56 protein-coding genes, 1 tRNA gene and 1 riboswitch (2 of these 58 running past the window's edge) are annotated in these 57671 nt (G+C 54.5%); of the genes, 24 read left to right on the top strand and 33 right to left on the bottom strand.

What is annotated here, in order from left to right:
- From mreC to OEZ10_06125, 12 genes are all read left to right on the top strand, one after another.
- Positions 1-137 carry the 3' portion of a rod shape-determining protein MreC gene (gene mreC / locus OEZ10_06180; GenBank protein MDH5632569.1) on the top strand. Its footprint begins 742 nt before the window's first position, so 137 of the gene's 879 nt are visible here — the last part of the coding sequence; the start codon falls outside the window, past its left edge; its stop codon occupies positions 135-137.
- Complete coding sequence (gene mreD, locus OEZ10_06175; GenBank protein ID MDH5632568.1) at positions 134-613, top strand: rod shape-determining protein MreD; 480 nt, start codon at positions 134-136, stop codon at positions 611-613. The genes mreC and mreD overlap by 4 nt, the downstream gene beginning before the upstream one ends.
- Positions 614-619: 6 nt before the next feature.
- Positions 620-2500, top strand: a complete 1881-nt coding sequence (mrdA, locus tag OEZ10_06170; protein MDH5632567.1) for a penicillin-binding protein 2 — start codon at positions 620-622, stop codon at positions 2498-2500.
- A 2-nt stretch (positions 2501-2502) separates the two neighbouring features.
- Positions 2503-3600 (top strand): rod shape-determining protein RodA, encoded by a 1098-nt coding sequence (gene rodA, locus OEZ10_06165; GenBank protein ID MDH5632566.1) that lies wholly within the window; start codon positions 2503-2505, stop codon positions 3598-3600.
- The gene (gene mltB, locus OEZ10_06160) at positions 3600-4592 is read left to right on the top strand and encodes a lytic murein transglycosylase B (protein ID MDH5632565.1); all 993 of its coding nucleotides are present in this window, start codon (positions 3600-3602) and stop codon (positions 4590-4592) included. The genes rodA and mltB overlap by 1 nt, the downstream gene beginning before the upstream one ends.
- A complete protein-coding gene (locus OEZ10_06155) occupies positions 4589-5416 on the top strand; it encodes a septal ring lytic transglycosylase RlpA family protein (protein MDH5632564.1) in 828 nt (275 codons plus the stop codon). The genes mltB and OEZ10_06155 overlap by 4 nt, the downstream gene beginning before the upstream one ends.
- Before the next feature lie 18 nt (positions 5417-5434).
- The gene (locus OEZ10_06150) at positions 5435-6559 is read left to right on the top strand and encodes a D-alanyl-D-alanine carboxypeptidase (protein ID MDH5632563.1); all 1125 of its coding nucleotides are present in this window, start codon (positions 5435-5437) and stop codon (positions 6557-6559) included.
- A 128-nt stretch (positions 6560-6687) separates the two neighbouring features.
- Positions 6688-7554, top strand: a complete 867-nt coding sequence (gene dat / locus OEZ10_06145) for a D-amino-acid transaminase (GenBank protein ID MDH5632562.1) — start codon at positions 6688-6690, stop codon at positions 7552-7554.
- A gap of 5 nt (positions 7555-7559) precedes the next feature.
- The gene (gene lipB, locus OEZ10_06140) at positions 7560-8210 is read left to right on the top strand and encodes a lipoyl(octanoyl) transferase LipB (GenBank protein MDH5632561.1); all 651 of its coding nucleotides are present in this window, start codon (positions 7560-7562) and stop codon (positions 8208-8210) included.
- Between the two features lie 14 nt (positions 8211-8224).
- Complete coding sequence (gene lipA / locus OEZ10_06135) at positions 8225-9193, top strand: lipoyl synthase (protein ID MDH5632560.1); 969 nt, start codon at positions 8225-8227, stop codon at positions 9191-9193.
- Positions 9194-9288: 95 nt separating this feature from the next.
- Positions 9289-11124: a GspE/PulE family protein gene (locus OEZ10_06130; GenBank protein MDH5632559.1), complete on the top strand. Its 1836-nt coding sequence runs from the start codon at positions 9289-9291 to the stop codon at positions 11122-11124.
- Between the two features lie 28 nt (positions 11125-11152).
- Entirely contained in the window at positions 11153-12202 is a 1050-nt protein-coding gene (locus OEZ10_06125) for an NADP(H)-dependent aldo-keto reductase (protein ID MDH5632558.1), read from the top strand.
- 21 nt (positions 12203-12223) lie between these two features.
- On the opposite strand, the gene trxA is transcribed toward OEZ10_06125, so the two are convergent.
- The 10 genes from trxA to rpsU all read right to left on the bottom strand — a co-directional run bounded on the left by trxA (position 12224) and on the right by rpsU (position 20675).
- A complete protein-coding gene (gene trxA / locus OEZ10_06120; GenBank protein MDH5632557.1) occupies positions 12224-12595 on the bottom strand; it encodes a thioredoxin in 372 nt (123 codons plus the stop codon).
- Between the two features lie 76 nt (positions 12596-12671).
- Entirely contained in the window at positions 12672-14318 is a 1647-nt protein-coding gene (locus OEZ10_06115; protein ID MDH5632556.1) for a hybrid sensor histidine kinase/response regulator, read from the bottom strand.
- 2 nt (positions 14319-14320) lie between these two features.
- Positions 14321-14752, bottom strand: a complete 432-nt coding sequence (locus OEZ10_06110) for a response regulator (GenBank protein ID MDH5632555.1) — start codon at positions 14750-14752, stop codon at positions 14321-14323.
- 65 nt (positions 14753-14817) lie between these two features.
- On the bottom strand, positions 14818-15195 hold the full coding sequence (locus tag OEZ10_06105; protein ID MDH5632554.1) for a response regulator: 378 nt from the start codon (positions 15193-15195) through the stop codon (positions 14818-14820).
- Positions 15195-15578, bottom strand: coding sequence for a response regulator (locus OEZ10_06100; GenBank protein ID MDH5632553.1), 384 nt, complete (start codon positions 15576-15578; stop codon positions 15195-15197). The genes OEZ10_06105 and OEZ10_06100 overlap by 1 nt, the downstream gene beginning before the upstream one ends.
- 309 nt (positions 15579-15887) lie before the next feature.
- A tRNA-Ile gene (locus OEZ10_06095) sits at positions 15888-15964 on the bottom strand.
- 101 nt (positions 15965-16065) lie between these two features.
- Positions 16066-17913 (bottom strand): RNA polymerase sigma factor RpoD, encoded by a 1848-nt coding sequence (rpoD, locus tag OEZ10_06090; GenBank protein MDH5632552.1) that lies wholly within the window; start codon positions 17911-17913, stop codon positions 16066-16068.
- Positions 17914-18008: 95 nt separating this feature from the next.
- Positions 18009-19847: a DNA primase gene (gene dnaG, locus OEZ10_06085; protein MDH5632551.1), complete on the bottom strand. Its 1839-nt coding sequence runs from the start codon at positions 19845-19847 to the stop codon at positions 18009-18011.
- Between the two features lie 77 nt (positions 19848-19924).
- Positions 19925-20377, bottom strand: coding sequence for a GatB/YqeY domain-containing protein (locus tag OEZ10_06080; GenBank protein MDH5632550.1), 453 nt, complete (start codon positions 20375-20377; stop codon positions 19925-19927).
- Positions 20378-20456: 79 nt separating this feature from the next.
- Positions 20457-20675: a 30S ribosomal protein S21 gene (rpsU, locus tag OEZ10_06075; protein MDH5632549.1), complete on the bottom strand. Its 219-nt coding sequence runs from the start codon at positions 20673-20675 to the stop codon at positions 20457-20459.
- 171 nt (positions 20676-20846) lie between these two features.
- On the opposite strand from rpsU, the gene OEZ10_06070 reads away from it, so the two are divergent.
- Complete coding sequence (locus tag OEZ10_06070; protein ID MDH5632548.1) at positions 20847-21140, top strand: AF1514 family protein; 294 nt, start codon at positions 20847-20849, stop codon at positions 21138-21140.
- A 112-nt stretch (positions 21141-21252) separates the two neighbouring features.
- The gene (locus OEZ10_06065; protein MDH5632547.1) at positions 21253-22179 is read left to right on the top strand and encodes an amidohydrolase; all 927 of its coding nucleotides are present in this window, start codon (positions 21253-21255) and stop codon (positions 22177-22179) included.
- A 22-nt stretch (positions 22180-22201) separates the two neighbouring features.
- On the opposite strand, the gene OEZ10_06060 is transcribed toward OEZ10_06065, so the two are convergent.
- Positions 22202-22741 (bottom strand): GNAT family N-acetyltransferase, encoded by a 540-nt coding sequence (locus OEZ10_06060; protein MDH5632546.1) that lies wholly within the window; start codon positions 22739-22741, stop codon positions 22202-22204.
- A gap of 127 nt (positions 22742-22868) precedes the next feature.
- Between OEZ10_06060 and tsaD the strand changes: the two genes are divergently transcribed.
- Positions 22869-23888, top strand: a complete 1020-nt coding sequence (gene tsaD / locus OEZ10_06055) for a tRNA (adenosine(37)-N6)-threonylcarbamoyltransferase complex transferase subunit TsaD (GenBank protein ID MDH5632545.1) — start codon at positions 22869-22871, stop codon at positions 23886-23888.
- A 49-nt stretch (positions 23889-23937) separates the two neighbouring features.
- On the opposite strand, the gene plsY is transcribed toward tsaD, so the two are convergent.
- A complete protein-coding gene (gene plsY / locus OEZ10_06050; protein MDH5632544.1) occupies positions 23938-24534 on the bottom strand; it encodes a glycerol-3-phosphate 1-O-acyltransferase PlsY in 597 nt (198 codons plus the stop codon).
- Between the two features lie 133 nt (positions 24535-24667).
- Here plsY and folB point away from each other — a divergent pair, with 133 nt between their 5' ends.
- Both folB and folK read left to right on the top strand, forming a co-directional pair.
- A complete protein-coding gene (gene folB, locus OEZ10_06045) occupies positions 24668-25018 on the top strand; it encodes a dihydroneopterin aldolase (GenBank protein MDH5632543.1) in 351 nt (116 codons plus the stop codon).
- A 4-nt stretch (positions 25019-25022) separates the two neighbouring features.
- Positions 25023-25499: a 2-amino-4-hydroxy-6-hydroxymethyldihydropteridine diphosphokinase gene (gene folK, locus OEZ10_06040; protein ID MDH5632542.1), complete on the top strand. Its 477-nt coding sequence runs from the start codon at positions 25023-25025 to the stop codon at positions 25497-25499.
- Between the two features lie 6 nt (positions 25500-25505).
- On the opposite strand, the gene OEZ10_06035 is transcribed toward folK, so the two are convergent.
- On the bottom strand, positions 25506-26255 hold the full coding sequence (locus OEZ10_06035) for a pteridine reductase (GenBank protein MDH5632541.1): 750 nt from the start codon (positions 26253-26255) through the stop codon (positions 25506-25508).
- 87 nt (positions 26256-26342) lie between these two features.
- Between OEZ10_06035 and OEZ10_06030 the strand changes: the two genes are divergently transcribed.
- Both OEZ10_06030 and OEZ10_06025 read left to right on the top strand, forming a co-directional pair.
- Positions 26343-27509 (top strand): SAM-dependent methyltransferase, encoded by a 1167-nt coding sequence (locus OEZ10_06030; protein ID MDH5632540.1) that lies wholly within the window; start codon positions 26343-26345, stop codon positions 27507-27509.
- Between the two features lie 191 nt (positions 27510-27700).
- Positions 27701-28189: a peptidylprolyl isomerase gene (locus OEZ10_06025; GenBank protein ID MDH5632539.1), complete on the top strand. Its 489-nt coding sequence runs from the start codon at positions 27701-27703 to the stop codon at positions 28187-28189.
- 43 nt (positions 28190-28232) lie between these two features.
- On the opposite strand, the gene OEZ10_06020 is transcribed toward OEZ10_06025, so the two are convergent.
- Together OEZ10_06020 and OEZ10_06015 are read right to left on the bottom strand one after the other, a co-directional pair.
- Positions 28233-29153, bottom strand: coding sequence for a HAMP domain-containing histidine kinase (locus tag OEZ10_06020; protein MDH5632538.1), 921 nt, complete (start codon positions 29151-29153; stop codon positions 28233-28235).
- Between the two features lie 396 nt (positions 29154-29549).
- On the bottom strand, positions 29550-30575 hold the full coding sequence (locus OEZ10_06015; protein ID MDH5632537.1) for a S49 family peptidase: 1026 nt from the start codon (positions 30573-30575) through the stop codon (positions 29550-29552).
- A gap of 261 nt (positions 30576-30836) precedes the next feature.
- Here OEZ10_06015 and OEZ10_06010 point away from each other — a divergent pair, with 261 nt between their 5' ends.
- Complete coding sequence (locus tag OEZ10_06010; protein ID MDH5632536.1) at positions 30837-31289, top strand: CZB domain-containing protein; 453 nt, start codon at positions 30837-30839, stop codon at positions 31287-31289.
- A 62-nt stretch (positions 31290-31351) separates the two neighbouring features.
- Here OEZ10_06010 and rimO read toward each other — a convergent pair whose 3' ends face one another.
- Both rimO and OEZ10_06000 read right to left on the bottom strand, forming a co-directional pair.
- Positions 31352-32662, bottom strand: coding sequence for a 30S ribosomal protein S12 methylthiotransferase RimO (gene rimO / locus OEZ10_06005; protein ID MDH5632535.1), 1311 nt, complete (start codon positions 32660-32662; stop codon positions 31352-31354).
- A 20-nt stretch (positions 32663-32682) separates the two neighbouring features.
- Complete coding sequence (locus OEZ10_06000; protein ID MDH5632534.1) at positions 32683-33915, bottom strand: multifunctional CCA addition/repair protein; 1233 nt, start codon at positions 33913-33915, stop codon at positions 32683-32685.
- Positions 33916-33968: 53 nt separating this feature from the next.
- Between OEZ10_06000 and OEZ10_05995 the strand changes: the two genes are divergently transcribed.
- On the top strand, positions 33969-35012 hold the full coding sequence (locus tag OEZ10_05995) for an aminopeptidase (protein ID MDH5632533.1): 1044 nt from the start codon (positions 33969-33971) through the stop codon (positions 35010-35012).
- Here the strand turns inward: OEZ10_05995 and OEZ10_05990 are convergent.
- Positions 35009-35980, bottom strand: coding sequence for a complex I NDUFA9 subunit family protein (locus OEZ10_05990; GenBank protein ID MDH5632532.1), 972 nt, complete (start codon positions 35978-35980; stop codon positions 35009-35011). The two genes, OEZ10_05995 and OEZ10_05990, sit on opposite strands and share 4 nt — an antisense overlap.
- Positions 35981-36179: 199 nt before the next feature.
- Positions 36180-38087, bottom strand: a complete 1908-nt coding sequence (locus OEZ10_05985; protein MDH5632531.1) for a transglycosylase SLT domain-containing protein — start codon at positions 38085-38087, stop codon at positions 36180-36182.
- A 124-nt stretch (positions 38088-38211) separates the two neighbouring features.
- On the opposite strand from OEZ10_05985, the gene OEZ10_05980 reads away from it, so the two are divergent.
- Positions 38212-39576, top strand: a complete 1365-nt coding sequence (locus OEZ10_05980; protein MDH5632530.1) for an NAD-dependent succinate-semialdehyde dehydrogenase — start codon at positions 38212-38214, stop codon at positions 39574-39576.
- Between the two features lie 5 nt (positions 39577-39581).
- On the opposite strand, the gene OEZ10_05975 is transcribed toward OEZ10_05980, so the two are convergent.
- From OEZ10_05975 to OEZ10_05965, 3 genes are all read right to left on the bottom strand, one after another.
- Complete coding sequence (locus OEZ10_05975) at positions 39582-41012, bottom strand: YiiX/YebB-like N1pC/P60 family cysteine hydrolase (protein MDH5632529.1); 1431 nt, start codon at positions 41010-41012, stop codon at positions 39582-39584.
- A gap of 153 nt (positions 41013-41165) precedes the next feature.
- Positions 41166-41948, bottom strand: coding sequence for a prolipoprotein diacylglyceryl transferase (gene lgt, locus OEZ10_05970; GenBank protein MDH5632528.1), 783 nt, complete (start codon positions 41946-41948; stop codon positions 41166-41168).
- 38 nt (positions 41949-41986) lie between these two features.
- Entirely contained in the window at positions 41987-43831 is a 1845-nt protein-coding gene (locus OEZ10_05965; GenBank protein MDH5632527.1) for a hypothetical protein, read from the bottom strand.
- 388 nt (positions 43832-44219) lie between these two features.
- Between OEZ10_05965 and OEZ10_05960 the strand changes: the two genes are divergently transcribed.
- Positions 44220-44552, top strand: coding sequence for a hypothetical protein (locus tag OEZ10_05960; GenBank protein ID MDH5632526.1), 333 nt, complete (start codon positions 44220-44222; stop codon positions 44550-44552).
- Here OEZ10_05960 and OEZ10_05955 read toward each other — a convergent pair.
- Both OEZ10_05955 and OEZ10_05950 read right to left on the bottom strand, forming a co-directional pair.
- Complete coding sequence (locus OEZ10_05955) at positions 44549-45124, bottom strand: isoprenylcysteine carboxylmethyltransferase family protein (protein ID MDH5632525.1); 576 nt, start codon at positions 45122-45124, stop codon at positions 44549-44551. The two genes, OEZ10_05960 and OEZ10_05955, sit on opposite strands and share 4 nt — an antisense overlap.
- Before the next feature lie 80 nt (positions 45125-45204).
- Positions 45205-45594 (bottom strand): diacylglycerol kinase, encoded by a 390-nt coding sequence (locus OEZ10_05950; protein ID MDH5632524.1) that lies wholly within the window; start codon positions 45592-45594, stop codon positions 45205-45207.
- 192 nt (positions 45595-45786) lie between these two features.
- Here OEZ10_05950 and OEZ10_05945 point away from each other — a divergent pair, with 192 nt between their 5' ends.
- The gene (locus tag OEZ10_05945) at positions 45787-46935 is read left to right on the top strand and encodes a WD40 repeat domain-containing protein (GenBank protein ID MDH5632523.1); all 1149 of its coding nucleotides are present in this window, start codon (positions 45787-45789) and stop codon (positions 46933-46935) included.
- Positions 46936-47058: 123 nt separating this feature from the next.
- On the opposite strand, the gene gcvPB is transcribed toward OEZ10_05945, so the two are convergent.
- The 9 genes from gcvPB to OEZ10_05900 form a co-directional block, all read right to left on the bottom strand.
- Positions 47059-48513 carry an aminomethyl-transferring glycine dehydrogenase subunit GcvPB gene (gcvPB, locus tag OEZ10_05940; protein MDH5632522.1) on the bottom strand — a complete coding sequence of 485 codons (1455 nt, stop codon included), beginning with the start codon at positions 48511-48513 and terminating at the stop codon, positions 47059-47061.
- Between the two features lie 44 nt (positions 48514-48557).
- Positions 48558-48683 (bottom strand): hypothetical protein, encoded by a 126-nt coding sequence (locus tag OEZ10_05935; protein ID MDH5632521.1) that lies wholly within the window; start codon positions 48681-48683, stop codon positions 48558-48560.
- Between the two features lie 3 nt (positions 48684-48686).
- On the bottom strand, positions 48687-50087 hold the full coding sequence (gcvPA, locus tag OEZ10_05930; protein ID MDH5632520.1) for an aminomethyl-transferring glycine dehydrogenase subunit GcvPA: 1401 nt from the start codon (positions 50085-50087) through the stop codon (positions 48687-48689).
- A 47-nt stretch (positions 50088-50134) separates the two neighbouring features.
- Positions 50135-50527, bottom strand: coding sequence for a glycine cleavage system protein GcvH (gene gcvH, locus OEZ10_05925; protein MDH5632519.1), 393 nt, complete (start codon positions 50525-50527; stop codon positions 50135-50137).
- An 11-nt stretch (positions 50528-50538) separates the two neighbouring features.
- Positions 50539-51636 carry a glycine cleavage system aminomethyltransferase GcvT gene (gene gcvT, locus OEZ10_05920; protein MDH5632518.1) on the bottom strand — a complete coding sequence of 366 codons (1098 nt, stop codon included), beginning with the start codon at positions 51634-51636 and terminating at the stop codon, positions 50539-50541.
- Between the two features lie 25 nt (positions 51637-51661).
- On the bottom strand, positions 51662-52597 hold the full coding sequence (gene lipA / locus OEZ10_05915; GenBank protein MDH5632517.1) for a lipoyl synthase: 936 nt from the start codon (positions 52595-52597) through the stop codon (positions 51662-51664).
- 114 nt (positions 52598-52711) lie between these two features.
- Positions 52712-52811, bottom strand: a riboswitch (glycine riboswitch).
- Positions 52812-52942: 131 nt separating this feature from the next.
- Positions 52943-54511: an iron ABC transporter permease gene (locus OEZ10_05910; GenBank protein MDH5632516.1), complete on the bottom strand. Its 1569-nt coding sequence runs from the start codon at positions 54509-54511 to the stop codon at positions 52943-52945.
- A gap of 133 nt (positions 54512-54644) precedes the next feature.
- The gene (locus tag OEZ10_05905; protein ID MDH5632515.1) at positions 54645-55604 is read right to left on the bottom strand and encodes an extracellular solute-binding protein; all 960 of its coding nucleotides are present in this window, start codon (positions 55602-55604) and stop codon (positions 54645-54647) included.
- A gap of 332 nt (positions 55605-55936) precedes the next feature.
- Positions 55937-57671, bottom strand: partial view of a DUF885 domain-containing protein gene (locus OEZ10_05900; protein MDH5632514.1) — the 3' portion only. 95 nt of this gene lie beyond the right edge of the window; only the last 1735 of its 1830 coding nucleotides appear in the window; its start codon lies beyond the right edge, outside the window; the stop codon is at positions 55937-55939.

Genomic DNA, 57671 nt, shown 5'->3' with positions numbered 1-57671 from the left:
CAATCAAGCATGACCCCAACGAACCCCACCTGCTGGTGGCAGCAACTCCGGCGGCACAACTGAACAACTACAAGGAAGTTTTGCTGATCTGGCCACAACTGGATGCCGCCACAAAACCGGGGGCCGACAAGCCATGACGCTGGATAACAAGCGAAGACTGGGGATTGCCGGAAGTTTTGTTATTGCCTTTATCCTGGCCAGCATTTCCGGTCCCGACTGGCTCGATCCATTGCGCCCGGACTGGGTGGCGCTGGTACTGATCTACTGGTGCCTTGTTCTGCCCGAGCGAATTGGCATAGGCACCGGCTGGTTTGCGGGGCTGTTACTGGACGTGGTTTATGGTTCGATGCTTGGCCAGCACGCCCTGGCCAAGACACTGCTGGCTTTCCTGGTGCTGAAACTGCATCTGCGTGTCCGCATCTATCCGCCCTGGCAACAGGCGCTGGTAGTCGGACTGCTGCTGACGATTAACCATATTATCATCATCTGGGTCCGGACCATTGGCGGGCAGGCAGATGCGCCAGGAAAATTATGGTTTACCATTATAGTCGGTGCAGCACTGTGGCCGGTCTTGTCCACAGTCTTGCGCAACCTGCGCCGCAGGTTTGCCTGATCGACAATGCTCGATATACCCATAAAAGATCACTTCCGTGAAACACGTATTTTCACGCAACGCATCACCATTGCCGGCGCGTTTGTGCTGCTGTTAACACTCATCCTGCTGAGCAGGCTGGTCTACCTGCAGATCATCAGTCACAGTCATTACGAAACCCTGTCCCAGAAAAACCGGATCAACCCGGTCGCGCTGCCCCCGGTTCGCGGCAGCATATTCGATCGAAACGGTGTTGTTCTGGCCAAAAACTTCTCTATCTACACCATCGAAGTGACCCCGGAACAGGTGGATGACATGGAACAGCTGCTCGACTCGCTGGGCAAGCTGATCACCCTGACACCCGCGGATATCAAGCGTTTCCGACGCCAGCTTCGTGAACGACCAAGATTTGAGAGCCTGCAACTCAGAACCCATCTCAGCGATGAAGAAGCCGGGCACATTGCCGTCAACCGGCCCTACCTTAACGGCGTGGAACTGCACGCACGCTTGCAGCGCTATTACCCGCAAGGTGAATCTGCCGTGCATTTGCTGGGCTATGTAGGCCGGATCAACGACCGTGATATCCAGAATATTGACGCCACCGCCTATCGCGGCACCAACCATATCGGCAAGCTCGGTGTCGAGTCATCACATGAATCCGTTCTTTTGGGTACCGTCGGCAACATCAAGGCCGAAATCAATGCCCACGGTCGTATTGTCAATATTGTCGATCGCAACCCGGCCCGCGCAGGGCTCAATCTTCAGCTGAACCTGGATATGAAACTGCAACGGGCTGCTGAAACCGCTCTCGCCGGCAAACGTGGTGCAGCAGTTGCCATCGAACCCAGAACCGGCGCCGTCCTGGCTTTTGCCAGCACACCCATGTACGACCCTAACTCTTTTGTAGACGGAATTGACACTGAAAGTTTCCAGGCCCTGTTGAAGGATCCCTCCAAGCCGCTCATCAATCGCGCACTGGGGGGTCGCTACGCTCCAGGCTCGACAATCAAACCGTTCCTGGCCCTGGCGGCACTCGGCTCGGGACTGTTGTCACGAAACACATCGGAAAACTGCTTCGGCTCGTTTACCTTGCCGGGCGACAGCCACCGGTTCCGAGACTGGAAACGTGACGGTCACGGCGCCACCAGTATGCGCAAGGCCATTGCCCAATCCTGCGACGTGTATTTCTATCGACTGGCCCAAAAGCTGGGCAACCAGAGAATGAAAGAAGGACTGGCTGCATTCGGCCTGGGTTCTCATACAACAATTGATCTCGATGATGAGCCCACCGGCCTGATTCCGACAAAGGAATGGAAAGAATCCATCGGTGGCACCTGGTACCCGGGCGAAACCATTATGAACGGCATCGGCCAGGGCATGATGCTGGCCACACCGCTGCAGCTGGCCAATGCCGCTGCCACCATGGCCAATCGCGGGCTACGGATGAAACCTGCTCTGGTCAAAAGCTATACGGACGCCAGCAGCGGTGAGCACTACCCGGTAGCCGCAAAAATCACTGGCCGCATTCCGGCAACCATGGAACCGCATATTGAAAGCGTCATCGAAGACATGGTGGCCGTGGTTCATAGCGACATCGGCACGGCCCAACGGGCGGGCTGGGGCGCGCCTTACCGGATTGCCGGCAAAACCGGTACATCACAGGTTCGCTCCATTGCCCAGGGCGCCTATTACGACAAGGAAAATACCCCGGAGAAGTTTCGGGATCACGCCCTGTTCATCGCCTTTGCGCCTGCCGAGGACCCGCGCATCGCGGTAGCGGTAATTGTGGAAAACGGCGGCTCCGGTGGTGCCGCAGCCGGACCCATCGCCAGGTCGATCATGGATGCCCACCTTGTCGATGACACTGCGGCACCGGTACAGGACAAACCAGCCGGTGAGGCCCATTAATCATGCGTGACACACTGAACGCCTATCAACGTTTGCATCTTGATAAACCGCTTTTCAGTGGTCTTGTACTGTTGGCGCTTTGCTCGCTCATCGTGCTTTACAGTGCCGGCGGTGAAAACATGCGGCTGCTCGCAGGCCAGGGCATGCGCCTGGCATTCGGCTTCGGCATTATGCTGGCCATTGCCCAGCTGCAGCCGGAAACCCTGTCCAGATGGTCTCCCTATATTTTTGGAATAGGGCTCGGCCTGCTGTTGATTGTGCTGGCCATCGGCGTCACCAGTAAAGGTGCGCAACGCTGGATCAACCTCGGCCTGTTCCGGATTCAGCCCTCGGAAATCATGAAACTTGGCGTGCCGATGATGGCTGCATGGTTCTTGTCACGAAACGCGATGCCACCCAGGCCAAAACACGTACTGATCAGCCTGGCCATCATCGTGACGCCTGCAATCATGGTTGCCAAGCAACCGGATCTTGGAACCGCCATCATGATCGCTACTGCCGGCTTGTTTGTACTGTTCCTTGCGGGCATGAACTGGAAATGGATTACATCGGCGATACTGGCTGCCGCCGGAGCTGTTCCACTGCTGTGGAACTTCTATATGCATGACTACCAGAAGAAGCGTGTGTTAACGCTGTTTGATCCGAACGCTGATCCACTTGGCACCGGTTATCACACCATTCAATCCATGATCGCTGTTGGCTCCGGCGGTCTGTACGGCAAGGGCTGGGGTGGCGGGTCACAGGCGCAGCTTGACTTTATCCCGGAGCGCTCAACAGATTTTATTTTCGCCGTATTCGCCGAGGAGTTCGGTTTCCTCGGCATCCTGATCCTGTTCAGCGTTTACCTGTTTGTGGTAATTCGCGGCCTGCAGATCAGTTTCAGCGCCCAGGACACATTCACCCGGCTGCTGGCGGGCAGCCTGGCACTGACCTTTTTCTTTTATTTCTTTGTCAACATCGGCATGGTAACCGGCATACTCCCGGTAGTAGGCGTACCATTGCCGATTGTCAGTTTTGGCGGCAGTTCCATTGTTACACTCATGGCCGGCTTTGGTATCCTGATGAGTATCCAGACTCACAGAAAAATCGTACAGGTTTAATGCGCTTACTTTTTGTTTTCTCGTTCCTGGCAGTTATCGGGCTGGCTGCACCTGCGGCCCGGGCACTGGAATTTTATCGCTACCCGGAAGCGGTACGCTTTATCCAGGAAATGGAAGACAGGCACGGATTTTATGCTTATGACCTTGAGCAGCTGTTCGAGGAAGTGGAAATACGCGAAGACATCGTGCGCATCATGGATACACCGGGTGAAGCCAAACCCTGGCATGCCTACCGCGACCAGTTTGTTACTGCCCTGAACGCCAGGCGCGGGGTTAACTTCTGGAAAAAATGGCAGCGCGAACTGGAAAGCGCGCAACATCAGTATGGCGTTGATATTGAAATCATTCTCGGCATTATCGGTGTCGAGACCCAGTTTGGCGTGAATCTTGGCCAATACCGCGTAATTGACGCACTGTCGACCCTGGCATTTGCCTATCCCCGGCGCAGTGCCCTGTTTCGTCGTGAACTGGAACAATTCCTGATCCTGACCCGGGAGCTGAAACACAATCCGCTCTCCGTTACCGGCTCCTATGCCGGCGCCATAGGCCTGCCGCAATTTTTGCCCAGCAGCTATCGTCAATACGCCGTGGACTTTGACCGCGATAGCAAAATCAATCTCATGGGCAGCGAGACTGATGCCATTGGCAGTATTGCTAACTATCTCAGGATGCATGGCTGGAAACGCAACCAACCCATTACAGACCGGGCGTTGCTGGAAAATGGTGAGCCCGAATGGTACGACAGCAACGCGATCAAGCCCGAAATCAGCCTTTCCGCGCTTCGCAGAGACGGGGTACTGCCCGAAACCCATCAGGAAGACGACAGCCTGCACGCTGCATTACTGAGGTTACGGGGCCGCAATTCCTACATCTACCACCTGGGATTCCATAACTTTTTTGTCATAACACGTTATAATCGCAGCACGAAGTACGCCATGGCAGTCGTGGAACTGGGTCAAATGATCAAACACAGGTACAACGAAAATCAATGAAGCACGCAGCAGTGACTACAATCCTGGCATTCCTGCTTGGCGGCTGTTTCGGCGGCGCATCACGCGATGGCGGTTATTACATGGATGACGGCCCGCATGCCAGGCCTGAAACCAATCCTCACTCGGTAGAGAAAATTGTTCCCCGTCATGAACCGTTGAGCCGTGGCGGCAACAAACCCTACACCGTGTTCGGCAAACACTATGTACCAATGAAGTCGGCCAAGGGTTATCACGAACGTGGTGTGGCTTCATGGTATGGCAAGAAATTCCATGGCAAGCGCACTTCAAACGGCGAAACCTACAACATGTACGCCTTGAGCGCAGCGCACAAGACGCTGCCGCTGCCATCCTATGTTCATGTCACCAATCTTGATAACGGGCGCTCACTGATTGTTCGGGTCAATGATCGTGGCCCGTTTCTGCATAACCGGCTCATCGACCTGTCCTACTCTGCAGCCAGCCAGTTGGGCATTGTCGGCACCGGCACCGGCGTGGTTGAAGTTCGGGCAGTGGACATCGACAATTATCGTAATGAAGCACCACCGACCTTGGCACAGCAGGCCAGGCCAGCCAAAACAGTTTCATCAGGCAACAGAATCTACCTGCAAACCGGTGCCTTTTCTGATTCCGGTAATGCCTATCGACTGGAGTCACGACTCAAGTCGGCAAATCTCGGCAAGGTATTTGTTGTCGGTTCAACTTCCTCCGGACGCACACTTTATCGAGTCCGCATCGGGCCACTGGCGGATATCAATGCCCTGGACCGGCTGACGGAAAAAGTCAAAGAACTGGGAATACATGACAGTCATATTGTTGTTGACTGACCGAACGCAGGCCAGGCAATGATGCACCGCGTCACATCAACACTGTCAATCATGCTGTTATCCATAGTCAGCATGATGCAAGTCGCTGTCGCCGAACCATCAGTCAAGGCCAGGGCCTGGCTGTTGATGGACATCGACAGCGGCCAGGTATTGGCAGAGCACAATGCCGACGAGCAACGGGCCATAGGCAGCCTGACCAAGCTCATGCTGGCGCTCGAAACGCTTGAAAAGTTCGGGCGTAATGAACCGGTAACCAGCACCGAAGTTGAAGCAAGACCAGTAAAGACCACCGGCTCCCGCATACATCTCGCCGCCAGCGGACACATCAGCATCAGCGAGCTGCTTGATGCCATCATTATCGCCTCGGCCAATGATGCCGCGATCCTGCTGGCCGAACATCTAGCCGGCTCAGAGGCAGCGATGACAGGGCTAATGAATGCGCGGGCGCAACAGCTCGGATTGTCAAACACCCGTTTCACCAACGTCACCGGACTCGATCAACCGGGACACCACTCCAGTGCCCGTGACCTGGCCCGCCTGGCCTCGCGACTGATTGCCGACCATCCCGGTGAACTCACCCGGTTCTCGCAAAAAATATTCAGCTACCGCGGACTGGAATTTCACAACCGCAACGCCCTGCTCTGGCAAATGGCCGATATAACCGGTATGAAAACCGGGCAAACGCGACACGCGGCGCATTGCCTCGCCGCCTCCGCCGAACGAGACGGGATGCGACTGGTCGCGGTCGTACTGGGCGCTGACAACGCGCAACACCAGGCCGATGCGGCCAGGGAACTGCTGGAATACGGATTTACCGGCTTTGAAACCCGGCGCCTGTACCAGGCCAATCACGGAATTACCAACGTCCCGGTGTGGATGGGCGAAAGGGACAAGGTTGCAGCCGGTGTCAGTTCAGACATTGTCCTGACCCTCGCCCGTGGCCGTCATCACGAAACCCGGGCCAACCTGGAATTCGACCATGCTGTCTATGCGCCTGTACGGCGGGGCCAGCCACTGGGCACACTTAAAATCTCGCTCGGAGACCGTCAACTGGTCGAGGCGCCGCTGGTGGCATTGGCACCAATCGATGAAGGTGGCCTGTTCAGTCGACTGATGGATTCGATTAGAATCCGGTTTCAATGACCGGGTCAGCTGACCCGGTCACGAACAGGATCCAGGACACCTTTAACAGGCAAGCGGCGGTACCAGCCCAATTTTATCGGTAACGCATCTGCCCCATGCAATTACTATCAACCCACTGGCTGAATACAATGAATAACATCAAGCAGGTTTATCTCAACGGTGAATTTGTTCCGGCTGACACGGCACAGGTTTCCGCTTTTGATCGTGGCTTCATCTTTGGAGACGGCGTCTACGAAGTCATACCGGTTTTCGGCGGACGGTCATTCCGTCTCGAGCATCACTTGCAACGCCTGGACAACAGCCTCAAGGCACTGGGTATCACGCTGGACATGACGCGTCAGCAATGGTCCGACATGCTGGACAAACTTGCAGGCGACGATAGCGGCGACCAGTACATTTACATGCAGGTTACCCGTGGCCCGGCACCGCGCGACCACGTGTTCCCGGCTTCAAGCAAGCCGACGGTATTTGCCTATGCAACTCCGCTCAAGTATCCCGATGACACCACCCTGGCCAACGGTGTCAATGCTGTCACCGCCGAGGATATCCGCTGGCTACGTTGCGACATCAAGGCCATTGCCCTGCTTGCCGCAGTGATGTTGCGGGAACAGGCCAAGCAACAAGGCGCCGTTGAAGCCATCCTGTTACGCGATCACATGCTTACCGAAGGCGCGGCCAGCAACATATTTATCGTCAAGAACAACGTCATCGCCACACCGGGCAAGGGTCGCTATATTCTTCCCGGCATTACCCGCGACCTGGTGGTCGAGCTGGCGCAGGCCAATAATGTTGCCATGGAAGAACGGGATATTACCGAGGCTGAAGTCTTTGATGCCGACGAAGTCTGGCTGACCAGCTCAACCAAGGAGATCCTGCCGATTACAACCATTGACGGCAAGCCCGTGGGCAGCGGCAAGCCCGGTGCCATGCATGAAAAAATGTTTGCTATCTACAGGCAATACAAGCAGGACTTTCGTGACGGCAAGGTAGACTGACTGTCATGACAGGGCTGTCTACTGTCAGGATTCGTGACATGGGTTTGCGTGATTACGAACCAGTCTGGCAGACAATGAGATATTTTTCCATGCATCGCAAGGCCGATGCCATGGATGAAATATGGCTGCTGCAACATCGGCCGGTTTATACGCTGGGACTCAATGCCCACGAACAACCACCGGCCGCTGGCGAGATTCCCTGCATCAAGACTGACCGTGGCGGTGACATTACCTATCATGGCCCCGGTCAATATATTGCCTACGTACTCATGGACATGGAACGACGCAACTGGGGCGTCCGGCAACTGGTTGATGCCATGGAACAGACCGTCGTCGACCTGCTCGCTGATTACGGTGTCCAGGGTCACCGGCGTGAAGGCGCGCCCGGGGTATACGTAAATGACAGCAAGCTGGCATCGCTGGGACTGCGCATTCGCCGCCATCACAGTTACCATGGCCTTTCCATAAATGCCAACATGGACCTGGAACCTTTTGATCGCATTACCCCTTGCGGTTTGCAGGGTATTCGCATGACCCAGCTCAAGGAGCTGTTTGATTACGATGCCAATACCGTGCAACAGCAATTGCAATCACACCTGCTGCGGAACCTGGGGTACAATGACCGGCCCGAGATTCTTGTTCAGCATCAGTCCTGAGATCACACCTGACCATGTCCAGCAGTAACGATTACAACCCGGATAAGGACAAACCCTTGCCGCCCAACCCGCTCAAGGGCGAAAGCAAGACCAGTCGTATTCCGGTCAAGGTAGTACCCAGGGATGTGCCGCTGCGCAAACCATCGTGGATACGCGCCAAGGCGCCCAACAATCCGGAAGCCTTGCGCCTGCGTGACATACTGCGTCAACACAAACTGCACACGGTTTGCGAAGAAGCGGCATGCCCGAACCTTGGCGAATGTTTTGGTCACGGTACTGCCACGTTCCTGATCATGGGCAAGATATGCACCCGGCGCTGTCCATTCTGTGACGTCGCCCATGGCAAACCCGAACCGCTGGATGCCGGTGAACCACAACAGCTGGCCGATACCATCAAGGCCATGGGTCTGAAATACGTTGTTATCACCTCGGTGGATCGTGACGACCTGCGAGATGGCGGCGCGCAACATTTTGTTGATTGCATCAATGCCGTTCGCAACACCTCGCCAACAACCCGTATCGAGATACTGACGCCGGATTTTCGCGGGCGCATGGACAAGGCCATCGACATTTTTGCCAGTGGCTTGCCCGATGTGCTGAACCATAATCTCGAAACCGTTCCGCGCCTGTACAGGAAAGCGCGACCCGGCGCCGATTACCAGCATTCACTGGACCTGATCAAGGCATTCAAGCAACACTACCCGGACGTCATCACCAAGTCCGGCTTGATGGTGGGCATCGGCGAACAGGACGATGAAATACTCAATGTCATGCGCGACCTGCGCAATCATGACTGCGACATGCTCACCATCGGCCAGTACCTGCAACCCGGCCAGCATCACCTGCCGGTGGAACGCTACGTACCCCCCGAAACCTTTGACACGTATACCCGCGAGGCCGAGGCCATGGGCTTCAAACAGGCCGCCTGCGGACCAATGGTCAGGTCCTCCTACCATGCCGATCAGCAGGCTGCCGGTATTTAGCTTCGACAAAATGCGATTCGACCGTTTCCCGCGTGGAAGTTTGCCGCCATTCGCGGCATAGTAGATGCCATGCAGCGAATGGATGGACTTAAACCATGGCAACGGTGAAAACTCCCACGGATAAAAAGACAGGCACGTCACAGGTAAACTGGTCGGGCTTTCGCATTGGCACGGAACAAAAGAAACTCGACTTCCGAACCGTCGTTGAAGGCTTGCTGGAAGACGGCCTGATTGATGACAAGCAGAGAGAACAGTTGTACCGGGCCACGCCAACCCTCGATGGCGAGACCCATCCGCTTACACAGGTTATAAATGAAAAACCGGTCAATGCAAAACCGCCACACAAACTGCTCGATGCCGAAACCCTGACAGAGTGGCTGGCATCCAAGATCGGCCTGCCCTACTACCACATCGATCCGCTGAAAACCGATGTTGGTCCCATCACCACAGTCATGAAATACAGCTACGCGCAGCGAAACCGGATTCTGCCGGTTGCCATTAATGACCAGGAAGTGGTGATTGCCGTCACGCAACCGGCGTTCCGTGACTGGGAACAGGAGATTTCCCGGGCAGTACGAAAACCGATAAAACGGGTATTTGCCAACCCGGCCGATGTCAGTCGTTACACGGTGGAATTTTACAGCCTGGCAAAATCCGTGAGTCAGGCCAGTCGCGATCATGGCGCCAGCGACAGCGGCCTGAACAATCTCGAACAACTGGTGGAGCTGGGTCGCACAGGCAAGCTTGACGCCGATGACCAGCACGTCGTTACCATTGTCGACTGGCTGTTGCAGTATGCCTTTGATCAGCGCGCCAGTGATATTCATGTCGAACCGCGTCGAGACCAGGGAAACATCCGGTTCCGTATCGATGGCGTATTACATCTTGTCTACCAGCTACCACCACCGGTCACCGCGGCAGTAACATCACGACTGAAGATTCTCGGGCGCATGGATGTCGCCGAAAAACGTCGCCCCCAGGACGGGCGCATCAAGACCAGGACACCGGACGACAAGGAAATTGAACTGCGCTTGTCGACCATGCCCACCGCATTTGGTGAAAAGCTGGTCATGCGTATCTTTGATCCGGAAGTACTCGTGCGCAGTTTCAAGGAGCTGGGTCTGAATGATGATGACCTGTCAAAATGGAACGATATGGTCAGCCGCCCTCACGGCATTATCCTGGTTACCGGCCCTACCGGGTCCGGCAAAACCACAACACTCTATTCGACGCTGAAACACCTGGCCAGGCCGGAAGTCAATGTTTGCACCATTGAAGATCCGATCGAAATGATTGATGACAGTCTCAACCAGATGCAGGTGCAATCCAACATTGACCTGGATTTTGCTGCAGGAGTGCGCAACCTGTTGCGCCAGGACCCGGACATCATTATGGTGGGCGAAATCCGCGACCGCGAAACTGCGGACATGGCGGTACAGGCCGCCCTTACCGGTCACCTGGTATTGTCGACATTGCATACCAATGACGCACCGACAGCAATCACGCGATTGATGGAAATCGGCGTACCTGCCTACCTGCTCAATGCAACACTGGTAGGCATCGTCGCCCAGCGCCTGGTGCGCACCCTGTGTCCTCACTGCAAGGAAAAAACGACCGTAGATGAAAGCCAATGGCAGGCGCTGATTGCACCATGGACCGTGCACGCGCCCAAACAGGTATGCAAACCTGCGGGCTGTCTTGAGTGTCGCAACACAGGCTACCAGGGGCGTATTGGCATTTATGAAGTGATGTCACTGAGCGCACCATTGCACAGGCTTATTGATGAAGAAGGCGACATTGCCTCACTGCGCCGACAGGCCTACAAGGAGGGTATGCATAGCCTGCGCCTGAGTGGCGCAGAAAAAGTTGCACGGGGCCTGACCACGATTGAAGAAGTCATGAAGGTCGCGCCACCACACATCGAAAAATAGACAAAGACGTTCAGACAACTGGAGCACCATGATTTATAACAAGCTTGGCAACACCAATATTGATGTAAGCGTTATCTGCCTCGGGTCCATGACCTGGGGCGAACAGAATACCGAGGCAGAAGGTCATGCCCAGCTTGACATGGCCATGGACCATGAAATCAATTTCATTGATACCGCCGAAATGTATTCCATACCACCACGCGCCGAAACCTACGGGTCAACCGAAACCATTATTGGAAACTGGCTGCACAAGCGCGGTGGACGGGACAAGCTTGTCATCGCCAGCAAGGTGATAGGCCGCGCCGACTGGATGTCACATGTTCGCAACGGCAACGCACGGCTGGATCGCGCCAACATAGAAGCCGCGGTTGAAGCCAGCCTGAAGCGCCTGCAAACAGATTATATAGATCTGTACCAACTGCACTGGCCGGACCGGCCAACCAACTTCTTCGGTAAACTCGGCTACAGTTACCCGGAAGAATCATCTGACAATGATGTTGCCGGTATCGAGGAAACGCTGTCGGTGCTGAACGATCTGGTCAACAGCGGCAAGATTCGCCATATCGGCCTGTCCAATGAAACGCCCTGGGGTTTGCACCAGTTCCTGCGCGTCGCCGAACAAAAAGGTTTCCCGCGCATTGTATCGATACAAAACCCGTATAATCTGCTGAACCGGACCTTTGAAATCGGGCTGGCGGAATTTGCCCGTCATGAACAAACCGGGCTGCTGGCTTATTCGCCGCTGGGATTCGGCGTGCTTTCAGGAAAGTATATAGGCGGGGCCAAACCGGAAGGCGCCAGGCTGACGCTGTTTGAAAACTACGCCCGCTATTCCCGGCCCAACGCGGTCAAGGCGGTTGAAGATTATACTGCCCTTGCCCGGGATCACGGCCTGGACCCATCGCAAATGGCACTGGCCTACGTAAACAGCCGCCCTTTCCTGACCAGCACAATTATTGGTGCCACCAGTCTCGAGCAGCTGAAAATCAATATCGACAGTGTTGACATGGTTCTTGGCGAGGAAGTGCTTGACGGGATTGAGGCCATACATCAGCGCTACCCCAATCCCAGTCCGTGACCGGGTTGTTCGCGGTCACAATCAGTCCTGTTCGACCTGCTGCTTTTCAATCTCGGCGCGAACCTCATCCATGTTCAGCTCCCGGGTCTTGTCGATAATCTGCTTTAAGGCGGATTCCGGCAACGCACCAGGCTGGGCGAAGACGATGATATTTTCACGAAACACCATCAATGTCGGGATTGAGCGGATCTGGAACATGCCGGCGATTTCCTGCTGCTCCTCGGTGTTGACCTTGGCAAACACCACGTCCGTGATCTCATCGGAAACCTTCTCGAAGACCGGGCCGAACGACTGGCACGGGCCACACCACGGCGCCCAGAAATCGATAACGACGATATCGTTATTATCAATGGTTTCACGAAGATTTTCGGAATCGAGGGAAATAGTACTCATGGGAATCACTACCTGGAAGAAAAAAGAGGCCGAAGTCTAGCCGATTTGCCGCGACGTTACAAAAACCGGGGGATACTCAGCCGGAGGCGCTGGCCTCACGCGGCAGCTGATTCTCCGCAAGCGGAATCATCAGGCTCATACGCGTGCCCTGGTTATTGTCACCGCGTTCCGCCCAGATACGGCCCTGGTAATGTTCGACAATCTCCTTGCAGATGCCCAGGCCCAGCCCGGTACCGCCATACCTCCGGGTTTGCGACTGGTCTACCTGGTGGAAACGCTCGAATACTTTTTCCAGTTCTTCATCTGGAATACCAAGACCGGTATCGGTAATACATATCAATAAATGCTCACCGGACGAACCATCTACATCAATTCTTATTTCAACCCCGCCGTCATCGGTAAACTTGAGTGCGTTGGAAAACAGGTTGGAGAACACCTGCCGAATCTTGTCCCGGTCGACAACACTGTATAACTGGTCCATGTCGGATTTCAGGTTGAGGGACAGGTTCTTGTCCCGGTACGCGCCCTCGAACACCTGCATGGAAGCTCTGGCGAGCTCGATGATGTCCGTCATCTCGTCATGCCAGGTCATCTTGCCGGCATCGATCTTCTGCAGGTCGAGCAGGTTACTGATCAGCCTGGCCAGACGATCTGCCTCGCTGTCTATAATGCCGAGATAGTTTCGTGCAGTATCAACGTCAACATCATCGATATCGTCAAGCAGAATTTCTGCGAAGGACTTGATCGATGTAAGTGGTGTGCGCAACTCGTGCGACACAATGGAAAGAAACTCCGTCTTGATCTTGTTGAGTCTGAACAGTTCAGCATTGGCTTCTTCGAGATCACGGGTACGCTCGGTCACCTTGTGCTCAAGATTGTTCATCAGGTCTTCAAGCTTGTGGTTTTTCTCCTTAATCTCATCCTCAAAGGCCACGCGCTCGGATATATCAGTAACAAATCCTTCAATGGCGATCAGGTCGCCCTGGTGGGTATAAACACCGCAGCCCTGCTCCCATACCCACTTTACCCGGCCTTCGCGCGAGAAAATACGGTAGGCTGCCTGGAACCGGCGCCCCTGTTCCAGGCAGCCAGAGATAGTGGTATTCACCCGTTTACGATCTTCAGGGTGTATGATATTTGTATAGATAATATTGTTGGTAAGAAAACTGTCAGAATCGAAACCGGTCAGGCTATGACAGCCTTCACTGGCGAACTCAATGGTTCTGCCCTTGTCCGGTCGGCTTCTGTACGCCATTCCGGGCAGGTTACTCATCAAGGTAGACAGTGCGCGCTGGTTTTCTCGCAGGGCATCTTCGGCAAGACTACGCGCAGCTTCCGCTTCATGAAGTCGAACCAGATTCTGCAGTACATGAGATATGGCCTGATCATCGATCTGGGACTTGGCAATATAGTCCGAAGCCCCGGCTTTCATGAATTCCACTGCCAGGCGCTCGTCACCCATGCCGGTCATCATGACCACGGAAGACTTTATATCCTTCGAACGTATCCACTTGAGCAGGCTCATTCCATCCTGCTGTGGTAATCGGTAATCAAGGAAAATACAATCGAACACAAGCCCGGAAAGCATTTCCATTGCCGTGGCTGCGGAGTCTGCCTCAATTACCTCGCCTGAATATTTGCCATTGTTCAGAATGCGCCTGATCAATGCCCTGTCAACAGCATCATCATCGATAATCAGGTATTTTGTTTTTTGTGGGCTCATGACTAATCCGGCATCTCGATCAGGTTCCAGTATTCGCCCATCTTTTTGACCGAATCGACAAACTCTGCCTGCTCCACCGGCTTGACAATGTAACCAGCCACATTATGGTTGTAGGCTTCTTCCCTGTCCCGATGATCTCTTGACGTCGTCAATACGAACACAACGATGGATTTCAGGTCAGGGTCCTTGCGCAACTCTTCGAGAAATTCGAGGCCGCTCATTCTGGGCATATTCAGATCAAGCAGCACAATTTTCGGCCGCTCATTGATCTTTGCCGTTGATGTTCCACGCAACATTTCCAGGGCAACAAGGCCGTCATTGGCGACATACATGGGGTTGTTGATTCCAACCTTCTTGAATGCACGCTTGACGGTCATGACATCAACAACATCATCCTCAACCAACATGATGCCAGGCTTTGCTTTCTCGTTCATGAAATATATGTCCAGCACTTTCTGGCCATGTTTCCGGGTCCCGGAAACATGGCAGGATTGAAAACCTAGCTCAACAGTCTCTTGATTCGCTGCAGGATATCACCCTGCTTGAACGGTTTGGCAATATAATCCGTGGTTCCGGCCTGAACTGCTGTAATAACACTGTCCTTGTCCGACCGTGCGGTAAGCATGATTACAGGCATAGACGAGGTTTTGCTGGCAGAACGAATATCCACCAGAACCTCGTCCCCGGTCTTGTTAGGCATATTCCAGTCAAGTATCGCGATATCATAACTGTAGGATTTCAGAAAACCCATTGCCTCGGCACCATCATTGGCAATATCCAGGCGATCACAGGCAAAATTACGCCGGATAATCTCCTTCAATGCATGGGAAATGAAGCGCTCATCCTCGGCGATGAGTACGCTGATCTTCTGTTGCACTATTGTCGCTCCTTAAACGTATCCGTCAACACCTGCCCCAGACCCTTCGGGCTGAAAGGCTTCGTGATATAACGATCCGCCCCTGAGGCAAGGCCACTCTCCTGCTCGATCACCTGCGCATTGGCAGTCAGGAGAATAATATAAGTATCGCGCATGAGCGGGTCATTCTTTAGTGCCCGACACACCTCGATACCCGTCAGACCCGGCATATTCCAGTCCAGCAACATAACATCAGGCTTGAATTCCATTGCCAGATCGAGCGCGTCGTCGCCATTGTTGGCAACCCGATAGTCATAGCCCAGCTTGGACACCACATAGCGTACTGACTCAACGATCGTCGGCTCATCGTCACAAATGAGAACTTTTTCTTTTGGTTCATCCACTGCCAAACTTACATCCAAAGTAAGGTAATAACCCGATCCATAGACGGGTTTAGTTTAGTACAGTTCTTTTTTAAATGTGGTAGCAGACCGTGGAACTGGCCATTGGTTTTATAAATATTTACATTTTTTGCGTACAAAACGGTCTATTCAGGGGCCACGGCAACATTTTGCAGCCACGAACTCGCGGCCAAAAGGAAGCTTCAGTCGTCCTGGCTGGGGGTTTTTGCCCGGGGCATCGATACCAGCGAATGAGGAGGCCTGGGCGCGAAGGGCCTGGCAAGCTTCTCAGGATAATAGAACGGAAAAATGTGGTGGGCCCGCCAGGACTCGAACCTGGGACCAAGGGATTATGAGTCCCCTGCTCTAACCAACTGAGCTACAGGCCCGCAAAAGGGTCGCCAAGTTTACACAAAATACGTTTATTAAACAGCATCAAAAAACGGGCCTTTCAGCCCGTTCTTTGGTGCCTCGATCCCCGACATAGCGTCTAGTCAAGGAAGCTTTTCAGGCGATCCGAGCGGGTCGGATGGCGCAATTTGCGCAACGCCTTGGCTTCAATCTGACGAATACGCTCACGCGTCACATCAAATTGTTTGCCTACTTCCTCGAGCGTGTGGTCGGTGTTCATATCGATACCAAAACGCATACGCAATACTTTGGATTCACGCGCCGTCAGGGTCGACAGGATTTCCTCGGTAGCACCCTTGAGCCCGGCGATAGTCGCTGCATCAGGAGGTGCGACAACGTTTACGTCCTCGACAAAATCACCAAGATGGGAGTCTTCATCATCGCCAATGGGCGTTTCCATGGAAATAGGCTCCTTGGCAATCTTCAACACCTTGCGAATCTTGTCTTCGGGCATATCCATGCGCTCGGCCAGCTCCTCCGGCGTGGCTTCACGACCCATCTCCTGCAACATTTGCCGCGAAATGCGGTTGAGCTTGTTGATGGTTTCGATCATGTGCACAGGAATACGAATGGTGCGCGCCTGGTCGGCAATGGAACGAGTAATCGCCTGGCGAATCCACCAGGTCGCATAAGTCGAGAACTTGTAGCCACGACGGTATTCGAACTTGTCCACCGCCTTCATCAGGCCGATATTGCCTTCCTGGATCAGGTCCAGGAACTGCAATCCGCGGTTGGTATACTTCTTGGCGATGGAGATTACCAGGCGCAGGTTGGCCTCAACCATTTCCTTCTTGGCACGACGGGCCTTGGCTTCGCCGATGGACATCTTTCGATTCACTTCCTTGAGACCATTAATTGGCAGACCGGTACGCTGTTCCATGTTGATCAGCTTGTTCTGGATCATGCACAGCTCGTCAAAATAGGACTCGATCACGCCAGTATTGCATTCCCCGCCCTTGAGCATTTTCTTGAGCCAGCGGTTATCCGTTTCATTACCGGGGAATTCCTTGATAAACACCTTGCGTGGCATCCGTGCTTTTTTGACAAAAACGTCCATGATGAATTTCTCGTAATCACGCACTTCTTCCATCATGCCGCGTACGTCATCAACCAGGTTCTGAATCTGCCGTGCAACAAACTTGATCTGCATCAGCTCATCCGCCAGCTTGTCCTGGGCCTTGATGACTTCCTTGCTGCCGTAACCTTTCTTGTCCAGTTGCTTGAGCATGGCCTTGTAATGCTTGCGAACGCGCTCGAAACGCTCCTTGGCCTCCTCGAAATCCGGGCCCGTATCGACATCGCTGCTGCTACTGTCATCGTCGTCATCGTCGTTTTCTTCCTTGGCAGCGGCTTGTTGCGCGGCAGGCGGCACCGGATCGTCATCTGCATTGGGATCGACAAAATCGACCACCAGGTCAGTCAACCGTGCCTCCTCAGCTTCAATCTTGTCCATCAAATCCACCACCTGCTTGATGGCAGCGGGGCAGGCAGCAATGGCGCGCACGCTTTGACGGTTGCCTTCCTCAATACGCTTGGCCAGGCGAATTTCGCCTTCGCGGGTCAATAACTCTACGGTGCCCATTTCACGCATGTACATGCGCACCGGGTCAGTAGTACGACCGAACTCACTCTCCACGGCCGTGGCCACCGCCTGCTCGGCTTCTTCCGCAGCCTCACCCTCGTCATCACTGGTGGCCTCGGTTTTCATCAGAATCGTGTCCGGATCCGGCGCCTGATCATAGACATCAATACCCATGCCGTTGATCATATTGACCACGGCTTCGATCTGGTCGGTATCGTGCACGTCTTCGGGCAAATGATCATTGATCTCACGATAGGTGAGAAATCCCTGTTCCTTGCCTCGAATAATGAGCTTTTTCAGCTGGAGTCGCTGATCTTCCTGGTTAATACTGCTGAGGTCTGACACTATATTAAGCACCCACTAAATAAACGAATCTGTTCAACGTCCCGGATGACCCGAAGTATAGGTCATCAAATTCAATTTTCACCTATTCAGGCCGGTTAATCGGCTGAATTTTCCGGTTTTCCATCGTCGACGTCGGCACGCGTCTTCAGCGCATCCCGCGCTTCCCGAACCCGTTCTTTCCAGTCTTCTGCCGTCGACGTCGAAGCCGCCACTGATCGAACCTTTTCCCGGTGTACCTTGTCCTTAAGACTCCCGAGGGCGCCAGACAATTCCGCCGCCAGGTCGGTTGCACCTTCCCATTCCTCGGACGCCAGTTTCACCAGCGCCCGGTACAGGCCGTCGTCCCGAAACCGCTCCAGTAACTGCGCGGTACTGGCATCAGCGCCAATCTGGCGCGCCACATCCAACAGCTTGACCAGCATGGCTGCACCCGAAGTCGGCAAATCTGCCAAGAAACCGGTATCACCTGCCCGGCTGGCCGCACCCGGAAACTGCAACAAGGCCAACACCGCCTTTCGTTCCAGCGACTTGGGTGCCAGCCCGGCCCTGCCCCGATTCGGCAAGATTGCCGACTTTTCGGTTGGCGCCTGGCTTTTGGTCTCGGCCATCGGCACCTTGACCGCCGTTCCGACGGCTTCGCGCACCCGATCGAGGGCGACGCCACTCAGTTCCGCCAGCCGATCCACCATCATGTCCCGCAGCAAGCCAACGGAAACCTGCTGTATATGGGGTCGTGCCAGCTCAATTAAACGGGCACGACCGTCTATTCGGCTTGTATCGGTTTGCGCCAACAGCTCCTTAAACAAATACTCCGGTGCCGCCACCGCCTGTTCATCAAGGCGCGACTCGAACGCTTCGCGACCTTCCTTGCGCACCAGGCTATCCGGATCTTCGCCCTCCGGCAGGAACAGGAAGCTGACCTGTCGACCCTCCTGAAGTAGAGGCAACGCCTGTTCCAGCGCCCGCCACGCCGCATCGCGGCCGGCACGGTCGCCATCAAAGCAAAACACCACGTGGGCGGCATAACGAAATATGCGGTCCAGGTGGTCGCGAGTCGTGGCTGTACCCAATGTAGCCACCGCGTAGTCGATGCCGTATTGCGCCAGCGCCACGACATCCATATACCCTTCCACTACCAACACCTGGTCGCGGCGGCGTATGCCTTCCCGCGCCAGGTACAGGCCGTACATTTCCCGGCCTTTATGGAACAGCGGCGTTTCCGGTGAATTCAGGTACTTGGGCTCACCCTTGCCGATCACCCGGCCACCAAATCCGATCACCCGGCCACGCTGATCATGGATCGGGAACATCACCCGACCACGAAAACGATCGTAATAGCGATCAGTCTCTTCTTTCCGGACAAGCAGGCCCACTTTTTCCAGGTTGACCTTGCGCGCATCGTCGGTCGCCAGCGCGCTCAAAACACCGTCCCAACTTTCCGGTGCAAACCCCAGCGAAAACCGCTTGGCGATGGCGCCGGTCAGGCCGCGACCCTTGAGATAATCGACGGCAAACTGGGCAGCGGGATGCTCGCGCAGCTGGCGCTGGTAAAACTTGTCGGCCTCGGCCATCAACGCGTACAGCGGCGCTAACTCGTCCTGGCGTCGCGCCTGGTTCCCCGGCTGGGTGGCCAGTTCCCGCGGCACCTCGATGCCGGCTTCTTGCGCCAGGTACTCAACCGCCTCGGGAAAACCGAGGCGCTCATAATCCATCAGGAAACCAATAGCACTACCATGGGCGCCGCAACCAAAACAGTGAAAAAACTGCTTGGGTTGACTGACTGTAAACGAGGGGGTTTTTTCGTTATGGAACGGGCAGCAGGCCTTGAAATCCTTGCCGGCCTTTTTCAGCGGGACACGACGATCGATGACCTCGACGATGTCGATTCGGGTCAATAGTTCATCGATAAACTTCTCCGGGATTCGCCCCGCCATGCGCTGCTTTCCGGTACCGAACCTCCCCAGTTCACCCAGCCCGATAATCCCGGCTGAACACCCAAAGTCGGTCGAAACTACTGACCGCCGGACAAGGCTGTCTTGACCTGGCCACTGACCTTGCCCATGTCAGCCTTGCCGGCCAACCGGGGTTTCAGTACACCCATTACCTTGCCCATATCTTTCACACCATCGGCGCCGGATTCTTTGATTGCCTCGGCAATCAACGCCGCCACCTCGGCTTCGCTCAACTGCTCGGGAAGATACTTCTCCCAGATAGCGATTTCATTTTGCTCTTTTTCTGCCAGTTCGGGTCGACCACCATCTTCGTACTGCCTGATGGCATCACGACCCTGCTTGATCATTTTTTCGATGACTGCCACCACCTGGTCATCGTCAAGCTCGGTGCGCTCATCCACCTCGCGCCGCTGGATGGCAGCCTGAAGCATACGAATTGCCCCCAGGCGGTCCTGATCCTTGGCACGCATGGCGGCTTTCATATCTTCGGTGATCTGTGACTTGAGACTCACGCCCCGCTCCCCTGATTCTATGGCCTGGACTGACATGGGTCGACCACCGGGGTCGACCAAAACCGGAATGAATCAGAGATTAGAATTGACGCTGCTGGCGGAACTGGAACATGCGTGACATTTTTTTCAGTTCACGCTTGCGGGCAGCGGCGGCCTTGCGCTTACGCACAGAGGTCGGCTTTTCATAAAATTCGCGGCGACGCATTTCGGTGAACAGGCCGGCCTTTTCACAGGAACGGCGAAAACGACGCAGGGCGACTTCAAATGGTTCGTTATCTTTGACTCGAATAGCTGGCATAAGCTTTTGATTTTCCTTACGAAAATTTCAAAATACGGTATAAATCCTGTCCAGGCAGCCAGGCATGCAGGCCTGTGCCACCCCAGAGAACGCGCGATTTTAAACGCTCAACTCCGCTTTGTATAGTCTAAATCCGGGTAAACTAGCGCTTTTGAATCAGGAGCCTGGTAAATGAGCAACCACTCACTTACAACCGTTTCACTGAAGCCCGAGCCATCTCCGGTCGATTACCAAGAAGCCATGGCGCTGGCGAATTCCGAGGCCGACAAGCGGCTGGGTGACTATATGCTGCTATCCTGGTACGACCGGGATCGGGATTTTGAATCCCCGCAACACAGCAGCGAGTGCCACCTGGACAGCGCCACACCCGGATACGTGGATTACGGCCTACACCACGGCGCCACCCTGAAAATCGATATCGAAGACGGGCGTTTCGTGTTTTTTTACCTGCCCATCGATGATTAATTAGCACCCGGTACGAGATGCCAATAAAACAGCACTGCCGGCAGCATCAACCCGGTAACATGCCGGCAAAACCCGGCCTTATTCACGTGCCAAGGAAAATTATCACTCCGTCATGCCGACGTTCAGATTGTTTTACTTCACATTCATAGTCGTGCTCGCCGGCTGTGGCAGCACCCCGAAAGCAAAGCAACCGTCATTGCCGCCGGCAATTGCCGACGTACACCTGCATTACAATGGTAACCAGGAAGGCGTAACCACTGCCGATGAAGCCATGGCAATTCTCGACCGGCAAAATGTCCAGCTGGCCGTGGTCTCGTCCACACCGCCCGAGTTGGCGCTGACCCTGCAGCAAGCCGGTGGCGACCGGGTCATCCCGCTGTTCAGGCCTTATTTCAGCCCGCATCAACGGCATCGCTGGTTTGCCGATGATACCGTCCTGCCACGGACGCGCCGGGCACTGGCATCCGGCCAGTACAAAGGCATTGGTGAAATTCACCTGGTTGCCGGGCTCGGTCCGAACCTGAAAAACGACATCCTCCATGGGCTGATCCGGCTCGGAATCCGCTACGACGTACCGCTCCTGATCCATATCGAGACATCCAGCGAACGCTATTTCATCCCGCTATGCCGGCAATATCCCGCGGCCCGCTTCCTCATCGCCCATGCCGGCGGCCTGCTCAGTGCCCGGCAAATCGGTAACTTGTTTGAAGCCTGCCCGAATACCTGGACCGAATTTTCCGCGCGCGATCACATGCGCTATACCCAGTCTGCCATTGTTGATGAATCCGGCGCCCTGCTGCCAAGCTGGGCGGAACTGGTTCAACGCTACCCGGATCGGTTCATGATAGGTTCTGACCCGTTCTGGCCGGTGGAAAAAGAATCCGCCATGGAAGAACCGGACACCGGCTGGCAGCACGTCAGGGAGTATCTCAACTTTCACCGACGCTGGCTCAAGAGCTTGCCGAAATCCTTGCGCCGGAAACTCCGGATAGACAATGCCATGGCGTTCTTCCGGGTAAAGCCACGCACCACTCCATAGTCAATTTGATGCCAGTGACGCTTCAAACCCGGGCATCAGTAATCGTCCGCACATAACGCAATTCATGCAGGGATTCGCCGATCAATCCCGAGTCAATACGCTCGATGCCATCGGCAACAAACCCCATGGCCTGATAAAACTCACGCGCCCGATGATTGTCCCGGATCACCCACAGGCTCAAGGCTGACCAGGCCGCCGATACAACCTGGTTAATCACCTCGTTACACAAGCTGCTGCCATACCCGTGGCGCCAGTACTGCGGGTGAACATTGATGGCATACAGCTCGGCCGCATTGCTGTTGGCCAGATCAGCATCACGGCTTTTGCCAAAAACGCAAAAACCGGCGAGGCCAGGCTCCGCCAGTTGACCAGGCTCGACCACCAGCACACGCTGAACGTCTTCAGAAACCAGCCACGTGCGCCAACCGGCTGCACGATCGGTGACGCTCAAACCATCCAGAAACGCATCCGACATCATGCCACGATAGGCAGACTGCCATGCGCGCACATGAATTTCAGCAAGCGCATCAGCGTCTTCGAGCCTGGCCTTCCTGATAATCACCTGAACCGATCCTTTTTTGTGATTTGATGATTCAGTAATTGGTAACAAATTGACTGACTGGTCGCAACAACGGCAAAAACCTCAACAACGGTTGGCGCAAACGTCGACTTGCCGCACAATAACGGCCATGAAAATTCTCGGGCTTGAAACATCCTGCGATGATACCGGCGTTGCTGTCTTTGACACTGACAAGGGCTTGCTGGCACATAAACTGTATTCACAAATCAAGACCCACGCCGAGTATGGCGGTGTTGTTCCGGAGCTGGCGTCACGCGACCACATTCGCAAGTTGATGCCACTGGTACGCGCGGTGCTGGATGAAGCCGGCGTAGACGGTGCAAACCTGGATGCCGTTGCCTATACCGCCGGGCCGGGCCTGGCCGGTGCATTGCTGGTAGGCGCCTCGGTGGGTCGCAGCCTGGCCTGGGGCTGGGGCATTCCCGCCGTTGCGGTTCACCACATGGAAGGCCACTTGCTGTCGCCAATGCTGGATACCGAAAACACACCAACGTTTCCGTTCCTGGCCTTGCTGGTTTCCGGTGGCCACACCTTGATCGCTGACGTACAGGCCATTGGCGAATACCGGATTCTTGGCGAATCCATTGATGATGCTGTCGGCGAGGCCTTTGACAAAACCGCGAAGCTGCTGGGCCTGGGCTATCCCGGTGGCCCGGCCATTTCGCGGGTAGCCCAAAACGGTATCGACGGCCGGTTCCGTTTTCCCCGACCCATGACTGATCGACCTGGCCTTGATTTCAGTTTTAGTGGATTAAAAACCGCGGTGGCTACCGAGGCAGAAAAATTTGATTTGAATGACCAGCTGGTCGCGGACATTGCCCTGGCATTCGAGCAGGCTGCCATCGATACCTTGCGCATCAAGTGCGAACGCGCCATGAAGGAAGCCGGTCAACGCGAACTGGTGGTTGCCGGTGGCGTATCAGCCAACCGGCGACTGCGTGACACGTTCAATGCCATGGCCGATAAACACGGCTGGCGTGTATTTTTCCCGCCACTCGAATTCTCAACCGATAACGGCGCCATGATCGCCTATGCCGGTGCCGCGCGGTTGCTCGCCGGTGAACGGCAAGGCACGGAATTCAACGTCTTTCCACGCTGGCGCATTGAGGAACTTCGTCCCGTGAAATAGGTTTGTCGGCTATTGCCGGCGTCGACAGCGCTTCAACGCAAGGCGGAAACTATTTCTTCTTGCTGCCTATCCTGTCTTCTTCACCTTTTAGCAGGCGCTGGATATTGCCCTTATGGCGATACACCAGCAACACCGCAACCATGGCGCTCATGGCCAGGTAGGCGTTGCCCGGCAACAGCCACCAGCTATATACCGGCGCCATCACTGCCGCCACCAGTGCGGACAACGATGAATACCGGAATACCACGGCCATCGCCAGCCAAGTGCCCATCAGTGACGCGGCCAATAACGGGTTCAGGCCAAGAAATACACCCAGTGCGGTGGCCACGCCCTTGCCACCCTTGAAACCAAAAAATACCGGGAACAAGTGACCCAGGAATGCACTGCCGGCAACCAGCGACAGGATGAGCGGGTCAGCAGTAATAAGCCTTGCAAGCACCACCGGGATCACGCCCTTGAGCACGTCACCCAGCAAGGTAATGGCGGCCAGTTTCTTGCCACCGTAACGCAGGATATTGGTGGCGCCGGGATTGCCCGACCCAACCTCGCGCGGATCCTTAATGCCGGTCAACCTGGCAATAATAATCGCTGATGATAACGAGCCCAGCAGGTAGGCAATAACAGGCAAGATATATAAATAGGTCATAGCGGTGTCTGCGTCAGTTTATCCGGTTCCAGAACAGGTTATTGATCTTGTCACGTTTTTCATGCAGTCCTCGCGGGACAGTTTTTCCCGATTTCGGTATAGTGCTGCCACACCAACACGGGAAGCCGAAAACGTGGACATTATCTTCATAAAGGAGCTGAAAATCGAGTGCGTCATCGGTATCTGGGACTGGGAGCGCGCCACGACCCAGACTGTACGCGTTGACCTGGAAATCGGCACCGATATCAGCAAGGCAGCTGCAAGTGATGATATCAAGGACACGCTGGACTACAAGGCTCTTTCGAAACGATTGCAGGAAGTCGCATCCGCACAACCCTTCGGCCTGGTGGAAAAACTTGCCGAAACGATTGCTCAAACCGTTCTCACTGAGTTCGGCGCCCGTTCGGTGCGCCTTACATTAAACAAAAAAGGCGCGCTACGCGATGCCCGTGACGTCGGCGTGGTAATCGAGCGCAAGCAGTAACGCGATGCCACGTGTCTATGTCAGTATCGGCAGCAATGTTGAACCGGAAAAACAGGTCCGCTTTGCTGTCAGCAGCTTGCGACAGTTTTTTGGTGACCTGATCGAATCGCCTGTCTACCGCACCAATGCCATAGGCTTCAAGGGCCCTGATTTTCTTAACATGGTTGTTGCCTTTGATTCCGGGCAATCGGCTGAACAGATCCATGACCGGCTGAACAGTATTGAGCGCGAATCCGGTCGCCTGAAGTCCGACAAGCAGTTTGCTTCACGCACCCTGGACCTGGACATGTTGCTCTATGGCAATGAAGTGATAGATTCGTTGCGCATACCACGTGATGAAATCGCACGGTATGCGTTTGTTCTGAAGCCGCTGTGCGACATTTCCCCGGAGCTGTTGCACCCGGTTAGTCAAAAGAGTATGTGCGAGTTATGGGAGGACTTTGATCTGAACGGGCAGGAACTGAAGGCTGTACAAATTTAACCGGGTTTATAGCATTACCGATCGCCCACCGCAGACGGGGATCACGTGTCCCGTTACAAACGGCGCATCCTTCACCAGGAACAGTACAGTTCGGGCAATGTCATCCGGGTTTCCGCTGGCCTTTAACGGGGTGCGCGAAATTATGCGCTGCTTGGCCATCTCGTCCATGTCGTTCTCCGGCCACATGATCGCCCCCGGGGCGATGCCGTTCACGCGGATTTCCGGACCCAGCTCACGGGCCAGGGACTTGGTCAGCATCATCGTGCCGGCCTTGGCAATACTGTATATGGGGTGATGTTTCAATGGTCGATCACCATGAATATCGGCCATATTGATAATACAACCACGACTCTTGCGCAAATGCGGAGCCGCTGCCTGTGCCAGGAAAAACGGTGCCTTCAGGTTGGTGCCCAGCAGGTCATCCCACTGTTTTTCATCGGCCTCATCAATAGGTGTCGGGTAAAACGTCGATGCATTATTCAACAGCACGTCGATACGCTTGAATTCGCTGACGGTTTCCTGGACCAGGTTACGCAGCTTGGCCACGTTAAGGATATCGCCCTGGACCAGCATCACGGAATCGGCCCGTTTTTCCAGCAACTCCCGCTGCAGTTCGTGCGCGTCTTTCTCGGAGGAATGGTAATGAATAACCAGGTTCATGCCTTCGGCGTGCAGTCGTCGCGATACCTCGGCACCAATACGGCGCGCACCACCGGATATCAGCGCTACCTTGCCCGCCAGCGATATTTCCGTCATAAACCCCTTTCTCCGTACCGAACAATGCTCGAATCAGGGACAATACCCTATTATGATACGGCTTGAAACCGTATTTGCCGTGGAACCATGAACCAGACAATACCCGCCGGACTGCCGACTGCCGATGCAACAGAACAACAATTCGGCGACCAGGTAAAAGACCATATTATTAATCGCATAAACCGCAATGGCGGTTCCATCAGCTTTGCCGAGTTCATGCATCTGGCACTGTATGCACCCGGCCTTGGCTACTACACGGCCGGCAAAAACAAGTTTGGTGAAGCCGGTGACTTCATCACCGCCCCGGAAATCTCGTCACTGTTTGGTTACTGCCTGGCACAACAATGCGCCGATATCATAGGGGATGTCGATAATGCTGACATTCTTGAGATCGGTGCCGGCAGCGGCAAACTGGCCTGCGATATGCTCGCCCGGCTGGAGCAACTGGGCCAGCTGCCCGCACACTATTATATTCTCGAAGTCAGTGCCGACCTGCGACAACGACAACAACAACTGCTTGGCAGTACCTTGCCGCAGCTTGCCGACCGGGTACTTTGGCTCGATACCTTACCGACACGCTTCAGGGGAATTATTATCGCCAACGAGTTGCTGGATGCCATGCCGGTTGAACGTTTCCTGTTATCGGGCAATGGTATCGAACAGCTTGGTGTCGCAACCGAAAATGGCGAGCTGTGCTGGCAACGGCAACCGGCGAACGACGTATTGACCGGGCGTGTTAACCGACTCGGACTTTCCGCTCCTTACATTTCGGAAATCAATTTCAATGCCGAAGCCTGGATCGCCAGTCTTGCTGACATCATTGACCAGGGGCTTGTGCTGCTGATCGACTACGGCTTTCCCGAACACGAGTACTACCACGCTGATCGACGCGAAGGCACATTGATGTGTCATTACAAACATCACTCCCACGACAACCCGCTGGTTCTGACCGGGCTTCAGGATATTACTGCGCACGTTGATTTTACCGCCGTTGCCCAGGCGGCCGTGGATAACGGCCTGGACGTAGCCGGTTACACCAGCCAGGCTGCATTCCTGATCGGCTGCGGCCTGGAACAACTGGCTGCCGACCTGGACCTGGCCGATGACAGGACACGCCTGTCCATGGCAGCACAGATCAGCAAGCTGACCCAGCCCTCGGAGATGGGCGAACTCTTCAAAGTTATCGGTCTGGGCAAGCACATCAATACTCTATTACGCGGGTTCATGGTGCAGGACCGGCGCGATCGACTCTGAGCCCGGCGCGGCAACCGGCGAGCTGTTCATATCAAAATTGCTCCAGTTGGCGTATACTTGCGCCACATTTTCACCCGTTCAGTCCGGCACATCACCAAAGCGATGCTCTGCACACTGCATATGCCGACTGCACTACACGCGATACAGGCCACTATTCCTGTTACCACCTTTAGTCACTGTTAGGACCTTCTATGACTTCAATCACCAAAAACGCCGTTGTCACCATGCACTACACCTTGTTCAACGAGACCGGCGAACAACTTGAGAGCTCCAAGAATTCTGACCCGTTGGCCTATCTGCATGGCCACGGCAATATTATCCCGGGCCTGGAAAAGGCACTCGAAGGCAAATCCGCCGGCGACAGCCTGCGTGTGGATGTCGAGCCGGAAGAAGGCTACGGCGCTCGCGATGAAGCGCTTATCCAGGAAGTTCCGCGCAGCATGTTCCAGGGCTTTGATCAGCAGATCGAGGTAGGCATGCGCTTCCAGGCTGATTCCAGCCACGGCCCGACACTTGTTACGGTTACCGCAGTCAGCGAGGAAATGATTACCGTGGACGGTAATAATGAACTGGCTGGTGAGAAGCTCACGTTTGATATCGAGATTCTTGAAGTACGTGAAGCCAGTGCCGAGGAACTCGATCACGGTCATGTTCATGGACCGGGCGGACACCATCACTAAACAGAAGCATGATTGAAAAAAGGCCGAATTCACCCGGCCTTTTTTATTTGGTCGCATCGCTGTGCATGACCGGAAATTCAAGCCAGAATGTGCTACCGCGTCCGGGCTCACTGATCACGCCTATTTCTCCATGCATGATTTCCACAAGCTGCCTCGATATGGCCAGGCCAATGCCCGTGCCTTCAACAGTTTTCATGTCACTTTCCAGTCGATAGAAATAATCGAACAACAGTGGAATATATTCCGGTTCGATGCCGTGTCCGGTGTCAATAATATTAATCCTGATCATCGCTTGAGAGGTTTGCTCCAACGACAGGACAATACAACCGTTGTCACGGTTGTATTTTACCGCGTTGGATAACAAGTTCATTAATATCTGACGAAAGCGTACAGTGTCCACCCTGACCAGTAGATCCGGATGCTCATCCACCCGGTTGTCGACGGTGATTCCACGCTTCTTTGCTACCGGCTCAATCATTTGCACGGCATCCCTGACTTGCTCGGCCAGGCACGCAGATTCGAAGTCAAGCCGGATTTTTCCAGCTTCCAGCTGCGCCAGTTGCAGCAGGTCTTCAACCAGGCCAAGCAAATGCTGTCCGGCCTTGTGAATTCTTGCAGCTTGATCGATCGTCTCCGAATCCAGATCACCGTTGTGACGCAAGTATTGCGAGAATCCGATAATGGACGTTAATGGTGTTCGAAACTCATGACTCATCCTGGAAAGAAAATCGGATTTTGCCTGGCTGCTAAGAACCAGGCGATGACGCAGTACGGCATTATGCCCGAACAGGTATCCTACCAACGAACTCACCAATAACGGCAACAATACGAACCGGGGCTCAAATTGCTCCATGATGACCACGATCTGGATTGTGGCAACAATGGCAAACCCTGCCAGCGTCAAAAAGAACTTTTGAAAGAAGATTCCCTTTTCTTTTTTGTCATTTAGGGAAAACGGGTTCATGTAACCGCTAATCTGAAATACTGCTGTTGATTATACTGGCTCGTTAACATTATAGGACATTTGACCCGGGGTGAAACATGCAATCGAACCGGTTTGCGGATGTATTGTAAGGATATACAGGTATTACTGAAAAACAGTGACTACCCATCATCCATGTTGAGTTTTTGGACAGCAGGCATCCTTGCCAGAATCAACATCTGGTGCAAATGGAATCCCGGTTCAGACCGAAGCGGAAGCACATGTTTTCGCCCGGGAACCAGGCCATCCCGGTGATGGATAGATAATGCAAGTGGCAAACATAATCATGATTTCGCGGCGCAATTCACGAGGCTTCATGAAGCCAGGCTTGCCCCGGTTACGGGCAAGCCTCTTGAAATCATTTGAACACGGCCAGCATCAAGTCTGTCCGTTATCGTACAACATCCAGACATCACCGGAGGAATCCATTATGCCAATGGAATGCAAGACCGAGACAGCCATGCCTTTCAACAGTCCCTTGATGCCCTTCTTCGGCGTATAATCCTTGAACTCTGAAACATCAAACTTCTTTTCAATAATGCTATGCAGATCACCGAGACCATCAATCAACCCGAGCTGTACAGCTTCATCGCCCAGCCACACGTCTCCGGAAAACAGCTTGTTCCGATTACCCTTGAGGCGATCGCCACGCGAAGTGGTGACCGCATCAATAAAGTGTTGATGTATCTGGTCAAGCACGGTATTGAGCTTCTTGCGATCTTCACTTTGTATCGGTTGAAATGCATCGGCACGAATCTTGTTTTCACCGGCAGTAAAAACGCGTCGCTCAATTCCGTATTGCTGTAACAGCTTCTGGAAACCAAAACCCGCCCGGATAACACCAATGCTACCGGCAATGGTTGAACGATTGGCGTATATTTCAGGAGCCCCTGCCGCGATGAAATACGCACCACTGGCCATCAGGTCTTCGCCAATAGCGATAACCTTTCGATCCGGGTACTTGTTACGCAACTGCAATAAGCGATCATGGATAAGGCTGCTCTGAACCGGCGCACCGCCTGGTGAGTTAATGAGCAGGACAACTCCCTTGGCGTCTTCATCCTTGAATGCTTTTTCCAGGCTGCGATTGATTTTACCGGCCGACGCCTCGCTGTCCGAAGAGATCACGCCATTGATGCGCACCAGGCTGACATAATCTCCATCCACTGAACGGCCGCCCATGCCGCCTACGTACCAGCCGACGCCCACGTACAGGCCGATGGTAAGAATAACGATGGCGGCACCGGCAAAAAAACGCACATTTTTCCAGCGCGCCTCCTTCTGCTTGATTGCCCGCTCCTTTTCTCGATCTTCCAGCATTTGCGTCATCACCGTGGCAAATACCTGTGCGGGCTCGACAGGACCAGGCACCTGGTTGTCATTTTCTGTTTTCTCATTTTCCATGTCAGTCTTCCTCCATATCCTAAAATAATTGACCGGTCGAATTCTGGCAGTTAAATACACTATCCGCAACCAGTTGATATCACGTTACTTTTTCATTTATTGGCACAATCAGGACGGGGATGACGACAAGACAATAGTCTGAATAAAGTCAAGACTTGACGCAGATCATGGTTGCCATAATTCCTGCATAGAACAATTGCGCCAACATCTGCATACCGCCCACTGGAACGTATTGACAAAAAAAACAAGAGGACAAGGGCAATGGAAAATAATAATGATTTGAAATGGCAAATACTGGATGCCAAGAGAGCCCATCGGGAATGGGTGGGCCGGGCTCTGCTGTTAATCGAGGGCGCATCGGTGCAAAAGGAAATGGTACCGGTCAACGAGACAGCCTGCGTGTTTGGCAAGTGGTATTTCTCCGACGGGCAGATATTGCGCAATAACAACATCTTCCACGATATCGGTCGTGTACACGAAGAGCTGCACCAGAAATATGCGCAAATCTACGCCTTGATTTTCAGGGAGCAGACGCAAAGCCTGTTCAGCAAGCTCATCGGCAAGTCCGCCAGCATATCGCCGGCTGAGCTGCAGATAGCGAAACAGAAATATGCCGAACTCAACCAGATATCCCACACCATGGTCGACCTGATTGATCGCCTGGTGAACGATATCCAGATGGATGAGTCAGTGGCAAAGCTCAAGCTGGTCTAGGATCGTTATCGCCCGGCACAAGCAACAAGACATAACCGGCTAACCACGCTGAGGTTGGCCGGTTAAAGTCGCTCGCCTGCAAGATCGTGCATACCGGCACCGGTAATTCTCACATCACAGACATCGCCGGGATTAAGCGTTGCATCATCCGGGATCACCACGTAACCATCCACGTCCGGGGCCTCGGCATAGGAACGGGCATAGACATGCCCGTCCCCAACGCTGTCTACAATCACCTGAACCTCGTCGCCGATTCGCAGCTGCAGACGTTCGGCAGAGACCTGCTCCTGCAACTCCATGAATCGCGCCAGCCTCTCTGCTTTCACCTCTTCCGCAACCTGGTTTGGCAAGGCATTGGCAGCGGCGCCTTCCACGGGCGAATAGGCGAACGCGCCCACCCGGTCGAGCTCCGCCTCGGCAATAAATTCCAGTAACCGATCGAAGTCGTCTTCGGTTTCGCCGGGAAAGCCGACAATAAAGGTACTGCGAATCACCAGTTCCGGAATAACTGAACGCCAGTTATGGATACGCTGCAACACCTTGTCCACATCCCCGGGGCGCTTCATCGCCTTGAGAATTCGGGTGCTGGCATGCTGAAACGGCACGTCAAGATAAGGCAGTATCAGTCCCTGCTCCATCAACGGGATCAGTTCATCCACGTGCGGATAAGGGTAAACATAGTGCAGGCGGTTCCATACGCCGAGCTGACCGAGCTCGCGTGCCAGCTCGGTAATCCGGGTTTTCACCGGCTTGCCGTTCCAGAAACCGGTCTGGTACTTCGTATCTACGCCGTAAGCGGAAGTGTCCTGGGAAATCACCAACAACTCCCGGACCCCGGCCTTGACCAGGTTCTCGGCTTCCTGCAATACATCGCCCACCGGCCTGCTGACCAGGTCACCACGAAATGACGGGATGATGCAAAAGCTGCAACGATGGTTGCAGCCTTCGGAAATTTTGAGATAGGCATAATGACGCGGTGTCAGCTTGATGCCTTGCGGCGGTACCAGGTCCATGAACGGATCATGTTCCGCCGGCAAGTGTTCGTGTACCGCTTTCATGACTGCCTCGGTTGCGTGGGGACCGGTTACTGCCAGCACACCCGGGTACGCCTTGCGCACATCATCTGCGCGCGCACCAAGACAACCGGTTACGATAACCTTGCCATTTTCAGCCATGGCTTCGCCGATAGCATCAAGCGATTCCGTTACCGCGTCCTCAATAAAGCCACAGGTATTGACCACGACCAGGTCAGCACCTTCATATTGCGGGGCAATCTCGTAACCCTCGGCACGCAGCTGGGTAATGATACGCTCACTGTCAACAAGCGCCTTTGGGCAACCAAGACTGACAAATCCAATTCGACCACTGGCCATATATCTCTACCTTCTGCAACTCAACGCTTGATTGCCTGTTCGATAGCGCGACTGCGCTCTTGACGAATCGCTTCACCTATCTGTTCGCCTGACTTGCCCAATGCTTTCTGTTCTGCAGCAATCACTGAAGTATTGACAGATGTTGCCGCCGCGCATGCCTGGCGAAACAGTTCCGCTTGCGGGTATTTCGCCTGCTCGAAACCGGCACGACCTCGGGCATCCGCTTCGCACGCGAGCAGAAACGCGTCCAGCTCCCCGGGCTGTCGCAGGGCATCCAGTTGCTCCAGGATCCTGAGCAGTGTTGACGGTTTCAGCTCCGCGGCACGATGACAAACCCCGTGATGCCTGGCCACTTTCACGGCCAGCTCGCGCCAGCTGTTTGGAATACGCAGGCGCTGTGCCATGGCTTCCACCAGGCCGGCACCGCGCGCTTCATGGGCAATATGTCTTGGCCATTCGGATTCGGGCGTTGTTGCCTTGCCAAGGTCATGCACCAACGCGGCAAACCGCGTCCGTGCATCCGGTGTCAGCCTTGCCGCCTGTTGCAATACCATCATGCAGTGCACGCCGGTATCCACTTCCGGATGATGTGCCTCAGGTTGCGGCACCCCGTAAAGCGCGTCAATTTCCGGGAACAGTTTCTCCAGCGCACCGCATGCACGCAAGACCCGAAAGAATTCTTCCGGGTTGTCTTCGGCCAGCGCCCGCTCGGTTTCGGACCATACACGTTCCGGCACAAGATGATCCACCTCGCCGTTGGCGACCATGTTTTTCATCAGCGCATGGGTACCGTGCGCCACGCGAAAGCCATACTTTTTGAAACGCGCTGCAAACCGCGCCACCCGCAAGACTCGCACCGGGTCCTCGACAAACGCCGGAGATACATGGCGCAGAAAACCGTTTTGCACATCGTCCTGGCCATTGAACGGATCAATGATCTTGCCCGATGCGTCCTCAGCCATGGCGTTTATGGTCAGGTCGCGCCGATGCAGGTCCTGTTCCAGGGTAACGCCCGGATCGGCAAACACCTGGAAACCCTTGTAGCCACGTCCCGACTTGCGCTCGGTTCGCGCCAGCGCGTATTCCTCGTGGGTTTCAGGATGCAGGAATACCGGGAAATCCGCACCGACAGGCCTGAAGCCTTTCGCCTCCATCTGCTCCGGGGTGACACCGACCACGACATAGTCCCGGTCCTTGACCGGCAAGCCGAGCAAGCGGTCACGTACCGCGCCTCCAACAAGATAGATTTCCATGACCGCATCCTAAAGCGCGCACGAGTTTTCGCCAAGCCTGATATGATACAACCATGAATGTTCAACGCCTTTTGATCGTGATTTTGCTTGCCCAGGTACTAACCGCCTGCAACACCGTGCAATATTACGGCCAGTCTATCAGTGGCCAGCTGAGCCTGTTGTGGAAGCGACAGGACATACAGGAATTGCTCGACAATAACGAGATCGACGAGGCAACGCGCGACAAGCTGAAAAAGGTGCTCGGCATCCGGCGTTTTGCCAGTGATGTTTTGCTGTTGCCTGACAATGGCAGTTACACCAGTTACGCCGACCTTGGCAGGCCCTATGTAGTCTGGAACGTGTTCGCCGCGCCACAGTTATCCGTACAGCCTAAAACCTGGTGCTTCCCGGTGGCCGGTTGCGTGCCTTACCGGGGTTACTTCAGCAGGGATGAAGCCCAGGCCTACGCCGACACACTGAAACAGCAGGGTTATGATGTATATGTTGGCGGCATCACCGCCTACTCAACGCTGGGATGGTTTGACGACCCGGTACTGAACACCATACTCCGGCAACCGGAACCACAACTGGCGGGACTTCTGTTCCACGAACTTGCGCACCAGAAGCTCTACATCAAGGACGATGCGACCTTTAACGAATCATTTGCCACTGCCGTGGAGCTTGAAGGTGTGCGCCGATGGCTGGCCAGGCACCAGGCGTCGGCCACAGAATTCCGGCAATACGAAATACTGAAACAACGACACGCGGAGTTTATTGCGCTGCTCCAGAGAACCCGTAGCCAGCTCGACATGCTGTACAGCGGTGAACTGAAAACAGATATCAAGCTGTACCAGAAAACGCTGATATTTTCAGAGATGCACCGGAACTATGAATCACTGAAGAAGACATGGAACAACGACAATCGCTATGACAACTGGTTCAAGTCCGAACTGAACAATGCACGACTGGTAACGGTTGGCACCTACCATGACTACGTACCGGGATTCCAGGCATTATTGAAACAACACGACAACGACCTGGCGACATTCTTCATGGAAGCTGAAAAACTTGCACAGCTGGATGCCAACACACGACGCCAACGATTAATGCAGAACTAGCGCCCGGCCTCTACACGGTAACACGAATACAGGTCACACACCGTCTTGCCCAGCCACGTTGGCGCCATCGCCTCCAGTGATACAGGCTTGATCCCCAGCACTTCAGGAAAACCGCTGTTGCAGACACTGTCAACTGTCAACGAGCGGTAATTGTCGACAGAGAATGGCTTGTACCGGTTGAATGGTGGCGGCATCCATTCAAATAATTCTGCCTGCATGCGTGATAACAGTCTTCCCAGGGGAATAATGCGGGTTCGATAACCCAGCTCATCAGCAATATAACGCAGTAATTGCTCGAGACTGTACGCGCGGGGTCCGCACAACTCAAACGCCTTGCCATAAGCAGAGGGATTGTCCATCGCGTTCACAAATGCCTGCGCTACATCGCCCACGTATACAGGCTGGAATTTTGCCCAGGCACCGGCGAGCGGGAACAGTGCCGGTGACATTTTCAGCAATGATGCAAAACGATTGATAAAGCTGTCTTGGGGACCAAAGATTACGGAGGGCCGGAACACGGTGACGCGCAAGGAGCGTGAATGGGCGGCAAGCGCAATCTTTTCCGCGCGAGCCTTGGATCGCAAATAGTGACTGGGTGCCGCCTCGTCAGCATGCAAGGCCGACATGTGCAAATACCGGCTCACCCCAACCCGTTGGCAGGCAGCCACGACCGCCTCGGTCAACCGAACATGGCTTAGCTCATACCCCTTACCGCTCCTGCCCGGCTCGTTCAGTATGCCGACCAGGTTGATCACGACGTCATACCCCTTCAGACTGAAAACCAGTGAGTTGACATCATAAGGATTGCATGCGCGCAGGTGTGCTGTGGGCAACACCAGCAGGTCCTTGTGTCGCTGGGGCTGGCGACTGAGTATCCTTACCTGGTGCCCGGCCGCCGCCAATTTTGCAGCGATGGCATGGCCGACAAATCCTGTACCCCCGACTATGCACACCCGATGCTGTCGCATCACTTGCTCCTCCCGAAATCCAGTTCTGAAACTGATTCTTGTTATTGGCTATCCTCTTCCGTCCGACATCCGTTTTGTCGCGGTCACCAATCGTCAAAATTGCACCTTTTAGTTATAGGGAATTGATTGTGAAGCAACAGGGTGCAATGTCAACTCGGGGCATTGGCGCGGGGGACAGGCATTGAATCCACCCCCGCTTTCAGTCGTTACCGTTTTCAGGCTCCAGGTCACCCATGCGCAGTTTCAGGCGCCGTGGTGTTTCACCGAGGCGATGATTATAGACCGAGGTAAAACTGAGTACGTTTTTCACATACTCACGCGTTTCATCAAACGGGATGGTTTCGACCCAGACATCGCCAGGCAGTTGTTTTTCATCCGGCAGCCAGCGCTTGACGCGATGCGGCCCGGCATTATAGGAAGCCGTGGCCAGCATCTGGTTACCGTTATAACGATCGAATACGGATTTCAGATAGCTGGACCCCAGCAAGACATTGTTTTCAACCTTGAGAATTGATGAACGATCACGGATTGGCAACTTCAGCTTGCGTCCAACCTGGCGCCCGGTTCCCGGCATCAGCTGCATCAAACCAAGCGCCCCGACAGGTGAACGCGCATCCTGAACAAACGCGCTTTCCTGGCGCATTACACCGTAAATCCAGCTTGGCTCGAGGCCGGTACGCTCGGCATTGGCTTCAACCATCTCGCGATAAATAACCGGAAACCGCAAATCCAGGTCGTCGAAATGATCCGCGCGGGCAACAGTCAATATTGCACGATCATGCCAACCCCATTGCTGCGCAACCAGTGCCGCTACCTTCAACTCGGCCTTGTTCATCCGGCCTATCATCCAGTTCCACTGCCTGCGCGCCTCGTGAGTCTCGCCCATATCGTAGAGCTCCCGCGCAACCACCATGCCAGGGCGTTTCTGCATTGCATCCAGTTCTGCTTCGGAGGCTTCCACGGGCTTGTGGCCCATGCTGTATTCGACATTGACTCGATCAGCCGCCAGGAAGCCATAATAACTGCGCTGTCGGGACAAGTTCCGGAACAGCGCCAGTGCTTCATCCTTTTCGTCAGTATGTTCCATGATCCGCGCGCGCCAATACTGCCAACGCTCGCTGTTCTGTTCCTCATCGCTCAGGCTGGCCAGGAAATAGCGTGCCGTGGACCACTCGCTTTCGCGTAATGCCGACTTTAGTCGCCACATGCGCAGATTCTCGTCATTTTCAGCCACGCTGACACGCGCCAGCCATTCAAAGGCAGAATCAGAATGATGTCTTGCTGCGAGCACGCCTACCTTGGCAAGAATGTAGCTTTCATCTTCCCCGAAGAACGCAAACCTGGCTTTCATCCTGGTCCACATATCCATGGCGGCATCCGGATCACGGTAGGCAATACGAACAATTCCATGCTTGATAATCTGCCGCGCCACCGGTGTTTCAACCCGGTAACTGATCTGGCGCAATTCACGATCCGGGTGATGGTGAATTGCCTCCCAGCGCCGGAACCAGATTCTGTCCAGTTCATCAAGATAGGTATTGGCAATTGAACGCGCCAGGCTGACACGACGCTTTTCCATCGCCAGCTTGATACGCGTCCAGACGAGACTCTTGGTCATGTGGCCTGCCTGTTTCCACCGATCGAATACAGCATTGCATGCTGCCGGCAAGCGCTTTGCAGTCATCCACAGGTTTTCGGCCCTGGTCATTAACGGCGCCTGGTCTGCGCTCGTGCGAAGCAGGTAATTCAGCTGGTGACATTGCAGTGACTCGTCTTTCTCTGAATCACTGTACTCTTTCATAAAGGTTTCCCAGTCTCCCTGACCGACCAGGTGCTGTAACCAGCGGCTACGCAAAAAATCTGCCTGGGGCGTATAGTCATAATCCGTGATAAATTGATGCAGTGTTACGGCGGGCGTTAACGCAACGCGATTTTTCAGGTATTGAAATTCCAGAAGCGGCTTGAGCGGGTAATCATCCAGTTCGCGCAACAACTTGGCATATTGATAATAATCGCGCTGCTTGAGTGCAGTTACAGCCTTGCGATAATTCTGGCGCTGAGCTTCCTTGTCATCCGGAAACAAGGCCATTGCCGGCGGCGCTGCCATGATTCCGGCTACCAGCAGCCAATTCGCGCATTTTGGTAACAGAAATTTGCGAAATGATAATTTCATAAACTCCATTATAGACACTATAATTTGAATTACAGGACGCGCGACAAGGAGCCGACCAATGGTCATGCAAACACTCAACCCCGCTACCGGGGAAATAATAAAGACTTTTGACAGTTGGGGCGAGTCCGAGATTCATTCTGTCTTGACTGCAGTTGCTGCCGCAACTCCGGCCTGGGCGAAATCTCCCTATGCGGAACGTGCCAAACACCTGCTCTCTGCGGCAACGATTTTACGAAAAAATCGTGACGCCTATGCTGCCATCATTACCGAAGAGATGGGCAAACCGATTATCGAGGCACGCGGCGAAATAGAAAAGTGCGCCCTGGTTTGTGAATATTATGCTGAACACGGTGAAGCGTTTCTTGCCGATGAATTCCTGCAATCTGATGCGAGCAAAAGCTATGTCGCCTATTTGCCGCTGGGCACGGTGCTCGCGGTAATGCCGTGGAATTTTCCTTTCTGGCAGGTGTTTCGCTTCGCCGCCCCCGGGCTGATGGCAGGAAATACCGGCCTGCTCAAACACGCTTCCAACGTGCCCCAGTGCGCACTCGCCATAGAGGATGTATTCCGGCAAGCCGGGTTCCCGGACAATGTTTTCCGCACGTTAATGATCTCCGCCGGCCAGACAAAAGCCGTGATCGAAGATGAACGCGTGCACGCTGTCACGCTCACCGGCAGCGAAGCTGCCGGCAGAAAGGTCGCCTCGGCTGCAGGCGGTGCCTTGAAAAAATCCGTTCTTGAGCTTGGTGGTTCCGATGCCTTTGTCGTTCTGGATGATGCTGACCTGGACCTGGCATCAACAGTTGGCGTTCAGTCGCGCTATCTCAATGATGGTCAAAGCTGTATTGCCGCCAAACGCTTTATCCTGGTTCCGGAAATTGCTGACGCCTTTATTGAAGAGTTTGCAAAAAAGGCGCAGGCGCTGATTATGGGCAACCCGGCAGATGAAAAGACACAAATCGGTCCGATGGCACGCCATGATCTTCGTGATGAATTACACGGCCAGGTTACAGATTCGATAAAGGCCGGTGCAAAAGCGGTATTCGGCTGCGAGAGGCCGGATAACAACGGCGCCTTCTATCCGCCATCCATGATTGACAATGTGACACCTGGCATGCGCGCCTACGAGGAAGAACTGTTTGGCCCCGTGGCCATCGTCATTCGCGCCCGCGATGAAGCCGATGCGTTACGCATAGCCAATGACCACAAGTATGGTCTTGGTGGTTCCGTATGGACAGGCGACAACGATCGCGGCAACGCTTTCGCACGGCGCATGCAGTCAGGCGCAACGTTTGTTAACGGGTTGGTCAAGAGCGATCCGCGCCTGCCGTTTGGCGGCGTCAAGGCTTCCGGTTATGGTCGCGAACTGTCACAACATGGTATTCGGGAGTTTGTTAACGCCAAGACTATCTGGATTCGATAACCGGGTCAGCGACTCACTGACGCCAATCGTTCCGCCAGGCCACTGCTTATTCGTTCGCCATCCAGGTACATGGCAACCACGATCAATGGTCGATCAACACCCGCCCGTACGGCTATCTGGTCCGGGCTGATGGTTGCCCGACCCAGTGCATTACTGGTCGGCCAGTCTATATCGGTATGACTGAGATACACCAGCTCTGAACAAACAATGCGATCCGTTGTTTCAACGTCAAAATTGAAGTCATAGTATTTTCCCAATTGTCGTAATGCCCTGATAACAATACGACGGCGTCCCGCATCATCCAGTCCAGCCTGACGCAAGACCACGACATCATCAACGTTGAGAAAATGCCTCAGTGTATTGAGTTGTACCCCGGATCGCAGCGCCTCCGCCACCGATTTGCCCCGCCCCAGGCGACGCCAGTGTCGGCGCACCAGCTCGTCGTCCTGAAGCCCCAGCGCTGCAAGCTGCTGCTGTGTACCCACCCACACGGCCGCGTGACCCCAGTGGCCGGGTATCAGTTTGTCAGTCAGGCGAAACGGGGTTTTTTCCAGCAGGATATCACCTGGCTGCAACCTCTCGGCAAGATAATTATAGGCGCTGCGATCATGATGCAATTTTCCGCGCCGCGTTTCGACGAGACCGACAGTATTGCCGAACAGGCTGCTGAACAGGTTAACGCCACTCTTTAGCAAGCCTTTCAACGTATCGACACCAAGCCGTTGCATTAGCGACAAATCCCGCCACAAGCTGGCCAGGCCTTGCCTGGTTTTGACCTTGTGAAACGACGGGCTCTGCTCGATCAGGATTTTCAGGTACTGGGTTTCTTCACGGCCGGTCAGCAAACTGCTGGCCGGCCTTTCGCTGTAAAACCGAATAGCCTGGCGCAGCTTCTCCCGGTTCTCGGGCTCGATATAAGACAGGTATATCCGGTTGAGGGAATTTTTTTGCAGACCGTAACCGGTATCTTTCCGGTTCAGCACCTTGCGCAATTTGCTGTTTTGTTCGAACAACGCAACACCCATCAGGTAGTTGTCATACAGAACCAGCGCGGTTGCCAGTGACAAGTAGATACCCAGGTTGAAATTGTCCTCATCCAGACCGTACCGCACCCGGGTTTCCGCTGACATGTCCAGCCAGCAGGCATGATGCCGTGCAATCTGCAGCAGCTGCTCGCGAATTTTCAGATATTCCACGACTCCCTGGTTAAGCAGGTCAAGATCATGGCCGGACAAGGGCTGCCCCTTGTCAATCTTACGATCCAGGTCATGCGCCAGATCAATGGTCACGGCTCGCAACGCCAGGGCGGCTTCAATGGTGGATTGCGCTGCCACGACTTCCTGAACAGTAAAATCAGGGTTAGACTGCCCGGCTTCATGCGCAGGCAAGTGCGCCTGGCATACCGCCATGGTGTCAACCGGCTTGATCGGGTTCACGGCATGGGTTTCTGAGGCGGGAGGGGCATAAGCCCGGGACACGGAGCATCCGAAAAGTGCTCCGCTGATACATACAGACAGAATCAATGCTGCCCTGCAGTTCATCAATACAGCCTACACCCCCGGGCCAGGGATGTCAGTAGCCAAATGGGCTCAGATCACCTGTTTGCGGTGTGCCCACCAGATCAGCGCAACACCACCCACTATCATAGGCAGACTTAATACCTGGCCCATGGTCAACCAGTCAAAGGCGAGATAACCGATATGAGCATCGGGGACACGAACAAGCTCAACCAACCACCTGAACACGCCATAACCGACAAGAAACACGCCTGACGCTGTTCCCATGGGTCGCGGCTTGCGCGTTACCATCCACAGGATTACAAACAATACCAGCCCCTCGAGTACGGCTTCATACAGCATTGACGGGTGGCGCGGCAACGGTCCACCGGTACGAAATACCATGCCCCAGGGCATGTCTGTTACCTTGCCCCACAGTTCCTGGTTAATGAAATTACCGATTCGACCGAAAAACAGTCCCAGCGGCACCAGGACGATACTGAAGTCTGCCACTTCCACCATGTTGCGCCCGGTGTGTCTTGCATACAGGTAGAATCCTGCCAGTGCGCCAATTGTTCCGCCGTGAAACGACATGCCGCCGGTCCAGATAAAAAATGCTTCAAGCGGATGGTTGAAATAATAGGCAGGGTTGTAAAACAGCACGTATCCGAGACGACCACCAATAATGATGGACAAAGCAAAATAGAAAATCAGGTCGCCGACTTCTTCCGGTTTCCAGCCCCTATGAATATGGCGGGCACGCCATTGTCCGACCCACCAGGCACTGGCAAAACCGGCAAGGTACATGAGCCCGTACCAGTGAACCTTTAACGGGCCAAGCTGAATTGCGACGGGATTGATGTCAGGAACAATCATGGGCGGCCATTATGCCCGTGAGCATGACCAAACTCCAGTCATTGGCCGACTGGTTCGCTGACAGCATCAATATCAATCTTCATGCCTATGCCCCCGGCTTCCCACATAATCAGCGTATCATCACCATGCTTCGCCCTGTAGGCAGGCCTGGGGGCGGTTAACCTGGCTTTTTCCATCCAGGTCTCGTCTTGTGCCAGCAAAACACCGGTGGGATTATCATTCACCCAGTTAATTATTTCATCGGGCTCCAGGATGGTGAAATTGGTTCGAATTCGTCCGGCAAAATGATATTGGCCGCTATAGGATCCTATGTATGCCACCAGCCTGCCGTCCCCCTGTAATAAACCGATAATTCCGGCGGTCTTCTCATTGCCCAGAACTTCCTGGTAACGCCAACCCGCTGCCAGGTTCAGCATAACAATAACCATAACACCGGCAATGGACATATTCATCATACGCACCGGTATACGTTGTGCCGGCGTCCAGGCAAGAAATACGCCCATCACGCCGACCAACAACCCCGCCCACGGCGGCAGTTGCCATAACCATTCAGGCAGAAACTCGATGCGCGGTAATTTTGGCAAAATGGCCAGCAAGCCGCCGACAACAATGGTCGGAAAACTCATACTCGCCAACACACTGTCTTCCCCCCGGTCCGCCAGCTCATCATCGAACAACAGGTAGGTTACCGCCAGGGCAAATGCCGGGAACAGCGGCAACAGGAAGTGTGGCTGCCTGGGCTCCAGTACGCACAACAACGCCAGCATCGGCAAACCCCAGAGCACAACAAACAGCAGTCCGCGATTGGTCTGCTCCCGTCGAATATGCCATAACCGCATCCATACCAACGGCCAGATGGACCACGGCAAAAATACGATGGGCAGGAATAACAGGTAACCCCACCAGGGCATGGAAACGCTGAAATACTGCGCCGGTTGCGGCAGCAACCACAGTTGCAGCCATTGCAGCAATTCGGGCCCGGCATTAATCCTCGCCACCGACCACCAGTAAACAGCAATAGCCAACGCCGCCGCCGAGGTCATAATGGTCAACCCATACCAGCGCCCTGCGGCAACGCGCGCGTCTTCGCGCACCCAGGCCGGTGCCAGGATCATGATTGGCAGGACATACCACAGTATGGGCAAACCACCGGCGAAAATGCCGAGAGCAAGGGCAACAAACACGATCAGCCAACCCGGCGTGCTGGACCGGTAGGCCGCCACGCTCACGCCCCACATGGCCATGGTGACAAACAGTACAACTGCCATGTCGGCGAGCAGAAAACCACTGAATGCCGACCAGAACAGCAGGCCAAACAGGGTAAACGGCGCATAGCGGGCAATATCTGCCCGGCCTGGCCACAGGTTACGCGCCAATAAAACCATGAATATCGTTGTCAAGCCGGCGAAAACTGCAGGCAAGGCGCGCGCCAGCCATTCTTCAGCGCCGGTAAACTGCCACAGGTATAAAATGATCCAGTGCATCAATGGCGGGGTTCGCCAGTCGGCCGCACCGTTCAGTACCGGCACCAGCCATTGTTCATCACGCCACATCTCCCACGCCTGGCCGAGCAACCGGGTTTCATCCAGCGGCCACGCGCTGCGGGAGAAGATCGCCGCCACCGCCACCATGACGCACAAGCTAATCCAGCCTGTGCTCATGCGAACTAACGGTTTCCAACGCACACGGGAAGCGGCTCCGGGCGAAGCCTCGGGCGCTGCCGCAACCACCGTAGCCGCGGGTGCTGACAATTCAATTTCTTCAACAACAAATTGTTGTAACGGATCCCTGCTGGAACGTTTTTTTCGATGCTGATGCTTTTTCTTTTTTTGGCGCGACGCCGGCTTTTTGGTCTTGTCGCCGAACCACTTGCTCCAGAACATTCCCTGCCTCCGACCTGAATTGATAATTGTTATCAATGAACCCTGAAGTCTAGTACATCAATATTCGGACATTCAAAGACATAACGACAAAACCGATGAATGTGCTCACGAAAGGCTGGCAACCTCGGGCTCGGGCACAGTCCACAGGCAGCGCCCAAAGGTGTGCGCGCAAAGCAAATTAGTATTCCCTGATATAGTTTAAGTATTTTTGATTCCAGATCGGCATACTCCGCGCCCACTTCCGAAACCAAAATCCACCAATGGAGTTCTGAATGATTTTGTTTGAATGGAACCCTATTTACAGCGCAGGACACGACACTCTCGACACCCGGCACCGACAACTTTTTAATATTTAGTATTGGCAACCGCTACCACGCAGCACTCAACGATGGGCAGTCGCTGGCATAGCGGGGAAAAAATCTTTATCGAATTGATCAAGTACACACAGCCCCGCTTCGAATACGATGAGGCCCACCTGCGCAGCATCAACTACCCGGATTACCCTCGGCACAAGGAAAATCATGACAGACTGGTGAAGTGGTTGGACAACTATGCCGATCGGTTCAAATCAAGGGACCAGGGTGTTCAGCAGCGGACCATGAGTTTTATCAAGACCTGGCTCGATGGTCACATACTCGACACGGACCGGCAGCACAAGAGAACCGCTGCCTGGCATGCCCGGCAACGCAACCTGGAACGTCAGGGGCGTCCGCTGGTCTAGATCAGCGGACGAAGCCAGAAGGCAGCCGCAACCACCGCCCACGAGGCAATGGCCGACAAAAAGTTCCAATGACCGTTATTGCTGGTCATTACCCGCCAGTCCCAGAACCAGACTTCGCTGCGGAACAAACGATTCAGACGCGGCAGAAAACGCCAGGTACTGGCGCAGTAGCGGGTGTAAGGCTCTCCGAGCAGTTTTTTCAGGCGAGATTCTTCGCGTTTCACCCGGTTTACCATATAAAAGTAATACAACACCGTGTAGGCGATTATCACCCAGACATTGGCCAGCAACATGACAAAACCCAGGATCAGGAAGTAGCGTCCCAAGTACATGGGATTTCTCACCATGACATAGGGTCCGCGAGCGGTTAGCTCTTCATTTTTTACCAGGGAGGCGAAACACCAGACCTGGATGATTTCACCAAAAAACGACAGTGCTACGGCCGGAATCAGCCAGTCGGTTTTCATGAACCAGGCAAATACCGCCAATGCCACCAGGACAACAGGAACGCGCACGGCCAGGAATGCTTTGCGCATTCCCGGGTGGCTGAACAGGGTATGAAGAAATTGCATCGAACGGGTACTCCAGGCCTGATATGGCCGTGATCAACTGGCGGCGAATTATACTGGGGCGCCCGGCCTGCGGCCAGCGCTCACCACCCGCCTGCGAGATAATGTGGCCACAGCACCGCCAACCAGGTGAGCAGTGCCAGCACCACTGCCAGCAATACAGCCGCCGAGCCAAGATCCTTGGCTCTTCCGGCGAATGGATGCGGCGGCTCATCACGCCAGTCCACGAGCGCCTCAATTGCTGAATTCAGCAATTCCACCAGCAATACCAGAACCAGGCTGGCGATCAGCCACAGGCGATCTGAAACTGTCGGCCCCAGCCACACGGCGACGGGCAGCAAAACCCCGCAGGCCGCCAATTCCTGCCGAAACGCGGCCTCGTGGCGCCAGGCCGCTTTCAGCCCCTGAATTGAATACCTGAAGGCTCTGACTATGCGCCCCAGGCTGAAAGCGCTGTTAACGGATTTGGTCATGATTTGCTTGTTCAAGGTTGAAATGGCCACCTACCATAGCACCTGACTTGCATCAATTCAGCAATCCTTATAAAAAAGCATTTGTCCCCTGCCCACAAGGAGACATCCTGACGGATGTCTTAATCTTCCAAAATGCGGGTGGGTCGACCCCCGGGCAAACAGCTCCGGACGTCATCGGAAGGGAGTACGCCAATGTTGCAAATCATCCTGCCGGCTTCAACGCGGTGCCGGGCTCGCGAAAACACGGCCATTGCGATGCGCGAAATAGTCTCGGCTGTGGTCACGATCGGCCTGCTTTGCCTGCCAGCTGCACACGCGAGCGGAACCGGGGTCACGCAAACCGCCCCCCGGGCGAGCAACACGGGCCTGCTCGCGGCAATAAAGGGTGACGGCAGCCGGACTAACCCGGTTACCAACGAGACGATTCGGCGATCCGAACAGCCACCGATGTTTCAGCATTCAGTCACACTGGTACACAGTATTGACCAACATCCGGGCGCGATTCATTCCGCCGCCTTTGTTAACGGCGATTCCCGCATCGCCACCGCCAGCGATGACAATCTAGTGCGTATCTGGTCCGTCGCTACCGGGAAACTGGTACTCACGCTCAAAGGGCACAGTCGCAGCGTTCTCGCCCTGGCTTCATCAGGCGACGGCAAGCTGCTGGCGTCAGCCGGCAATGACGCCAAGATCATTCTCTGGGACATGCGTCGCGGTCGAAAACTTTCCGAGTTCAATGGGCACGACTACGCCGTGTTCAGCCTGGCGTTTTCGCCGCAAGGCGGGCTACTGGCCTCCGGGGGCAAAGATGAAACGATCATGATCTGGGACACCCGGCGCAAACGCCGTCTCCACGAATTGTCCGGGCACAACGACAGCATACTGGCCCTGGCATTTTCTCCGAATGGCGAAACATTGGTCAGCGGTTCTGATGACGGGCAACTAAAATACTGGTCGGTACTGAACGGCAAGGAGACGAACAGCCTGTTTGGCCACATGGGGCGCGTCAACGCGGTCAGCTATTCAACTGACGGTAACAAGATCGCATCTTCCGGAAAGAGTCGGATACTCAAGATTCGGCACGCACCGACAGGAGACGAGTTGGTTACGCTTTCCGAATCTCCCGAACAGGTAAACGCGCTGACCTTTACGCCGGATGGACGTCAATTGCTGGGTGCAGGCAGCGATCAGCAAGTGCATATCTGGAACACCAGCAGCGGCGCCAGGCATGACAGCTTCGGCTGCTCGGGCGGCGCAATGCTCAGCCTCATCGTATCCAGGACCGGGCTGGTGGCTGCCGGCAGCAAGGATGGCAGGCTGTGTATCTGGAAAAATAACTAGGTAGCTGCCACTCACACTGCCACGACTCTCAAGGCACAACGGTCATGGCATACACGGCACGCCAGCAACACTAAAAAAGCCGGGCAATGCCCGGCTTTTTTAGTGTTGCAACTGTGTTTCTGCCTAGTCAGCCTGCTTTTGCCATACCAGGTCCAGTTCACGCGCAGCCCGGACATCATCCAGCCGACGAACCGGCATGGTATGCGGCGCTGATTTGACCATTTCCGGCTGCTCTCGAGCCTCGGTTTCAATCTCTACCATCGCCTCCACAAAACGATCCAGCGTATCCTTGTCTTCAGTCTCGGTAGGCTCAATCAGGAAACATTCCGGCACCAGCAAAGGGAAGTAGGTTGTTGGCGCATGGTAGCCCTTGTCGAGCAGTCGCTTGGCGACATCCATGGCGATAACACCGGTTTCATCTTTCAGCTTCTTGAGCGTCAGAATAAATTCATGGGTTGCCCGACGTGTAGGGAACGCCATATCAAATCCGGCATCTTTCAGGCGCTTCATCATGTAGTTCGCGTTTAACGTGGAAAAGTCCGCAACCCGGTGCATTCCATGACGACCCAGCAATCGGGCATAGATATAGGCGCGAAGCAGAATGCCGGCATTGCCCATATGCGCTGACAGGCGACCGATAGTTTGCGGGCGCGTTTTTTCCGTCATCCAGAAATACCTGCCATGGGATTCTCCGACCATGGGCACGGGCAGGAAAGGCTCCAGTTTTTCGTTGACAGCTACCGGGCCGGCACCCGGTCCACCGCCACCATGCGGAGTTGAAAAGGTCTTGTGCAGGTTCAGGTGCATGACATCAAATCCCATATCACCCGGCTTGACCCGACCCAGGATCGCGTTGAGGTTGGCGCCATCGTAATAAAGCAAACCGCCTGCATCGTGCACAATCTTCTGAACGTCCTTGATATCCTTTTCAAACACGCCCAGTGTCGACGGGTTAGTCAGCATCAACCCCGCAGTTTGCGGACCCACTGCCGCTTTCAGCGCCTCGAGATCAACGTCACCTTCGTCGTCCGTTGGAATTTCCCTGACCTTGTAACCACACATGACCGCCGTCGCCGGGTTGGTGCCATGAGCAGCATCCGGAACCAGTATCTCGGTACGCGCAGTATCGTTACGGGATTCATGATAGGCGCGGATCATGGCAATACCGGCAAACTCGCCCTGGGCGCCGGCCATGGGCGTTAACGACACACCCTTCATTCCGGTAACGTCCTTCAATATCTTCTGAAGATCATACATGCACGCAAGGAAACCCTGGCCGGTTGCTTCCGATGACAGCGGGTGCCGTCCGAGGAACGCCGGCAAACTGGCGAGGGTATTGCACGCACGCGGATTGTATTTCATCGTGCATGAGCCCAGCGGGTAGAAATGTGTATCGATGGAAAAGTTTTTCTGACTCAAGCCGGTGTAATGACGCACTACCTGCATTTCCGATACTTCGGGCAATTCCGCGATATCGTTTCGCAGCAGGTGCTGTGGCAAATCATCAGCAACGCTCTCGGATTCCGGCCAATGAGTCGGGTTTCCGCGGCCGGGTTGCGATCTTTCAAAAATCAACATGAAGTCTTCTCCATACTACAGTTTCAACTGCATAAACACTTGCATCAGCCGGCATAAACTTCGGTCAATGCGGCCAATGCCTTGTCTGAACCCGTCACCCGGGCAAACACGGCACGGGCGACATGCGACTGGCCTGGATTCGCTTTTGCATGACGCCATTGCTGTCTCATGCGTTACTCGGCGCTGCCAACCTTTTTCGCGCAAGGCGGATCCAGGCGGCGCTTGCTGACAATACGATCCATATGGTACGCGTACTGCTTGATATCATTCTCCGTACGGGTCTCAGTAGCACACACAAGTATGGCCTGTCCCAGTTCCGGATAATGCTCACTGATGTTGTAGCCGCCTACAATGTTCTGTGCTTCCAGTGAGCGCAGAACATCCTCGGCAGATGCATTCAGCTTCAGCACAAACTCATGGAAAAACGGCGTATCAAAAACGGTCGCTACACCATCAATAGCCGACAGCTCCTTGCGAAGCTTCGCCGCATTATTGTGGCTGGCCAGCGCCACCTGTCGCAAACCCTTGCCACCCATCATTGCCATATAAATGGTCGCAGCGGTGACCATCAGCCCCTGGTTGGTACAAATGTTCGAAGTCGCCTTGGAGCGACGAATATGCTGTTCGCGTGCCTGCAACGTCAATGAGAAGCCCTGCTTGCCATCAAGGTCAACGGTTCGGCCTACGATACGGCCAGGCATCTGGCGAATATGCTGCTGCCGGCAACACATGAAGCCAAAATACGGTCCACCCGACGCCAGCGGTATACCCATTGGCTGGCCTTCGCCAACGGCGAAATCAGCGCCTTCGGTGCCCCACTGTCCAGGTGCCTTGAACAGGCTCATGGCCATTGGATTGACTACGGCAATAACCAGGAGGTTGTTCTTGTGCGCCCAGTCAGTCAACGCATCAACATCTTCCAGTGTTCCGAAAAATGCCGGCTGCGGGATAACCAGAGCGACAACATTGTCGAGATCGACAGCTTCCAGGCATGATTGCGTGGTTGTACCGGTTGCACTATCGTAGTCAACTTCCATCAATTCTATATGCTGGCTGCTGACAATACCTTTCACCACACTTCGGTAAGTCGGATGCACGGTCCTGGGCATCAGGATTTTACGTGCCTTCTTGCCGGTACGGACCGCAGCGAGCACGGCTTCTGACAAGGCGGATGCACCGTCGTACATGGATGCATTGGATGCATCCATGGCCATTAACTTGGCCATCATCGACTGGTACTCATAGATCAGCTGCAACGTGCCCTGGCTGGCTTCAGCCTGGTAAGGTGTATACGCCGAATAGAATTCACCACGGGTGGTGATTTCCCAGATAGCAGCAGGAATATGATGCTCATAGGCACCGGCACCGATGAAGTTGATGTATCGACCATCGGTTTCGGCGCGCTGCATCATTAATCTTTGCAACGCCATTTCGCTCATGGCCTCCGGAACCTGTTTCAATCCTTCCGCCCGTAGCGACTCAGGGATTTCATCAAACAGGTCATCAATGCCGTTAACACCAATGGTTTCAAGCATGGAACGGATATCTTCTTCGGTATGCGGTACAAATGGCATAGGCCACCTCAACAGGTCAAATCTTGGAACTGCAACGTGTATTGCTACTAGTGTGATTCGGAAGCAATCAGCGCTTCATAGGCTGCCGGGTCCATCAGTCCATCCAGCTGGCCAGCGTCAGCAATGGTCATTTTGAACATCCAGCCTTCGCCAAACGGATCCTTGTTGACAAGCTCCGGACTGTCAGCCACGGCATCGTTGGCTTCAGTGACTTCACCATCAATCGGCGCATATACGTCAGATGCAGCCTTGACGGACTCGACCACTGCGCAATCCGATGCCGCCTGCAAAGATGTGCCGACTTCCGGCAGCTCCACGAACACCATGTCGCCCATCAGGTCCTGGGCATGCGCGGTAATTCCTACTGTAGCCGTGTCTCCTTCGACACGCACCCATTCATGGGATTTTGTATATTTAAGATCACCCGGTACATTACTCATTGCTATTCCCCTTAAGCCAGACAACTCTTGCCGTTACGAACAAATGGATATTTTACTACACGCGCGTTCAATTCTCGTCCACGCATCAGAACCTTGCACTTGCTTCCGGTTTGGACTGCCACCGGTACCGACGCCAGTCCTATGGACATATTCAGCGTTGGCGCAAACCCGCCACTGGTGATTTCACCCTTGCCAAGCCCTTCAAATTCAATTTCCTGGTGGCGACGCAACACGCCCTTGTCTTCCAGCACCACGCCGACCAGGCGATGCTCCAGGCCGCGCTCTTTCTGGGCCTCCAGTGCATCGCGACCGATGAAACGACGCTCTTGCGGCTCCCAGACAACAGTCCAGGCCAAACCGGTTTCCAGCGGCGTTGTCGTCTCACTCATGTCATTTCCATAAAGCGCCATCCCGGCTTCCAGGCGTAGCGTATCACGGGCTCCGAGACCGGCAGGCCTGACCCCGGCTTCCAGTAATTGATCCCAGGTAAACGGTGCCGCCTTGGACGGCAGTATGATTTCGAAACCTTCTTCCCCGGTATAACCGGTTGTGGCAATAAACAGCTCGCCGATGCGCGCGGAATAAAAATACTTCAGCGGCGAACACGCCTCGCGCACGGCTTCACCCAGGGCGGTGTACACTTTTTCCTTGGCTTTGGGTCCCTGCACGGCAATGATGGACAGGTCACTACGCTCGATAATTTCGACATTGCCCATGGTTTCCGCGGCACCGCGTATCCACTTCATGTCTTTCTCGCGGGTACCGGCATTGGAGACAACCCGGTACCAGCCATCTTCGACATAGTACACAATCAGGTCGTCAATTACGGTGCCATCAGTGGTCAACATGCAACTGTAAAGCGCCTTGCCTTTTTCGGTCAGCCTGGCGACATCATTGGCTATCAACAGGCGAAGAAAATCATGCACGCCTTCACCTTTCAAATCCGTGACCGCCATATGTGATACGTCAAACATGCCGGCATCTTCACGCACAAGCTTGTGTTCTTCCAGTTGCGATCCATAGTGTAGTGGCATATCCCAGCCGGCAAAGTCGACAATCTTGCCGTTGGCTGCTACGTGTTTCTCATATAAAGCGGTACGATTTCCCATTGGCTGGTTCCGGTTTCCTTGTCAGTTAGGGTTGCTGGATCTCTTCGGCATGATAGGAGCTTCGGGCAAGCGGGCTGCACTTCGCCCAACTGAATCCCAGATCACGCGCATGGTTTTCGTATTTCTCAAATTGGTCGGGATGAATATACGCTTCAACCGGCAGGTGTTTCATGGACGGCCTGAGATACTGGCCCAGGACCAGGCGCTGAACACCTGCTTCGCGCAAATCCGTCATCACCTGCAGGATCTCGGCTTCTGTCTCACCCAGACCGAGCATCATTGCGGACTTGGCTTCGACGCCTGGCAAGGCGGCTGCATTACGCAGCAAGTTAAGGCTACGCTCATAGCTGGCTGCCTTACGGGCGACCCGGTACAAGCGCGGCACTGTCTCCATATTATGGCCCCACACCAGTTTTGGTGCCTGGTTCGTCTCATGTTCCAGGGCAGCTGCCACGATTTCGATAGCCTGGTCCTGGCATCGGTGGAAGTCCGGCGTCAACAACTCGACGCCCAGCCCGGGATTCATAATACGCAGTCGTTTGACACAGTCGGCGAATATAGCAGCACCGCCGTCTTCCAGATCGTCTCGGGTTACTGACGTCAGCACCACGTAGCGCAGTCCCATGGTTTGCACGGCCTCGACAACACGGGTGGGCTCATCTAGATCAACAGGCAGTGGCTTGGCAGTTTGTACCGAACAGAACCCGCAGGCACGGGTACATCGTTCACCAAGCAGCATAATAGTGGCTGTACCCGCACTCCAGCAGTCGCCACGGTTCGGACAACGGGCTTCTTCGCATACGGTGTGCAATGCCTGCTGCTGGATCGCACGCGCGGTTTGACCATAGTCGGTTCCCTGGCCCAGGCCATAGCGTATCCACGCAGGCATACGCGTTGCATTGGGTGCTGCCACGGCAGCTGACAGATCAACAGTGTGAATCGGCTTTGATGAACAGGTCACCGGCACTCCTTGAGCAACAGTCTTTCACTATCGCCCCTCTGTCCGGTTACCTGAGAGCTTGAGCCCCTTCGGTGTCCCTGTCCGATGCGGAGCGGGATCTCTCCAGAGTCAACCGGGTGAACTGCGGTCCTTTTGCCTGAGCGTTTCCGGGCGGGTTGCGCCTTCGGCGCCGGTTACTGTAAGTACAGTCACCGGTCTCTCCCACAGTACCGTTGGTTGAGGCGCAAATATAAACCCGCCACCGCCCAATGCCAAGGAAAAAGACCCAATGATTTGCAGGATTACTTGCAGATACTTTAACTATCCCGGCTAAGCCATTGATCAATTTGACAGGATAACGGTCGGCTAGCCTTGCTCGGTTTTTCTGATCAGCAGCGCTACAGGAATCAGGCCGGCCAACACCAGGCTTAACGCCGGCAGCGCGGCCCGTTCCCACTCGCCTTCTGACGTCATTTCAAATATCCGGGTCGCCAGCGTGTCCCAGCCAAACGGGCGCAACAGCAATGTCGCCGGCATTTCTTTCATGACCTCGACAAATACCAGCAACATGGCGGTTAATACGCCGCTGCGCAACATTGGTAACGATACTCGCCACAGGATTTGCCAGTTACCGGCACCAAGACTTCTCGCAGCCTGCAGAATGGACGGGCGAATTCGCTCAAACGCGCTGTCGATAGGAGAAAATGCCACGGCCAGGAACCTGACAACATAGGCAATTACCAGCACCACAACCGAACCGGTCAGCACCTGGGTGACAGTCAGTCCGGTGAGAACATTTATCAATGTCACCAACGCCTGGTCCAATCGCACCACCACCAGCATGATGCCCACGGCAAGTACGGAACCGGGCAATGCATACCCCATGGTAGCTATGCGCATGGCCACGCGGGTCAAGCCATCCGGCTGCAAGCGGTAAGTATAGGCGAGCATTAACGCGATGATGGCGGCGGCGGCGGCGGCCATTCCACCGAGCAGCAGGGTATTACCAAGAAAATCCAGGTAGCGCTTGTTCAAATCATTCAAACCGGTTTCCATTATCCATGAAAACAGTTGCGCGACTGGCACAATGAAAGCCGCCACAAACACAATGGAACAGTACAGACTGACAAATGCGGCATTGCGACCCGCAAGCCGGTAACGCAGATCACGATTACCCTTGCCAGCGGAAACATAACGCGCCCTGTTTCGCAAACGACGTTCGCCGTAGATCATCAACAACACGAACAACAACAACAGTGATGCCAATTGGGCGGCTGCCTGGAGATTGAACATGCCCAACCATGACTTGTAAATCGCTGTTGTGAATGTATCGTAGTTGAAAACCGCAACAGCTCCGAAATCTGCCAGGCTCTCCATTACAGCAAGGGAAACGCCACCCGCCAGGGCCGGTCGGGACATTGGCAAGGCTATACGGTAAAACGCCCCCCATGGACTCATGCCGAGTACTCGCGCGCTATCCGTCAGGTTACGACCCTGGCTCTGGAACGCCGCGCGGGCCAGCATGTAGACATAAGGGTAGAAGGCCAGCACCATTACCGTCACCACGCCACCAGCCGAGCGAATTGAGGGCAAAACAATTCCTGTTGTTTCGCGCAGCAAAGCAGCTGCACTGCCTGAATAGTCGAACAACCCGACCATGACAAATGCCATAACGTATGCGGGCATGGCCAACGGTAACATCAATGCCCACTCAAATACCCTGCGTCCCGGAAATTCACACATTGCCGTGAACCACGCCAGGCTGGTTCCCAGTACAAGTGTGCCGACGCTCACACCGATCACCAGGATAGCGCTGTTCGAGACTATGTCAGACAGCACGGTCTCCGCCAGGTGAATCCAGACGTCTTCCGCCGGTTGCAGCCAGGAAGCGAACAGTACCGCAATCGGCAGGACTACAGCTGCCGCAATCAGCATACTGGCAAGTTTCCAGTATTGCACATTGACGTTCAGCCATGCGGCCATGCCCATTGGGCGCAATCGAGACGAACGATCCAGCACTGTGTCAGCCATGTTAAGTGCTACTCAAGTTTGCGGTTTTGACTGGTTGTCAGCGGTACCCGGCCCGATCCATAAGCTTCACGGCTTTCACCTGTAATTCGCCTGCCCTGGCAACGTTGATCTGGTCTTGCTTGAAGTCACCCCAGGCCGACACGACTTCATTGGACTTGATAGCCGGGTTAGCCGGGTATTCCATGTTGCCATCGGCGAGGATGCGCTGCGCGGGTTCAGTCGAGAGCCATTCAACAAACCGGGTCGCTTCAACCTTGTTGCGACTGTGGGCGGTTACACCGACACCGGAAACGTTAACATGCACTCCCCGACCTGACTGGTTCGGCCAGAATAGCTTGACGGGCAACACCGGTGACTTTTTCAGCAACCGGCCGTAATAATAGGTATTCACAATACCCACATCACACTGGCCGGATTCTATGGCTTTCAAAACCGCCGTATCGTTGGCAAAAACATCAGTAGCCAGGTTTCCAATCCAGGAACGCACAACCTGTTCCGCCCTGGCTTCACCCATTGCAGCAATCATCATGGCCACCAGGGACTGGTTATAGACTTTTTTGGACGTGCGCAGGCACAACCGTCCTTTCCATTGTGGTTCTGCAAGGGCTTCGTAGGTGGAAAGATCGGAAGGTTTCACCCGAGCAGAAGAGTAAGCAATGGTTCGCGCCCGTACCGACACGCCAAACCATCGTGACCCGGGGTCTCGCAAGTGCAGCGGAATGTTTTTTGACAACACAGCTGAATCGATTTTTTCCAGGACACCATCATTGGCAGCTTTCCACAGGTTTCCCGCATCAACGGTAATGAGCACGTCGGCCGAGGTATTTTTTCCTTCCGCTTTCAGTCGTGCCAGCAGGGGCGCAGCCTTGTCGGTAATGTAACGGATGGGGGTCCCGGTCTCCCGGGTATAGGCATCGAACAAGGGCTTGATCAACTGCTCGTTACGCGCGGAATAAACAATCAGTTCCTTGGCAAAGACCGGGGCGCCCAGGCCCATTAGTATGGCTACTGTCAATAATCTGCCAATAGCGGTTCGAATCAATGTATAAGGTTTCACGTTCTGCATCCTGAATAATTGCGCTGGGCGGGTCGCAGCAGGGCATCGACAATATTCGCCTGACCTACGCTATATCTACCCAAGTAATTGTTTTACAACAAAAAGAATTTACCCACCCGGCATTAACGGGCGAGCGGCGCCTATTATGCGTATTTTTTTTGTAAATGCAAATCATTCTCATTCCTAAATAGGGCGGGTGACCGCCTCCCGTAAACAAAGACAGGCCCGCTGAGGGCCTGCCTGGCTGCATAAACTTGTCAGCGCGATGGGTCTCAGGCAGCCGCTTTACTCGAACTCAGCGTCGACTGAATATACTGCTCCACCTGTTTTTCCAGCACTTCCATAGGCATAGAGCCGGTATTGATGACCACGGCATGAAACTCCTTAAGGCTGAATTTTTCACCCAATTTTTCCCTGGCATGGTCACGCAAACGGTTAATGGTCAGCTGGCCGATCTTATAGGCGCAGGCCTGCCCGGGCATGACAATATAGCGTTCAATTTCGGCTACGACGTTGTCGTTCGGTGAACCGGTAGCAGACTCCATATAGTCAATGGCCTGTTCACGACTCCAGCGCTTGTAATGCAGACCGGTATCCACAACCAGGCGCACGGCACGGAGCAATTCGTACTGCAAGCGGCCAAGGTTATCGAACGGGTCATTCAGGTAACCCAACTCCCAGGCCAGGCGTTCGGCATAAAGTGCCCAGCCTTCGGCAAAGGTGGTGAAGAAGGTGATTTTCCTGAATAACGGGAAATCGGCGATTTCCTGCTGCAAGGCAATCTGGAAATGATGGCCGGGTACCGCTTCATGGTAAGCCAATGACCGCATCTTGTACTTGGACACGCTTTCCATGTTTCGCAGGTTAATATAGAACACGCCGGGGCGCGAACCATCCAGCGCCGGGCCATTGTAATAGGCAACCGGTGCGGTTTTTTCCTTGAATTTCGGGATCGGCTGCACTTCAACCGGGGCCGCCGGCAGGCGCGAAAACGCCTTGGACATGCCGGCATTTATCTCGCTGATGATGCGGTCGTAATCCTCTACATATACTTTTTTGGCTTCTTCGGTATTTTCGTACTTGAAGCGAGGATCCTTCTCCAGGGCGCGCATGCGCTCTCCGACGGTACCCCTGGTCATGCCCTGGGAAGCAAGAATAGCGTCCATTTCCGCGTGAATTCTCGCCACTTCGTCCAGGCCCAGCTGATGAATTTCCTCGGCAGTCATGTTGGTGGTGGTATGGTTACGCAGCATGTGCTGGTAATAGTTGTCACCATCCGGCAACTTCCAGACACCGGCACGATCATCTGACTTGGTTTCCAGTTCGGACAGATAGGTAGCCAGCTTGCGGTACGCAGGAAAGACGCTCTCGGTCAGGGCTTTTTCCGCTTCCGCCAGGATGTTCTGCTGCTCTGATTCTTGCAGTACCGCTGCTTCCGCCATCTTGGTTTTCAGAACCGTGTACAGCGGATGATCCTTGGCTTGCTTGTCAGCAAAACCATTTACTTCGGCAATGACCTTGTTGATGACAAATCGCGGCGGGATCACGCCGTTGGCCTCACGGTACTTCAACGACTCGATTACCTGTTGGAATTTCCTGTCAACGAGGTTCAGCCTGTCAATATAGGCCGCAGCGCCATCCTTGTCGGTCAACGAATGCATGGTCAGCAGGAATGTCGGTAACTGGCTTTGTACGCCGAATAACTGGTTGACGGGATAATTGTGAAATGCGTATTTTTCGCCGGCAAGTTCATGCTTCGCTCGCCACATCATGATGTCATAGGACAACTTCTGATTGTCGCTTAACTTGTTGTAGTCGTAGCTTTCCAGCACCTGGTGATTGACCTTCAATCGAGCCAATGACGCTTTTACCGCTTCGACCGATTCATCGTTGAGCTCGTGGTTATGACTCGTAATTCCCCACGGCTCCAGCAGGCGAATCTGTGACAAGGCTTCGGGATAACGGCTGAATTCCGTTATCGTCGCGCGCAGGAAAAAATGATCAATG

The organism is Gammaproteobacteria bacterium, from assembly GCA_029880545.1.
Taxonomy (GTDB): Bacteria; Pseudomonadota; Gammaproteobacteria; order Acidiferrobacterales; family SZUA-150; genus JAOUOD01.
The sequence above is the reverse complement of the archived record's forward strand: the minus strand, read 5'-3'. Positions and strand labels throughout refer to the sequence as shown.

Bases quoted from the DNA above. Each gene is read 5' to 3' on its own strand.
- OEZ10_05905 (MDH5632515.1), bottom strand. From the start codon at position 55,604: ATGGGCCTGGGCGCCCCGGTCTTTGCCAAGGAACTGATTGTTTATTCC.
- OEZ10_06030 (MDH5632540.1), top strand. From the start codon at position 26,343: ATGAACCAGACAATACCCGCCGGACTGCCGACTGCCGATGCAACAGAA.
- OEZ10_05945 (MDH5632523.1), top strand. From the start codon at position 45,787: ATGTTGCAAATCATCCTGCCGGCTTCAACGCGGTGCCGGGCTCGCGAA.
- OEZ10_06010 (MDH5632536.1), top strand. From the start codon at position 30,837: ATGGAAAATAATAATGATTTGAAATGGCAAATACTGGATGCCAAGAGA.
- dnaG (MDH5632551.1), bottom strand. From the start codon at position 19,847: ATGGCGGGGCGAATCCCGGAGAAGTTTATCGATGAACTATTGACCCGA.
- OEZ10_06000 (MDH5632534.1), bottom strand. From the start codon at position 33,915: ATGGAAATCTATCTTGTTGGAGGCGCGGTACGTGACCGCTTGCTCGGC.
- OEZ10_05935 (MDH5632521.1), bottom strand. From the start codon at position 48,683: ATGAGACAGCAATGGCGTCATGCAAAAGCGAATCCAGGCCAGTCGCAT.
- OEZ10_06125 (MDH5632558.1), top strand. From the start codon at position 11,153: ATGATTTATAACAAGCTTGGCAACACCAATATTGATGTAAGCGTTATC.
- lgt (MDH5632528.1), bottom strand. From the start codon at position 41,948: ATGATTGTTCCTGACATCAATCCCGTCGCAATTCAGCTTGGCCCGTTA.
- OEZ10_05995 (MDH5632533.1), top strand. From the start codon at position 33,969: ATGAATGTTCAACGCCTTTTGATCGTGATTTTGCTTGCCCAGGTACTA.
- OEZ10_05960 (MDH5632526.1), top strand. From the start codon at position 44,220: ATGGGCAGTCGCTGGCATAGCGGGGAAAAAATCTTTATCGAATTGATC.
- OEZ10_05965 (MDH5632527.1), bottom strand. From the start codon at position 43,831: ATGTTCTGGAGCAAGTGGTTCGGCGACAAGACCAAAAAGCCGGCGTCG.
- folK (MDH5632542.1), top strand. From the start codon at position 25,023: ATGCCACGTGTCTATGTCAGTATCGGCAGCAATGTTGAACCGGAAAAA.
- mrdA (MDH5632567.1), top strand. From the start codon at position 620: ATGCTCGATATACCCATAAAAGATCACTTCCGTGAAACACGTATTTTC.
- gcvPA (MDH5632520.1), bottom strand. From the start codon at position 50,087: ATGCCATTTGTACCGCATACCGAAGAAGATATCCGTTCCATGCTTGAA.
- OEZ10_06035 (MDH5632541.1), bottom strand. From the start codon at position 26,255: ATGACGGAAATATCGCTGGCGGGCAAGGTAGCGCTGATATCCGGTGGT.
- gcvPB (MDH5632522.1), bottom strand. From the start codon at position 48,513: ATGTTGATTTTTGAAAGATCGCAACCCGGCCGCGGAAACCCGACTCAT.
- OEZ10_05990 (MDH5632532.1), bottom strand. From the start codon at position 35,980: ATGCGACAGCATCGGGTGTGCATAGTCGGGGGTACAGGATTTGTCGGC.
- OEZ10_06115 (MDH5632556.1), bottom strand. From the start codon at position 14,318: ATGAGCCCACAAAAAACAAAATACCTGATTATCGATGATGATGCTGTT.
- dat (MDH5632562.1), top strand. From the start codon at position 6,688: ATGAATAACATCAAGCAGGTTTATCTCAACGGTGAATTTGTTCCGGCT.
- OEZ10_06025 (MDH5632539.1), top strand. From the start codon at position 27,701: ATGACTTCAATCACCAAAAACGCCGTTGTCACCATGCACTACACCTTG.
- OEZ10_06070 (MDH5632548.1), top strand. From the start codon at position 20,847: ATGAGCAACCACTCACTTACAACCGTTTCACTGAAGCCCGAGCCATCT.
- OEZ10_05950 (MDH5632524.1), bottom strand. From the start codon at position 45,594: ATGACCAAATCCGTTAACAGCGCTTTCAGCCTGGGGCGCATAGTCAGA.
- OEZ10_05985 (MDH5632531.1), bottom strand. From the start codon at position 38,087: ATGGCAGCGCCGCCGGCAATGGCCTTGTTTCCGGATGACAAGGAAGCT.
- OEZ10_05955 (MDH5632525.1), bottom strand. From the start codon at position 45,124: ATGCAATTTCTTCATACCCTGTTCAGCCACCCGGGAATGCGCAAAGCA.
- OEZ10_06130 (MDH5632559.1), top strand. From the start codon at position 9,289: ATGGCAACGGTGAAAACTCCCACGGATAAAAAGACAGGCACGTCACAG.
- rodA (MDH5632566.1), top strand. From the start codon at position 2,503: ATGCGTGACACACTGAACGCCTATCAACGTTTGCATCTTGATAAACCG.
- OEZ10_05980 (MDH5632530.1), top strand. From the start codon at position 38,212: ATGGTCATGCAAACACTCAACCCCGCTACCGGGGAAATAATAAAGACT.
- mltB (MDH5632565.1), top strand. From the start codon at position 3,600: ATGCGCTTACTTTTTGTTTTCTCGTTCCTGGCAGTTATCGGGCTGGCT.
- OEZ10_06155 (MDH5632564.1), top strand. From the start codon at position 4,589: ATGAAGCACGCAGCAGTGACTACAATCCTGGCATTCCTGCTTGGCGGC.
- rimO (MDH5632535.1), bottom strand. From the start codon at position 32,662: ATGGCCAGTGGTCGAATTGGATTTGTCAGTCTTGGTTGCCCAAAGGCG.
- plsY (MDH5632544.1), bottom strand. From the start codon at position 24,534: ATGACCTATTTATATATCTTGCCTGTTATTGCCTACCTGCTGGGCTCG.
- mreD (MDH5632568.1), top strand. From the start codon at position 134: ATGACGCTGGATAACAAGCGAAGACTGGGGATTGCCGGAAGTTTTGTT.
- OEZ10_06150 (MDH5632563.1), top strand. From the start codon at position 5,435: ATGATGCACCGCGTCACATCAACACTGTCAATCATGCTGTTATCCATA.
- trxA (MDH5632557.1), bottom strand. From the start codon at position 12,595: ATGAGTACTATTTCCCTCGATTCCGAAAATCTTCGTGAAACCATTGAT.
- tsaD (MDH5632545.1), top strand. From the start codon at position 22,869: ATGAAAATTCTCGGGCTTGAAACATCCTGCGATGATACCGGCGTTGCT.
- lipA (MDH5632560.1), top strand. From the start codon at position 8,225: ATGTCCAGCAGTAACGATTACAACCCGGATAAGGACAAACCCTTGCCG.
- rpsU (MDH5632549.1), bottom strand. From the start codon at position 20,675: ATGCCAGCTATTCGAGTCAAAGATAACGAACCATTTGAAGTCGCCCTG.
- lipB (MDH5632561.1), top strand. From the start codon at position 7,560: ATGACAGGGCTGTCTACTGTCAGGATTCGTGACATGGGTTTGCGTGAT.
- OEZ10_05910 (MDH5632516.1), bottom strand. From the start codon at position 54,511: ATGCTGATTGCGGCAGCTGTAGTCCTGCCGATTGCGGTACTGTTCGCT.
- gcvT (MDH5632518.1), bottom strand. From the start codon at position 51,636: ATGGGAAATCGTACCGCTTTATATGAGAAACACGTAGCAGCCAACGGC.
- gcvH (MDH5632519.1), bottom strand. From the start codon at position 50,527: ATGAGTAATGTACCGGGTGATCTTAAATATACAAAATCCCATGAATGG.
- OEZ10_06015 (MDH5632537.1), bottom strand. From the start codon at position 30,575: ATGGAAAATGAGAAAACAGAAAATGACAACCAGGTGCCTGGTCCTGTC.
- OEZ10_06110 (MDH5632555.1), bottom strand. From the start codon at position 14,752: ATGAACGAGAAAGCAAAGCCTGGCATCATGTTGGTTGAGGATGATGTT.
- OEZ10_06020 (MDH5632538.1), bottom strand. From the start codon at position 29,153: ATGAACCCGTTTTCCCTAAATGACAAAAAAGAAAAGGGAATCTTCTTT.
- OEZ10_06065 (MDH5632547.1), top strand. From the start codon at position 21,253: ATGCCGACGTTCAGATTGTTTTACTTCACATTCATAGTCGTGCTCGCC.